The 55683-nt window shown below is 67.6% G+C and carries 54 protein-coding genes and 1 riboswitch (1 of these 55 only partly in view); of the genes, 41 read left to right on the top strand and 13 right to left on the bottom strand.

Going from position 1 to position 55683, the window contains the following annotated elements; translation table 11 throughout:
- The 3 genes in view from ZRA01_RS01775 to mtnA are tightly spaced (at most 17 nt apart) and all read right to left on the bottom strand, a layout consistent with a single transcriptional unit that may run on beyond the window.
- Positions 1-977, bottom strand: partial view of a response regulator gene (locus tag ZRA01_RS01775; protein ID WP_141349038.1) — the 5' end (the start) only. It extends 3433 nt beyond the left edge of the window; the window shows 977 of its 4410 coding nt (coding positions 1-977); its start codon is at positions 975-977; the stop codon falls past the left edge of the window.
- Positions 949-1635 (bottom strand): class II aldolase/adducin family protein, encoded by a 687-nt coding sequence (locus ZRA01_RS01770; RefSeq protein WP_141349037.1) that lies wholly within the window; start codon positions 1633-1635, stop codon positions 949-951. Before ZRA01_RS01770 ends, ZRA01_RS01775 begins: the two co-directional genes overlap by 29 nt.
- A 17-nt stretch (positions 1636-1652) precedes the next feature.
- A complete protein-coding gene (mtnA, locus tag ZRA01_RS01765) occupies positions 1653-2726 on the bottom strand; it encodes an S-methyl-5-thioribose-1-phosphate isomerase (protein ID WP_141349036.1) in 1074 nt (357 codons plus the stop codon).
- A 122-nt stretch (positions 2727-2848) separates the two neighbouring features.
- Between mtnA and ZRA01_RS01760 the strand changes: the two genes are divergently transcribed.
- The 4 genes from ZRA01_RS01760 to ZRA01_RS01745 are packed head-to-tail and all read left to right on the top strand — an operon-like array spanning position 2849 to position 7258.
- Positions 2849-4009, top strand: coding sequence for a pyridoxal phosphate-dependent aminotransferase (locus tag ZRA01_RS01760; RefSeq protein ID WP_141349035.1), 1161 nt, complete (start codon positions 2849-2851; stop codon positions 4007-4009).
- A gap of 29 nt (positions 4010-4038) precedes the next feature.
- Entirely contained in the window at positions 4039-4308 is a 270-nt protein-coding gene (locus ZRA01_RS01755) for a PP0621 family protein (RefSeq protein WP_141349034.1), read from the top strand.
- Positions 4305-5888 (top strand): sensor histidine kinase, encoded by a 1584-nt coding sequence (locus ZRA01_RS01750; RefSeq protein WP_174851579.1) that lies wholly within the window; start codon positions 4305-4307, stop codon positions 5886-5888. Before ZRA01_RS01755 ends, ZRA01_RS01750 begins: the two co-directional genes overlap by 4 nt.
- Positions 5885-7258 carry a sigma-54-dependent transcriptional regulator gene (locus ZRA01_RS01745; RefSeq protein WP_141349033.1) on the top strand — a complete coding sequence of 458 codons (1374 nt, stop codon included), beginning with the start codon at positions 5885-5887 and terminating at the stop codon, positions 7256-7258. Before ZRA01_RS01750 ends, ZRA01_RS01745 begins: the two co-directional genes overlap by 4 nt.
- Positions 7259-7273: 15 nt before the next feature.
- Here the strand turns inward: ZRA01_RS01745 and ZRA01_RS01740 are convergent, their stop codons facing one another.
- Positions 7274-9100: a putative bifunctional diguanylate cyclase/phosphodiesterase gene (locus tag ZRA01_RS01740; RefSeq protein WP_170182866.1), complete on the bottom strand. Its 1827-nt coding sequence runs from the start codon at positions 9098-9100 to the stop codon at positions 7274-7276.
- Between ZRA01_RS01740 and ZRA01_RS01735 the strand changes: the two genes are divergently transcribed.
- From ZRA01_RS01735 to ZRA01_RS01725, 3 genes are read left to right on the top strand one after another with little or no spacing between them, the layout of a single operon-like run.
- Positions 9086-9559, top strand: coding sequence for a UDP binding domain-containing protein (locus ZRA01_RS01735; protein WP_141349031.1), 474 nt, complete (start codon positions 9086-9088; stop codon positions 9557-9559). The genes ZRA01_RS01740 and ZRA01_RS01735 overlap by 15 nt on opposite strands.
- Positions 9547-10476 carry a lytic transglycosylase domain-containing protein gene (locus ZRA01_RS01730; RefSeq protein ID WP_246093247.1) on the top strand — a complete coding sequence of 310 codons (930 nt, stop codon included), beginning with the start codon at positions 9547-9549 and terminating at the stop codon, positions 10474-10476. Before ZRA01_RS01735 ends, ZRA01_RS01730 begins: the two co-directional genes overlap by 13 nt.
- Positions 10476-11237 carry a S1 family peptidase gene (locus tag ZRA01_RS01725; RefSeq protein WP_141349030.1) on the top strand — a complete coding sequence of 254 codons (762 nt, stop codon included), beginning with the start codon at positions 10476-10478 and terminating at the stop codon, positions 11235-11237. The genes ZRA01_RS01730 and ZRA01_RS01725 overlap by 1 nt, the downstream gene beginning before the upstream one ends.
- 69 nt (positions 11238-11306) lie before the next feature.
- On the opposite strand, the gene gcvP is transcribed toward ZRA01_RS01725, so the two are convergent.
- The 3 genes from gcvP to gcvT form a co-directional block, all read right to left on the bottom strand.
- Positions 11307-14198 carry an aminomethyl-transferring glycine dehydrogenase gene (gene gcvP, locus ZRA01_RS01720; protein WP_141349029.1) on the bottom strand — a complete coding sequence of 964 codons (2892 nt, stop codon included), beginning with the start codon at positions 14196-14198 and terminating at the stop codon, positions 11307-11309.
- 134 nt (positions 14199-14332) lie between these two features.
- Positions 14333-14710: a glycine cleavage system protein GcvH gene (gene gcvH / locus ZRA01_RS01715; protein ID WP_141349028.1), complete on the bottom strand. Its 378-nt coding sequence runs from the start codon at positions 14708-14710 to the stop codon at positions 14333-14335.
- Between the two features lie 46 nt (positions 14711-14756).
- Positions 14757-15839, bottom strand: coding sequence for a glycine cleavage system aminomethyltransferase GcvT (gcvT, locus tag ZRA01_RS01710; RefSeq protein WP_141349027.1), 1083 nt, complete (start codon positions 15837-15839; stop codon positions 14757-14759).
- Positions 15840-16041: 202 nt separating this feature from the next.
- Positions 16042-16141, bottom strand: a riboswitch (glycine riboswitch).
- Between the two features lie 53 nt (positions 16142-16194).
- Between gcvT and ZRA01_RS01705 the strand changes: the two genes are divergently transcribed.
- The 16 genes from ZRA01_RS01705 (at position 16195) to ZRA01_RS01630 (ending at position 32844) form a co-directional block, all read left to right on the top strand.
- On the top strand, positions 16195-17082 hold the full coding sequence (locus ZRA01_RS01705; RefSeq protein WP_141349026.1) for an alpha/beta fold hydrolase: 888 nt from the start codon (positions 16195-16197) through the stop codon (positions 17080-17082).
- The gene (locus tag ZRA01_RS01700; RefSeq protein ID WP_174851578.1) at positions 17079-17918 is read left to right on the top strand and encodes a 3',5'-nucleoside bisphosphate phosphatase; all 840 of its coding nucleotides are present in this window, start codon (positions 17079-17081) and stop codon (positions 17916-17918) included. The genes ZRA01_RS01705 and ZRA01_RS01700 overlap by 4 nt, the downstream gene beginning before the upstream one ends.
- 20 nt (positions 17919-17938) lie before the next feature.
- Complete coding sequence (locus tag ZRA01_RS01695; protein WP_141349024.1) at positions 17939-18562, top strand: L-threonylcarbamoyladenylate synthase; 624 nt, start codon at positions 17939-17941, stop codon at positions 18560-18562.
- Positions 18563-18627: 65 nt separating this feature from the next.
- Positions 18628-19287, top strand: a complete 660-nt coding sequence (locus ZRA01_RS01690; protein ID WP_141349023.1) for a site-2 protease family protein — start codon at positions 18628-18630, stop codon at positions 19285-19287.
- 9 nt (positions 19288-19296) lie between these two features.
- Positions 19297-20499, top strand: coding sequence for a tryptophan--tRNA ligase (locus tag ZRA01_RS01685; RefSeq protein ID WP_141349022.1), 1203 nt, complete (start codon positions 19297-19299; stop codon positions 20497-20499).
- 142 nt (positions 20500-20641) lie between these two features.
- Entirely contained in the window at positions 20642-21412 is a 771-nt protein-coding gene (locus tag ZRA01_RS01680) for a segregation and condensation protein A (protein ID WP_141349069.1), read from the top strand.
- The gene (gene scpB / locus ZRA01_RS01675) at positions 21390-21971 is read left to right on the top strand and encodes an SMC-Scp complex subunit ScpB (RefSeq protein WP_141349021.1); all 582 of its coding nucleotides are present in this window, start codon (positions 21390-21392) and stop codon (positions 21969-21971) included. Before ZRA01_RS01680 ends, scpB begins: the two co-directional genes overlap by 23 nt.
- A complete protein-coding gene (gene rluB / locus ZRA01_RS01670) occupies positions 21928-23106 on the top strand; it encodes a 23S rRNA pseudouridine(2605) synthase RluB (protein ID WP_141349020.1) in 1179 nt (392 codons plus the stop codon). Before scpB ends, rluB begins: the two co-directional genes overlap by 44 nt.
- Positions 23107-23287: 181 nt before the next feature.
- A complete protein-coding gene (gene rimP, locus ZRA01_RS01665; RefSeq protein ID WP_141349019.1) occupies positions 23288-23716 on the top strand; it encodes a ribosome maturation factor RimP in 429 nt (142 codons plus the stop codon).
- A gap of 21 nt (positions 23717-23737) precedes the next feature.
- Positions 23738-25210, top strand: a complete 1473-nt coding sequence (nusA, locus tag ZRA01_RS01660; protein ID WP_141349018.1) for a transcription termination factor NusA — start codon at positions 23738-23740, stop codon at positions 25208-25210.
- Positions 25211-25226: 16 nt separating this feature from the next.
- On the top strand, positions 25227-28112 hold the full coding sequence (gene infB / locus ZRA01_RS01655; RefSeq protein ID WP_141349017.1) for a translation initiation factor IF-2: 2886 nt from the start codon (positions 25227-25229) through the stop codon (positions 28110-28112).
- A gap of 3 nt (positions 28113-28115) precedes the next feature.
- Positions 28116-28526, top strand: coding sequence for a 30S ribosome-binding factor RbfA (rbfA, locus tag ZRA01_RS01650; protein ID WP_141349016.1), 411 nt, complete (start codon positions 28116-28118; stop codon positions 28524-28526).
- 56 nt (positions 28527-28582) lie between these two features.
- On the top strand, positions 28583-29500 hold the full coding sequence (truB, locus tag ZRA01_RS01645; protein WP_141349015.1) for a tRNA pseudouridine(55) synthase TruB: 918 nt from the start codon (positions 28583-28585) through the stop codon (positions 29498-29500).
- Positions 29501-29575: 75 nt separating this feature from the next.
- Positions 29576-29845: a 30S ribosomal protein S15 gene (gene rpsO, locus ZRA01_RS01640; protein ID WP_141349014.1), complete on the top strand. Its 270-nt coding sequence runs from the start codon at positions 29576-29578 to the stop codon at positions 29843-29845.
- Between the two features lie 192 nt (positions 29846-30037).
- Complete coding sequence (pnp, locus tag ZRA01_RS01635; RefSeq protein WP_141349013.1) at positions 30038-32134, top strand: polyribonucleotide nucleotidyltransferase; 2097 nt, start codon at positions 30038-30040, stop codon at positions 32132-32134.
- 158 nt (positions 32135-32292) lie between these two features.
- Positions 32293-32844 carry a class I SAM-dependent methyltransferase gene (locus ZRA01_RS01630; RefSeq protein ID WP_141349012.1) on the top strand — a complete coding sequence of 184 codons (552 nt, stop codon included), beginning with the start codon at positions 32293-32295 and terminating at the stop codon, positions 32842-32844.
- Between the two features lie 9 nt (positions 32845-32853).
- Here the strand turns inward: ZRA01_RS01630 and ZRA01_RS01625 are convergent, their stop codons facing one another.
- Together ZRA01_RS01625 and ZRA01_RS01620 are read right to left on the bottom strand one after the other, a co-directional pair.
- Complete coding sequence (locus ZRA01_RS01625) at positions 32854-33465, bottom strand: arylesterase (protein WP_141349011.1); 612 nt, start codon at positions 33463-33465, stop codon at positions 32854-32856.
- An 8-nt stretch (positions 33466-33473) separates the two neighbouring features.
- Positions 33474-34286 (bottom strand): inositol monophosphatase family protein, encoded by an 813-nt coding sequence (locus tag ZRA01_RS01620; protein ID WP_141349010.1) that lies wholly within the window; start codon positions 34284-34286, stop codon positions 33474-33476.
- Positions 34287-34363: 77 nt separating this feature from the next.
- On the opposite strand from ZRA01_RS01620, the gene ZRA01_RS01615 reads away from it, so the two are divergent.
- The 12 genes from ZRA01_RS01615 to ZRA01_RS01560 all read left to right on the top strand — a co-directional run bounded on the left by ZRA01_RS01615 (position 34364) and on the right by ZRA01_RS01560 (position 43145).
- Complete coding sequence (locus ZRA01_RS01615) at positions 34364-35086, top strand: RNA methyltransferase (protein WP_141349009.1); 723 nt, start codon at positions 34364-34366, stop codon at positions 35084-35086.
- 102 nt (positions 35087-35188) lie between these two features.
- On the top strand, positions 35189-35953 hold the full coding sequence (gene cysE / locus ZRA01_RS01610; RefSeq protein ID WP_141349008.1) for a serine O-acetyltransferase: 765 nt from the start codon (positions 35189-35191) through the stop codon (positions 35951-35953).
- A 92-nt stretch (positions 35954-36045) separates the two neighbouring features.
- Positions 36046-36534, top strand: coding sequence for a Fe-S cluster assembly transcriptional regulator IscR (gene iscR / locus ZRA01_RS01605; RefSeq protein ID WP_141349007.1), 489 nt, complete (start codon positions 36046-36048; stop codon positions 36532-36534).
- A 16-nt stretch (positions 36535-36550) separates the two neighbouring features.
- Positions 36551-37702 (top strand): cysteine desulfurase family protein, encoded by a 1152-nt coding sequence (locus tag ZRA01_RS01600; protein WP_141349006.1) that lies wholly within the window; start codon positions 36551-36553, stop codon positions 37700-37702.
- A gap of 44 nt (positions 37703-37746) precedes the next feature.
- Entirely contained in the window at positions 37747-38958 is a 1212-nt protein-coding gene (locus tag ZRA01_RS01595) for an IscS subfamily cysteine desulfurase (RefSeq protein ID WP_141349005.1), read from the top strand.
- Positions 38959-38971: 13 nt separating this feature from the next.
- Positions 38972-39355 (top strand): Fe-S cluster assembly scaffold IscU, encoded by a 384-nt coding sequence (gene iscU, locus ZRA01_RS01590; protein WP_141349004.1) that lies wholly within the window; start codon positions 38972-38974, stop codon positions 39353-39355.
- A gap of 13 nt (positions 39356-39368) precedes the next feature.
- Positions 39369-39692 (top strand): iron-sulfur cluster assembly protein IscA, encoded by a 324-nt coding sequence (gene iscA / locus ZRA01_RS01585; RefSeq protein ID WP_141349003.1) that lies wholly within the window; start codon positions 39369-39371, stop codon positions 39690-39692.
- A 1-nt stretch (position 39693) separates the two neighbouring features.
- Complete coding sequence (gene hscB / locus ZRA01_RS01580; RefSeq protein ID WP_141349002.1) at positions 39694-40224, top strand: Fe-S protein assembly co-chaperone HscB; 531 nt, start codon at positions 39694-39696, stop codon at positions 40222-40224.
- Positions 40224-42092, top strand: coding sequence for a Fe-S protein assembly chaperone HscA (hscA, locus tag ZRA01_RS01575; RefSeq protein ID WP_141349001.1), 1869 nt, complete (start codon positions 40224-40226; stop codon positions 42090-42092). Before hscB ends, hscA begins: the two co-directional genes overlap by 1 nt.
- A gap of 18 nt (positions 42093-42110) precedes the next feature.
- Positions 42111-42452: an ISC system 2Fe-2S type ferredoxin gene (gene fdx, locus ZRA01_RS01570; protein WP_141349000.1), complete on the top strand. Its 342-nt coding sequence runs from the start codon at positions 42111-42113 to the stop codon at positions 42450-42452.
- Positions 42452-42646 carry a Fe-S cluster assembly protein IscX gene (gene iscX, locus ZRA01_RS01565; protein WP_141348999.1) on the top strand — a complete coding sequence of 65 codons (195 nt, stop codon included), beginning with the start codon at positions 42452-42454 and terminating at the stop codon, positions 42644-42646. The genes fdx and iscX overlap by 1 nt, the downstream gene beginning before the upstream one ends.
- 4 nt (positions 42647-42650) lie before the next feature.
- The gene (locus ZRA01_RS01560) at positions 42651-43145 is read left to right on the top strand and encodes a glutathione peroxidase (protein ID WP_141348998.1); all 495 of its coding nucleotides are present in this window, start codon (positions 42651-42653) and stop codon (positions 43143-43145) included.
- Positions 43146-43241: 96 nt separating this feature from the next.
- Here the strand turns inward: ZRA01_RS01560 and ZRA01_RS01555 are convergent, their stop codons facing one another.
- The gene (locus ZRA01_RS01555) at positions 43242-45233 is read right to left on the bottom strand and encodes a sigma-54-dependent Fis family transcriptional regulator (RefSeq protein WP_141348997.1); all 1992 of its coding nucleotides are present in this window, start codon (positions 45231-45233) and stop codon (positions 43242-43244) included.
- 264 nt (positions 45234-45497) lie between these two features.
- Between ZRA01_RS01555 and pedF the strand changes: the two genes are divergently transcribed.
- Genes pedF through ZRA01_RS01535 form a run of 4 tightly spaced genes read left to right on the top strand, consistent with a single transcriptional unit; the run spans position 45498 to position 48241 of the window.
- Positions 45498-45926 carry a cytochrome c-550 PedF gene (pedF, locus tag ZRA01_RS01550; RefSeq protein WP_141348996.1) on the top strand — a complete coding sequence of 143 codons (429 nt, stop codon included), beginning with the start codon at positions 45498-45500 and terminating at the stop codon, positions 45924-45926.
- On the top strand, positions 45916-46764 hold the full coding sequence (locus ZRA01_RS01545; RefSeq protein WP_141348995.1) for a transporter substrate-binding domain-containing protein: 849 nt from the start codon (positions 45916-45918) through the stop codon (positions 46762-46764). The genes pedF and ZRA01_RS01545 overlap by 11 nt, the downstream gene beginning before the upstream one ends.
- Before the next feature lie 8 nt (positions 46765-46772).
- Complete coding sequence (locus ZRA01_RS01540; RefSeq protein WP_141348994.1) at positions 46773-47711, top strand: beta-propeller fold lactonase family protein; 939 nt, start codon at positions 46773-46775, stop codon at positions 47709-47711.
- Positions 47708-48241, top strand: coding sequence for a cytochrome b (locus ZRA01_RS01535; protein WP_141348993.1), 534 nt, complete (start codon positions 47708-47710; stop codon positions 48239-48241). The genes ZRA01_RS01540 and ZRA01_RS01535 overlap by 4 nt, the downstream gene beginning before the upstream one ends.
- Before the next feature lie 353 nt (positions 48242-48594).
- On the opposite strand, the gene ZRA01_RS01530 is transcribed toward ZRA01_RS01535, so the two are convergent.
- The 3 genes from ZRA01_RS01530 to exaC all read right to left on the bottom strand — a co-directional run bounded on the left by ZRA01_RS01530 (position 48595) and on the right by exaC (position 51195).
- Positions 48595-48927 (bottom strand): c-type cytochrome, encoded by a 333-nt coding sequence (locus ZRA01_RS01530; protein ID WP_141348992.1) that lies wholly within the window; start codon positions 48925-48927, stop codon positions 48595-48597.
- A gap of 36 nt (positions 48928-48963) precedes the next feature.
- On the bottom strand, positions 48964-49335 hold the full coding sequence (locus tag ZRA01_RS01525; RefSeq protein WP_141348991.1) for a DUF779 domain-containing protein: 372 nt from the start codon (positions 49333-49335) through the stop codon (positions 48964-48966).
- 339 nt (positions 49336-49674) lie between these two features.
- Positions 49675-51195, bottom strand: coding sequence for an acetaldehyde dehydrogenase ExaC (gene exaC, locus ZRA01_RS01520; protein ID WP_141348990.1), 1521 nt, complete (start codon positions 51193-51195; stop codon positions 49675-49677).
- Positions 51196-51501: 306 nt separating this feature from the next.
- Between exaC and ZRA01_RS01515 the strand changes: the two genes are divergently transcribed.
- Together ZRA01_RS01515 and ZRA01_RS01510 are read left to right on the top strand one after the other, a co-directional pair.
- Positions 51502-52848 carry a fused MFS/spermidine synthase gene (locus ZRA01_RS01515; protein ID WP_141348989.1) on the top strand — a complete coding sequence of 449 codons (1347 nt, stop codon included), beginning with the start codon at positions 51502-51504 and terminating at the stop codon, positions 52846-52848.
- 122 nt (positions 52849-52970) lie between these two features.
- A complete protein-coding gene (locus ZRA01_RS01510; protein ID WP_141348988.1) occupies positions 52971-55517 on the top strand; it encodes a PAS domain-containing protein in 2547 nt (848 codons plus the stop codon).
- Positions 55518-55683 lie beyond the last annotated feature (166 nt).

Here is a 55683-nt window from a genome sequence, read left to right as displayed (position 1 = left end):
CGGCGGGTGAGGAGGGCCGTGAGCGCGGCGAGGGCGAGCAGCAGGGCCGCCAGGCCGGCGCTGGTCAGGAGGCTGGGCGTCGTGAAATCGGCCAGGCGGGCAAAGCCGGCGATCCACCAGCGCTGTGAGCCGACGTCGAGCGGCGCGAAGCGGGCCCGCCAGGCCTCATCGCCGTGCTCGAAGCCGAGCGTTTCGCCCTCCGGCCGGCCGGCCTCCTTCCAGCGGGCATGGCCGCGGCCCGGGACGTCGGAGGCGCCCTGCAGCGGGGCCGGAAAGGGGGGCGGCGGCCGGGCGATGACGCGGCCGCCGTCGTCGAGCACGAGGCTGCCGCCCCGCTCGCCCAGCGGGGTGCCGCTGGCGGGCCGCAGCAGGGGGTCGAGCTTCACCTCGAAGGCGAGCCGCTGCACGCGGCCGTCGTGCCCGAGCCAGCGCGTGAACACGGCGACGCCGGTATCGCCGCTGGCGGGAAGGGGATAAGGGGCGCTCCAGCCGATGGGCGCGTCGCCGGGGGCCTTGAGCGCGGCGCTGAGCCAGGGTTGAGCCGGCCCGGCGTCGCGGGCGGGCGGGGGCGCCGGGCGCCAGCCCCCGGCGTCTCGGCGCAGGGTGAGGCCGGGGCCGTCCGGGCCCCACAGATGAACGGCGATGATCGCGCTGTCGGTGTTGGCCAGCGCCTCGGCCAGCCTCTCTGCCAGCCCGATCGGGTCGTCGGCCTGCGCTGCCGCGGGGCTGTGCAGGCGGGCGCGGTTCAGCTGGGCTTCGATTTCCCGCAGGCGGAGCAGGGTTTCGGCGCGTGCCTGGCCGACGGCGGCTTCGAGCCGGGCCTCGGCAAGCCGTTCGGCGGCGGGGGCGATGAGCAGCCAGTGGACGGCCGCCGCGAAGGCCAGCAGGCAGCCGGCCACCAGCAACGCCAGGCGCCAGGCCAGGCGGCGTGCGGGCGCGGCGAGGGGCTCAGGCCTGGTCGTCGCGGGGTGCTGCATCGGGTGGCGGGGCGCTGGCGGGCTGGGGCTTGCCGTAGGTTGTGAAGCGGATCATCACCTCGGCCATCTCGGCTTCCGACAGGATGCTCGGCGTGCCCAGCTGGCAGGCGCGCCAGTAGTGTTCGCAGAGGGTCTCGAACTCGATGGCGAGGGCCAGGGTGCGGCGCAGGTCGGCACCGAAGACGAGCATGCCGTGGTTGGCCAGCAGGCAGGCACTGCGCCCTTCGAGGGCCGCCAGGGCGCCGTCGGACAGCGCCTGGGTGCCGAAGGTGGCGTAGGGCGCGCAGCGGATGTCGCTGCCGCCGAAGCGGGCGATCATGTAGTGGAAGGCGGGGATGTCGCGCCGGTGGCAGGCCAGCGCGGTGGCGAAGGGCGAGTGGGCGTGGAGCACGGCGCCGGCCTCCGGGTGGGCGGCCAGGATGTCCCGGTGGATGCGCCACTCGCTGGAGGGGGCGAAGGGGCCGCGCCAGCTGCCGTCCATGGCCACCAAGGCCATGTCGTCCCGGTGGCAGTCTTCGTAGGGGCGGCCGCTGGGGGTGATCAGGAAGCCGTCCCGGCAGCGCACGCTGGCATTGCCGGCGGTGCCCTTGTTGAGGCCGCTGGCGGCCATCGCACGGGCGGTGACGAGGAGGCCGTCGCGCAGTACGGTTTCGTTCATGGGGAGGCTCCGGTGGGTCAGTGGCCGGCGAGGCTGGCGTGGCTGGCAATTGTGGCCAGGCCGTCGGGGGGCAGGATGCCGAACTCGCCGATGATGCCCCACAGGAGGCCGGCGGGGGTCACGTCGAAGGCCGGGTTGCAGGCGGCGGCGTGGGCTGCGGCCAGGTGGATGCGGGCGGTGTCGCCGTCGTCGGTGAGGCCGGCGACGATGCGGACTTCGTCGGCGCTGCGCTCTTCGATGGGGATCGCGGCGCCGCTCGGGCAGCCGAAGTCGATGGTCGAGCGCGGTGCGGCAATATAGAAGGGCACGCCGTGGGCGCTGGCGGCGAGGGCCTTGAGGTAGGTGCCGACCTTGTTGGCGGTGTCGCCGTTGGCGGCGATGCGATCGGCGCCAACGATGACGCAGTCCACCCGCCCTTCGGCCATCAGCCAGCCGGCGGCGTTGTCGGCGATGAGGGTGTGGGGCACGCCGGCGCGGGCGAGCTCCCAGGCCGTGAGGAGGCCCTGGTTGCGGGGCCGGGTTTCGCTGACCCACACGTGGATGGCCAGCCCGGCGGCGTGGGCGGCGTAGATCGGGGCGAGCGCGGTGCCGTGCCCGCAGGTGGCGAGCCAGCCGGCGTTGCAGTGGGTCATGAGCTGTAGCGGGCCCGTGCGGCCAGCGGCGAGGGATTCCAGCATGGCGAGGCCGTGGCGGCCGATGGCGGCGTTGGCGGCAGCGTCGCCGGCGCGGATGTCTTCGGCGGCAGCCCAGGCGGCGGCGCTTCGCTCAATGGCGGGCAGGGGGCGCAGGGCGGCCTGCATCCGGTCGAGGGCCCAGTGGAGGTTGACAGCGGTTGGGCGGGTTGCCCGCAGGCAGGCGTCGGCGGCCGCCAGCGCGGCGTCGGAGCCGTCGTGGCGCAGGGCCAGCGCGATGCCGAAGGCGGCGGTGGCGCCGATCAGCGGGGCGCCGCGCACCTGCATGTCGCGGATCGCGGCGGCGGCGGCGTCGAGGCTATCCAGGCGCACGAAGGTTTCGCGCCAGGGCAGCCGGGTCTGGTCGAGGATGACGATCTGGTCGCCGTCGCGGCGCAGGGTGGGGCAGGTGTCGGGCACGGTCGGGTCCTGTCGGGCGGTGGGCGTGATTGTAGCGGCTGGGAGGCCCGAGGCGGTGCTGCCGGCTGGCCGCGCCGGGCGGCATCTGACAGAATCCGGTGGCCATTTCCGGAGTGTTCGCCATGCCCCACTTTCCCGCCCCCATCGTGTCCCGCCTGCCGGCCGTGGGCACCACCATCTTCACGATCATGTCGCGCCTGGCCCAGGAGTGCGGGGCAATCAACCTGTCGCAGGGGTTTCCCGACTTCAGCGCCGAGGACGTGCTTTTCGAGCGCGTCGCCCACTGGATGCGGGCTGGCCACAACCAGTACGCGCCGATGGCCGGTGTGCCGGCCCTGCGGGCGGCGATCGCGGCCAAGGTGGAGGCCCTCTACGGCGCCGCCTACGACCCGGAGCACGAGGTGACGGTGACCGCCGGGGCGACCCAGGCGCTGTTCACCGCGGTGGCGGCGCTGGTGCATCCGGGCGACGAGGTGATTGTTTTTGAGCCGGTGTATGACTCGTATGTGCCGGCGATCGAGCTGCAGGGCGGCGTGGTGCGCCGGGCCCGCCTGGCGGCGCCGGAGTACCGGCCCGACTGGCAGGCGGTGCGGGCGCTGGTGACGCCGCGGACGCGGATGATCATGATCAACACGCCCCACAACCCCACCGGCACGGTGTGGACCGCCGCCGATCTGGCCGAGCTGGCGGCGATCACCCGGGGTACCGGCATCGTGGTGGTGGCCGATGAGGTGTACGAGCACATCGTCTTCGACGGTCAGCTTCACCAGAGCGTGGCCCGCGTGCCCGAGCTGGCCGACCGCAGCGTGATCGTCTCGAGCTTCGGCAAGACCTACCACGTGACCGGCTGGAAGGTGGGCTACGTGCTGGCGCCGTGGGAGCTGATGGCCGAGTTCCGCAAGGTGCACCAGTTCAATGTGTTCACCGTGAATACGCCGGTGCAGCTGGCGCTGGCCGACTACATGGGCGATGCCTCGCGCCACCTCGGGCTGGCGGCGTTCTACCAGGGGAAGCGCGATTTCTTCCGGGCCGGCCTGGCGGCCACCCGCTTCGAGCTGCTGCCCTGCGCCGGCACGTATTTCCAGACCGTCCGCTACGCGGCCATCTCGGATCAGGCCGACACCGCCTTCGTCGACTGGCTGACCCGTGAGGTGGGCGTGGCGGCGATTCCCCTGTCGGCCTTTTTCGGCGACGGGCGCGACGAAAAGGTGATCCGCTTCTGCTTTGCCAAGCGTGAGGATACCCTGGCCGCCGCGTTCGAGCGCCTGCAGCGCTTCTGCTAAACTCGAAAGCCAACTCTGGAGCCCCGGCCGTGCGCAACCTCGCCCTGTTCATCCTCTTCCTGATCGGTCTTTTCTATGTTCGGCGCGCCCTGCGCGGCGGGCTCGGGCAGGGAGGGCGGAAGCCCGACGCCGAGGCGCCGGAGGGAGCGCCGATGCCGCCGCGGGCCGAGGTGCAGGAGATCGAGCAGATGGTGGCCTGCGCCCACTGCGGCCTCCACGTGCCGGAGAGCGAGGGCGTGCGTGGCGCGGGTGGCTTCTTCTGTTCCGAAGAACACCGGCGCCTCGGCCCGCGCCGGTGAAGGGGCTCGCCCCTCGGGCGCCCGACAGCGACCTCGACGAGGCGCTGACCCTCAAGGAGCCCCTGCGCTATCTCAACGTGTTCCGGCTGGTCGTGGCCGGGCTGTTTCTGGTGGCGGGGCGCTCGCTCCAGCTGGGGAGCGAGTCGCCGACGCTGTTCGTGGCCACGTCCTTCGCCTACGTGGCGGCGGTGCTGGCGCTGGGCTTCCCCGACAGCGCCCGCCTTATCGGCCTGCGCCGCCTGGTGACGATCCAGGTGCTGGTGGACGTCACGCTGCTCACCCTGGTGATGTGGAGCAGCGGCGGCTACCGCAGCGGCATCCCGATCCTGATCCTCATCGCCCTGGCCGGCGCCGGGCTGGTGGGCGAGGGGCGGATGGTGCTGTTCTACGCGGCCTACGCCACGGTGGCCGTGCTGCTCGAGAACATCTTCGGCACCCTGTGGGGGCGGCCGACGGTGGACTTCTTCACCGTCGGCATCACCTGCATCGGCTTCTTTGCGATCGCCGAGGTGGCGCGCCTGCTGGCGCTGCGGGCGGCCGCCAACGAGAAGCTGGCTCGCCAGCGGGGTGTCGACCTGGCCAGCCAGCTGCGGCTCAACCGCCAGATCATCCAGGACATGCAGGACGGCGTGCTGGTGGTGGGCGAGAATGGCCTGGTGCGCCAGTTCAACCCCCGCGCGGCGGTGCTGCTGGGCACCGGCCTGCGGGAGGGTGCGCCGCTGGCGGCCTACGCGCCGGCCCTGGCCCGGGCCCTGCGGGATTCCGGCGCGCGGGACAACTCCAGCCATAGCCTGCGCGCCGAGGGCAGCGGCACGATGCTGCTGGCGCGCTTCCTGCCGGCTGGCGAGGCGCGGGAGACGCTGGTGTATCTGGAAGACCTCGACCGCATCCACAGCCAGGTGCAGCAGGTCAAGCTGGCGGCGCTGGGGCGGCTCACCGCCAGCATCGCCCATGAGATCCGCAACCCGCTGGCCTCGGTGTCGCAGGCGGCCGAGCTGCTGCGCGAGGAGAAGCGCAGCGAGATGCAGGCCCGGCTGATCCGCATCATCGGCAGCAACGCCCAGCGCATCGACAACCTGGTGGGCGACGTGCTGGCCCTCGGGCGGCGGGACGAGGCGCTGCGGGAGGTTCTGCCGCTGGCCGAGTTTGTTGGCGATTTCATCGAGGAGTTCGAGGTCGGCAAGGCCGACGGCGGGCATGGGGTGGTGGTAAACCGCGTACTGCCCGGGCTCGAGATGGCGATCGACCGCACCCACATGCGGCAGATCCTGTCGAATCTGGTCGTCAATGCCTACAGGTATTGCAGCAAAGGGCCGGCTGCGGTACAAATCGGCGCTGCCCTGCGCGATGACGGCCGCGTAGCGCTGGATGTGCTCGATGACGGCCCGGGCGTGCCCGACAACCTGAGGGCGCAGATCTTTGAGCCGTTCTTTACCACCCACTCGAAAGGCACCGGTCTCGGCTTGTACATCTCCCGGGAGCTGGCAGAGGCCAACGGCGCCGTGCTGGAGCTGTGCGCCGACGAGCCGGCCGGGCTGCCCGGTGCCCATTTCCGACTCATCGGACGCGTCAAACCATGACCCAAACTGAACGGCGTGCCCGTTCGAGCGGGCCGGATGTGCTCATCGTCGACGACGAGGACGACATCCGTGAGCTGCTCGAACTATCCCTGTTGCGCCTGGGCCTCGCCAGCGACGGTGCGGCCAGCCTCGCCGAGGCCCGCCGCCTGCTTGGCGAGAAGCGCTACCGCCTGTGCCTCACCGACATGCGCCTGCCCGATGGCGACGGGCTCGAGCTGGTGCATTACATCGCCGAGCACGTGCGCGACCTGCCGGTGGCGGTGATCACCGCCTTTGGCAGCATGGACAACGCGGTGACGGCCCTCAAGGCCGGCGCCTTCGATTATCTGTCCAAGCCGGTCTCGATCGAGCAGCTGCGGGCGCTGGTGAAGTCGGTGTTCTCGGTGAGCGCCGAAGGCGCCGAGGGCGCGCGCAAGGACAGCACCAGCCTGATCGGCGAATCGCCGGCGATGGTGCAGGTGCGCTCCCTCATCGAGAAGCTGGCGCGCAGCCAGGCGCCGGTCTTCATCTCGGGCGAATCGGGCAGCGGCAAGGAGCGCGCTGCGCGCATGATCCACGAACTCGGCCCCCGCGCGGCGGCGCCCTTCGTGGCGGTGAATTGCGGCGCGATCCCCGAGAACCTGATGGAGAGCGAGTTCTTCGGCGCCCGCAAGGGGGCCTTCACGGGGGCCGACGCCGATCGGGAGGGCTTTTTCCAGGCGGCCCACGGGGGCACGCTGTTCCTCGACGAGGTGGGTGATCTGCCCCTGCCGATGCAGGTCAAGCTGCTGCGGGCGATCCAGGAAAAGAAGTTCCGCCGTCTCGGCGACACGGCCGAGACGGCGGTGGATGTGCGCATCCTCAGCGCCACCCACCAGAACCTGAAGGCGATGGTCGATGCGGCGCGCTTCCGCCAGGACCTGTTCTACCGCCTCAACGTGATCGAGCTGCGGATGCCGGCCCTGCGCGAGCGTAGCGAGGACATCCCGCAGCTGGCCGAGGTGTTGCTGGCGCGACTGGCCGAGTCTTCGGGCCTGCCGGCGGTGAAGCTCAGCGAGGGCGCCCTCCGGGCGCTCAAGGCCTACGCCTTTCCGGGCAACGTGCGGGAGCTCGAGAACGTGCTGGAGCGCGCGCTGGCCCTGTGCAGCGGCGACGCCATCGGTGCCGACGACCTGCTCCTCGACCCGAGCGACATCGGCGAGGCCAGCCACGCCGCGCCCGAGACGCCGGGCGGGGCGCCGCTGCAGGATTACCTCGACCGGGTCGAGCGCCACGTGATCGAGGAGGCCCTCGAAAAAACCGGCGGCAATCGCACGGCGGCGGCCCGCGCGCTGGGCGTCACGTTCCGCTCGCTCCGTTATCGGCTGGAGCGGCTCGGCATCAAGGAGTAGCGGGGCGCCAGCGCTTTAGGGGGGCCGCGCTGCGGGCCCGCCCACCTGGTCGTCGCGCAGCAGCTGGGTGATGGCCGTGGCCGGCAGGGGGGGCGACAGCAGGTAGCCCTGCATCACCCGGCACTGGCGCGTGAGCAGGAAATCCCGCTGGGCCGGGGTCTCGACGCCCTCGGCGATCACCGCGAGGCCCAGGTCGCGGGCGATCGACAGGGTGGCGGTGGCGATGGCGGCGTCCTCGGCGTCGCCGGGCAGGTCCTGCACGAACGAGCGGTCGATCTTGAGGTGGGTGAGGGGGATCCGCTTGAGGTAAGCGAGGCTGGAGTAGCCCGTGCCGAAGTCGTCGAGAGCCAGCCCGAAACCCATCTCGCGCAGGCTGGCGAGCTGGGCCTCGATCTCGGGGCCGGGCTGCATCAGCGCGCTTTCGGTGAGCTCCAGGTCGAGCCCCTTCGGGTCGGCCCCGGTCTCGTCGATGATCCGACGGACGCGCTCGAGGAAGCCCTGCCGACGGAACTGCAGCGCCGAAATGTTCACCGCGATGGTCACCGGCCTCAGGCCCGCAGCGTGCCAGGCGGCCTGCTGGAGGCAGGCGGTGCGCAGCACGTGGTCGCCGATGGCGTGGATCAGGCCGCTCTCCTCAGCCACCGGGATGAACTCGAGCGGGGTGACCCGCCCGCGCTCGGGGTGCTCCCAGCGCACCAGCGCCTCGACGCCGATCAGGCGCTGCTCGGGCATTTCCCACTGGGGCTGGTACTCGAGGATCAACTCGTTGCGCTCGATGGCGCGGCGCAGGGCGTTTTCGAGCTTGAGGCGGGCAAAAACCCGGCTGTTCATGTCGGGCGTGAAGAAGCGGAAGTCGTTGCGGCCTTCGTTCTTGGCGCCGTACATCGCGGTGTCGGCGTGCTTGAGCAGGACGTCGATGTCGCTGCCGTTGCCCGGATAGACCGCGATGCCGATGCTGGTGCTGACGGTGAGCTCCTGGCCGTCGATGTCGAAGGGCTGGGTGAGGCTCTCGAGGAGCTTGCGGGCCACGACGGCGGCGTCGTCGCTGCGGTTGAGCTTGGGCAGCAGGATCACGAACTCGTCGCCGCCGATGCGCGCCAGCACGTCCTCGTCGCGCAGGCAGGCCGACAGGCGGCCGGCGGCGGACGACAGCAGGCGGTCGCCCACCGGGTGGCCGAGGGTGTCGTTGATGGTCTTGAAGTTGTCGAGGTCGAGGAACAGCACCGCCAGCTTCAGCTGGTGGCGGCGGGCGAAGGCGAGGGCCTGGCTGGCGCGGCTGGCCCACAGGCTGCGGTTGGGCAGCCCGGTCAGGGTGTCGTAGTGGGCGAGGTAATGGATGTGGGCTTCTGCGGCCCGCCGCTCGGAGATGTCCTGCAGGGTGCCGCGGAGGGTTTCGACGCCATCTGCGCCGCGGGTGGCCTCGATGGAGACGTGGACGATGGGCGAGCTGCCGTCGCGTTCGGGCAGGCGGACATCGACGCTGGTGGCCGCGCCGCCGTTTCCGACTGTGTTCAGTGCGGCGCGCAGGGTTTCGCGGTCGTCCGGGTGGATGGCGGCGAGGAGCCGGTCGACGCCGGCGGCCTGGTCGGGCGGGACGCCCAGGATGTGGAACAGCTCGGCCGACCAGTAGGTCTTGCCGGTGGCCGGCTGGGTTTCCCAGCTGCCCAGCCGGGCGATGCGCTCCGCGTGGGTGAGGATCGCCTGCTTGGCGATCAGGCGCGCGCTCGCGTCGGCCAGCTCGGCGGTGCGTTGGGAGACGAGGCTCTCGATGCGCCGCGTGCGTCCGCTGGTGACGAGCAGGAAGGTGCCCAGCAGGCCGGTCGACACATGCTGGGCTACCACCCGCAAGTCATCCTGGCCGGCCGCCGGATCAACGACAGCATGGGCAAGTACGTCGCCGAGCAGGCCGTCAAGCAGATGATCCAGAACGGCCACAACATCAAGGGCGCCGACGTCATCGTGCTGGGCCTCACCTTCAAGGAAGACTGCCCGGACCTCCGGAACAGCAAGGTGATCGACGTGATCAACGAGCTGAAGAGCTACGGCTGCACCGTGCACGTGCACGACCCGGTGGCCGAATCGGCCGAGGCGGAGCACGAATACGGCGTCAGCCTCACCGCCTGGGACAAGCTCCCGCGCGCGGCGGCGATTGTCGGCGCGGTGGCCCACAAGCAGTACAGCGAGATGGGCGTCGGCGCGCTGTGCGAGAAGCTCGTGCCGAACGGCGTGTTTGCGGATGTGAAGAGCTTCTACGATCCGGCGGCGCTGGAAGCGGCTGGGGCCAAGGTGTGGCGGCTTTGATCAAGGCCCGGGCCGCTGCGCTGCGCCTGGTCGCGTCCCTCACCCTGCTCGGCAGCTTTGCCGGCGGGGCCTGGGGGGCGGGGCTGGGTGAGCCCGCGGCCGATCCGCGTCAGCTCGTCGAGCAGGCGCTGGCCTTCGAGCACGGCGAGGGCGTGCCCCGGGACCCGGAGCACGCTGCCGGGCTTTATTGCGATGCGGTGCGCCTCGGCAACGCCGAGGCCATGTACAACCTCGGCTGGATGTACGCCAACGGCCGCGGCGTGGCGCGGGACGATGCCTACGCCGCGACGTTGTTCGAAATGGCCATGTTCCAGGGCCATCCCGGCGCCGAAAAGGGGCGTCGCCTGGCGGGCGAATACACCGGCGCGGTGCCCGACTGCCTGAAACCCGCGGTGGCGCGCTACGCCTTTGCGGCCACCCGCGAGAACTGGGACACCCAGAAATACCTGGCCTCCCTGCCCGAACGCAAGAAGCGGGTCGTCGAACTCATCACCACCCTGGCGCCGCGCTTCTCCATCGAGCCGCGGCTGGCCCTGGCCATCGCCACGACGGAATCCAATTTCGACGTGAACGCCACCTCGCCCAAGAACGCCATGGGCGTGATGCAGCTGATCCCCGAGACGGCCAGCCGTTTCAACGTGAAGAACAGCTTCGATCCGGTGGAGAACATCAAGGGCGGCCTGGCTTATCTGCGTTGGTTGCTGGCCTACTATCGGGGCAACGTGGCGCTCGCGGTGGCCGGGTACAACGCCGGTGAGGGCGCCGTCGACCGCTACAAGGGCGTTCCGCCGTACAAGGAAACCCAGAACTACGTGCGGCGGATTCTCGAATTCTTCCCGCGCACCGAGCATCCGTTTGATGCGGGCGTCGCCGCCGCATCGCCTGCGTTGCAGGCGCTCAAGTCGGTGAGCCCCTGATGCTGCGCCCGGCACGGCGCCGCATTTTGGCGCTCGGGCTGTTGGGTGGGCTGCTGCCGCTGCAGGCCTGGGCAGATTTTCCGGGCACCATCGCCCGGGTCAAGCAGTCGGTCGTTGCGGTGGGCACTTATGTCCCGGTCGGCAACCCGCGGTTCCGTTTTTTAGGCACGGGCTTTGTCGTTGGCGACGGTAATCGTGTGGTGACCAATGCCCATGTGCTGGCATCCGTGCCCGAAGGGAGCGACGAGAAGCTCGTGATCGCCCTTCCGGGCAGCGGGCGCGTCGTGGCGCGTCCGGTGAGACGCGAGGCCGCCGACCCGGACCACGATCTGGCCCTGCTGAGGTTCGACGGCCCGCCACTGCCGGCGCTGTCGCTGGGCGATTCGAGCGCTGTGCGAGAAGGGCAGGATGTGGCAATCACCGGCTTTCCGCTCGGCGGCAGCATCGGCATCGTGCCGGTCACCCACAAGGGAATCGTCTCGGCGCTCACGCCGGTCGGGCAGCCGCTGGCGTCGGCGCAGCAACTCGACAGCAAGACGGTCCGCCGCTTATCCCTCGGAGGTTACACGGTGCTGCAACTCGACATCGTCTCCTACCCCGGAAACAGCGGCAGCCCGCTCTACGACCCGGAGAGCGGCGCGGTGCTGGGCATCCTCAACATGGTCTTCGTGAAAGGCACCAAGGAGTCGGCGCTGACCAACCCCTCAGGGATTTCCTATGCCATCCCGGTCAGTTTTCTCAAGGCACTGATCGGCCCCTGAATCCTGGTGGTTTCAGGGGCCGCGCCGGCGCTCTCCGGAGGCCTTGCACCCCCGGAGAGCCTCTGGCACTCAGGCCAGTTCGTCCATCGGCACACAGGCGCAGAACAGGTTGCGATCGCCATAGACGTCGTCGATCCGGTTCACGCTCGGCCAGAACTTGTTGTCGCCCACCCAGGCGAGCGGGAAGACCGCCTCCTCGCGGGAATACGGATGGCTCCACTCGCCGATGAAGTCGGCCTGGGTATGGGGGGCGTTCTTCAGCGGGTTGTCGTCGGCGGGCAGGCGGCCTTCCTCGATCGCGCGGATCTCATTGCGGATCGAAATCATCGCGGCGATGAAGCGGTCGAGCTCGCCCTTGTCCTCGGACTCGGTGGGTTCGACCATGATCGTGCCTGCTACCGGGAAGGACATCGTCGGGGCATGGAAGCCGTAGTCCATCAGGCGCTTGGCGATGTCGACCTCGCTGATGCCGGTGGCCGCCTTGATTGGGCGGATGTCGAGGATGCACTCGTGGGCGACGCGGCCCTGGCTGCCGGTGTAGAGCACCGGGTAGTGATCCTTGAGCTGGCTGGCGACGTAGTTGGCGTTGAGGATCGCCACCTCGGTGGCGCGGGTGAGGCCGCGGCCGCCCATCATGGTGATGTACATCCAGGAGATCGGCAGGATGCTGGCCGAGCCGAACTGCGCGGCCGATACGGCGCCCTGGCCGGCGTTGGGGCGGTCTTCGGTGCCGGTGGCGGCCACCACGTGGTCGGCCATGAAGGGTGCCAGGTGGGCCTTGAGACCGATCGGGCCCATGCCCGGCCCGCCACCGCCGTGGGGGATGCAGAAGGTCTTGTGCAGATTCATGTGGCTCACGTCGGCGCCGATGGCGGCGGGGGAGGTGAGGCCGACCTGGGCGTTGAGGTTGGCGCCATCCATGTAAACCTGGCCGCCATGCTGGTGCACGGTGGCGCAGATCTCGCGGATCGCCTCTTCGAACACGCCGTGGGTGGACGGGTAGGTGATCATCAGCGCGGCGAGCTTGTCGGCGTGCTGGGCGGCCTTGGCCTGGAGGTCGGCGAGCTCGACGTTGCCGTTGTCGTCGCAGTTGACCACCACCACGTCCATGCCGCACATCTGCGCGGTGGCCGGGTTGGTGCCGTGGGCCGACTTGGGGATCAGGCACACCGTGCGGTGATGATCGCCGCGGGCGGCGTGGTAGCGGCGGATCGCCACCAGGCCCGCGTATTCGCCCTGAGCGCCGGAGTTGGGTTGCATGCAGATGGCGTCGAAGCCGGTGATCGCGCGGAGCTGGGCGGCGAGGCCTTCGATCATCTCGAGGTAGCCGGCGGTCTGGTCGGCCGGGGCAAACGGGTGGATGTCGGCGAACTCGGGCCAGGTGACCGGGATCATCTCGCTGGTGGCGTTGAGCTTCATGGTGCACGAGCCCAGCGAGATCATCGAGTGGTCGAGGGCCAGGTCGCGGTTCTGCAGGCGCTTGAGATAGCGCAGCATCTCGTGCTCGGTGTGGTGGGTGTTGAACACCGGGTGGGCGAGGATCGCGTCGCTGCGCAGCAGGGCTTCGGGCAGATTGCCACCGCGGGCGGCGACGGCGGCGTCGAGGCTGGCCACGTCGGCGGCGGCGCCGAAGGCCTGGAGCAGGGCGGCGATGTCGTCGCGGGTGGTCTTCTCGTCGATGGACACGCCGAGGGCATGGCCGTCGACGTGGCGCAGGTTGTAGCCGGCGGCCTGGGCGGCGGCGTAGATGGCGGCGGTGTGCGCGCCGGTCTCGACCTGCAGGGTGTCGAAGAAGGTCTCGGAAGCCAGCGCCAGACCGGCGCGCTTGAGGCCTTCGGCCAGCATCGCGGCCAGGCGATGGACGCGCGCGGCGATGCTGCGCAGCCCTTCGGGGCCGTGATAGACGGCATACATGCCGGCCATGTTGGCCAGCAGCACCTGGGAGGTGCAGATGTTGGAGTTGGCCTTTTCGCGGCGGATGTGCTGCTCACGGGTCTGCAGCGTCATGCGCAGGGCGGTCTTGCCGCGGGCGTCCTTGGAGACGCCGATGATGCGGCCCGGCATGGCGCGCACATAGGCTTCGCGGGTGGCGAAGAAGGCGGCGTGGGGGCCACCGAAGCCGAGCGGCACACCGAAGCGCTGGGCCGAGCCGAGGGCGATGTCGGCGCCCAGTTCGCCCGGCGACTTGAGCAGCACGAGGGCCAGCAGGTCGGAGGCGACAGCCACCACCGCGCCCTTGGCCTTGAGCTCGGCGATCGGGGCGGCGATGTCGGTGACGATGCCGCGCTCGTCGGGGTATTGCAGCAGCGCGCCGAAGACCTCGTGATGGGCGGCCTCGGCTGCGGGCCCGATGATCAGCTCGAAGCCAAAGTAGCCGGCGCGGGTGCGCAGCACGTCGAGCGTCTGCGGGAAGATGCCTTCGTCCACAAAGAACGCCTGGCCCTTGAGCTTGGAGATGCGGCGCGCCATGGCCATGGCTTCGGCGGCGGCGGTGGCTTCGTCGAGGAGCGAGGCGTTGGCGAGCTCAAGACCGGTGAGGTCGATGACCATCTGCTGGTAGTTCAGCAGCGCCTCGAGGCGGCCCTGGGAGATCTCGGCCTGGTAGGGCGTGTAGGCGGTGTACCAGCCCGGGTTCTCCATCACGTTGCGCAGGATGACCTTGGGCGTGAGGGTGTCGTAGTAGCCCATGCCGATGAGGGACTTCTTGACCACGTTCTTGCCGGCGATGGCCTTGAGGCGGGCCAGGGCCACGTGCTCGGGCGTCGGCTCACCGAGGGCCAGCGGCGCCGGCAGGCGGATGTCGGCGGGCACCGTTTGCGCGACCAGCGCGTCAAGGCTGTCGACGCCGAGGGCGGCAAGCATCGCGGGCAGCTCGTTGGCGCAGGGGCCCAGGTGGCGGCGGATGAAGTCGTCGCCCTGTTCGAGGGTGGCGAGCGGGGCGGAGAGAAGGGTCTTCGACATGGAGGAAACTCGGTTCTCGGGTTACAGCGTTGGCACCGGGCGCACGGCGGGCGCGCCCAGGGGCCTGAGGTGAAATCGGGGTGTTCGGGCCCGCCCCCGCGGTGCAGGAGGTGAGGCCCGGGGGCGGAGACCGCTCAGCCGATGGCGGCTTCGTAGCCGGCGGCGTCGAGGAGGGCATCCACGTCGGCGGCGTTGGCGGGCTTCAGCTTGAACAGCCAGGTGGCGTAGGCGTCGGCGTTGACGGCTTCGGGGGCGTCGACGGCTTCCTGGTTGGAGCCGATGATCTCGCCGGCGACCGGGGCGTAGATGTCGGAGGCAGCCTTGACCGATTCGATCACCGCGATGGCCTCGCCGGCGGCGACAGCACGGCCGGCATCAGGCAGCTCGAGGAAGACCACGTCGCCGAGGGCCTCCTGGGCGTGGTCGGTGACGCCGATGGTCAGGCTGCCGTCGGCCTCGACGCGGACCCACTCGTGGGAGGTGGTGTAACGCAGGTTGCCGGGGATGTTCATGGGAGTGTCCTTATAAATTGGGGTGAAAGGGAATCGGGTGTGCGGCTCAGATCAGGGCCTGGCCCTTGCGGACGAAGGATGCCTTGACGACCCGCGCCTTGAGGCGCTTGCCGCGGATGTCGACCTCGACCTGCTCGCCGACGGCGACGCCAAGGGGCAGGCGGGCCATGGCGATGGCCTTTTCGAGGGTCGGCGAGAAGGTGCCGCTGGTGGTTTCGCCTTCGCCCTGGGCGGTGAAGACCGCCTGGTGGGCGCGCAGCACGCCTTTGTCTTCGAGCACCAGGCCGAGCACCTGGCGGCTGGCGGGTTTGGCGAGGAGGGCGGCCTTGCCGACGAAGTCGCGGGAGGCGTCGGAGAAATCCACCGTCCAGGCGAGGCCGGCGTCGAGGGGGGAGATGCTCTCGTCCATGTCGTTGCCGTAGAGGGCCATGCCGGCCTCGAGGCGCAGGGTGTCGCGGGCGCCGAGGCCGCAGGGCTTGACGCCGGCGGCAACGAGGGCGCTCCAGGTGGCGGCGGCCTGGTCGGCGGGCAGGGTGAGCTCGAAGCCGTCTTCGCCGGTGTAGCCGGTGCGGGCGATGAAGAAATCGCCCCAGGCGGCGGCCTGGAAGGGCTTGAGCCCGGCGGAGGCGGCCTCGCTGCCGGGCAGGGCGGACCAGGTTTTGGCGCGGGCGTTGGGGCCCTGGACGGCGATCATCGCCAGGTCGCGGCGCACGGTGAGGGCCGCGTCGAAACCGCCTTCGGCCAGGCGGGCCTGCATCCAGGCGACGTCCTTGTCGGCGGTGCCAGCATTGACGACGATGCGCCAGGTGGTGTCGGAGAGGTAGTAGACGATCAGGTCGTCGATCACGCCGCCTTCAGGGGTCAACATGCAGGAGTACAGCGCCTTGCCCGGTTCGACCAGCTTGGCCACGTCGTTGGCGATGAGGCCGCGCAGGAAGCTCTTGCTGCCGGCGCCAGCGAGGTCGAGGGCCAGCATGTGGGAGACGTCGAACATGCCGGCGTCACGGCGTACGGCGTGGTGCTCCTCGATCTGGGAGCCGTAATTGACAGGCATGTCCCAGCCGGCAAAGTCGACCATGCGGGCGCCTGCCGCGACGTGGGCGGCGTGAAGGGGTGTGTGTTGGGGCATCGGTGTCTCCGGTCGCAATTTTCTCAGTGTAGAAAAACAATGGGGCCGCCGCGACCTTTGGTCGCGGCGGCCCCATCTGTCCTTTGTACCTGAGAGATTGCAGCCGACCACGATAAATGGCGTAGCGTGCTGCGTGCCCCTTCGGTGGATGTCGACCGCCGCGCCCTGGGCGCCAGAGGTGACATCACTCTCCAGATTCTTGATTCGTCGGCGGTCCGTTTGCCTGAGCGGTTCCGGGGGTTGCGCCTTCGGCGGCTCGCTGACTTGAATGATGCTGGCGAGCGCTCTCCCACACGACGCGCGCACCTTACCACCGGCCGGCGGGCGGCGGCAAGGGTCTGATACACTCATGAAAATGAGCATTCCCCAAAAACCCTTCCGGAGCCGCTACCTGGGCGTCCGGGGCCTGCGCTATCACCTTCGCGAGTGGGGCAGGGAGGGGGCGCCGAAGCTCTTCATGCTGCACGGCTGGATGGACGTCTCCGCGTCGTTCCAGTTCGTTGTCGATGCACTGGAGGCCGACTGGCATGTGATCGCGCCCGACTGGCGTGGCTTCGGGCTCACCGAATGGCGGGGCGACGCTTATTGGTTTCCCGATTATCTGGGTGATCTCGACGCCATCGCCCGCAGCGTGGCGCCGGACGAGCCGCTGCGCCTCGTCGGCCACAGCCTGGGCGGCAACGTGGCCAGCCTGTATGCGGGGGTCAGGCCGGCCCGGGTGTCCCACGTGGTGGCGCTGGATGCCTTCGGCCTTGCCGATACGCAGCCCGAGCAGTCCCCGGGGCGGATCGAAAAATGGATGGCCGAGTTGGCAGCGCCGGCCAGGTTCCGGGGGTACGCCGACCAGGGCGCCCTGGCTGTCCGCCTGATGGCCGACAACCCGCGGCTGGAAGCCGGCAGGGCGGCCTTTCTCGCCGGGCATCTGGGCGAGGCAGACGGCGAGGGCGGGTTTCGCCTCGCCGGCGATCCGGCTCACCGGCGGGTGAACCCGGTGCTGTATCGCCGTGCCGAGGCCATGGCCGCATGGCGGCGGGTGACGGCGCCTGTACTGTGGGTGGAGCCGGCCGAGCCCGATCTGCGCCGCAAGTTGGGGGTGAGTGACGCAGCCCACGCCGAAGCGCGGGCATGTTTCCGAGATTTTCGCGAGGTGCAGGTGGCCGATTGCGGCCACAACCTGCACCACGACCAACCGGACGTCGTTGCCCGGATCATCGAGTCATTCTTGTTGTCGAAGGAATCATGAACGCTCTCAACGCCGATCTGCATTGCCACTCCACCGCCTCCGACGGAACCCTCTCGCCCGCCGAGGTTGTACGCCGCGCCCACGCCAATGGTGTCGATCTGCTGGCGCTCACCGATCACGACGAACTGCTCGGCATCGCGGATGCCGCCGCCGAGGCAGCCGACATCGGCCTGCGTTTCGTGCCGGGAGTCGAGATATCGGTGTCGTGGCTGGACCAGACCCTGCACATCGTCGGCCTGGGGGTCGATCCGGCTAACCAGGCGCTGATCTCGGGCCTGGCCCAGGTGCGCGGCGGCCGTGACGGGCGGGCGATGCGGATCGGCGACGAGCTCGCGCGGATCGGCATCCACGGGGCCTTCGAGGGCGCCTTGCGCTACGTGGGCAACCCGGCTCTGGTGACCCGGGCGCACTTTGCCCGTTATCTGGTGGAGATCGGCGTCGCGAAGAACGTCCATGACGTGTTCCTGCATTATCTGGCACGCGGCAAGCCGGGCTATGTGGAGCATGTCTGGGCGACCCTCGAGGACGCCGTGGGCTGGATCAAGGGCGCCGGTGGCCTGGCGGTGATCGCCCACCCGGGGCGTTATCGCCTCAGTTGTGCCGAGATGAACATGCTCTTCGAACAATTCCGTGACCTTGGCGGCGAAGCTGTCGAGGTCTCCTGCGGCGCCCACGACGGGGGCCAGCTGCTGGCCTTCGCCCGGATGGCCCGCAAATATGGGCTGCTGGCCTCCCGGGCGTCCGATTTCCACGGCCCGGAAGACAGCCCCATCGACCTCGGGCGGGCCTCCCCGCTGCCGCCCGATCTCACGCCGGTGTGGACGCGCCTGGCGTAGTCACTTCGTTCTGCTGAATCATGGCTCAATTCTTTTCTGTACATCCCGAACAGCCCCAGCCGCGCCTCATCAAGCAGGCGGCGGAGATCATGCGCAAGGGCGGGCTCATCGCCTTTCCCACCGATTCGGCCTACGCGCTCGGCGGCATCACTGGCGACAACGCGCTGCTGGCGCGCATCCGGCGCATCCGTGGCGTCGACGAACGTCATCATTTCACGCTGATCTGCCGCGATCTTTCAGATATCGCCACCTATGCGCGGGTCGACAACAGCCAGTATCGGCTGCTCAAGGCCACCACGCCGGGGCCCTACACCTTCATACTCGAGGGCACCAAGGAGTTGCCGCGCCGGGTGCTCCACCCCAAGCGCAAGACGATCGGCCTGCGGGTGCCCGACCATCCGGTGGTGGCTGCGCTCCTGGCCGAGCTCGGCGAGCCGATGCTGAGCTCCACGCTGCTGCTGCCCGACGAGGAGACACCCCTCACTGATGCCGAGGAGATCCGCGAGCGCCTCGAGAAGGATGTGGACCTGATCATCGAGGGCGGTGCCTGCCGCGGCGAGGCCACCACCATCATCGACCTCACCAGCGGCACGCCCGAGCTCATCCGCGAAGGGCGGGGCAGCCTCGCCCCCTTCGGGCTTTGAGCGCAGGCCGAGGCGGGGCTATGCGCCGGCTCTGCTAGAATCGCAGCCCGCCTCGGACCGACTCCATGCAAGAATTCATCTCGACGCTGACCATCTGGGCGCTGCCCGTCCTGCTCGCCATCACCCTCCACGAGGCCGCCCACGGCTATGCGGCGCGCCACTTCGGTGATCGCACGGCCGAGCTGGCGGGGCGCATCAGCCTCAATCCGCTGCGCCACATCGACCCGATGGGCACCCTCGTCGTGCCAGCCCTGATCCTCGTCACCAGCAGTCTGGCGGCGGGTTCGGCGATGCTTTTCGGTTGGGCCAAGCCGGTGCCGGTCAATTTTGGGCGTCTGCGCAATCCCAAGGCCGACATGCTGTGGGTGGCCGCGGCTGGCCCGCTGGCCAACCTGGCGATGGCGATCGGCTGGGCGTTGCTGTTCCGCCTGGCGGTGCTGATCTCCGACAGCGAATACGCCATCCCGCTGGCCCGGATGGCCGACGCGGGCATGCAGATCAACGCGGTGCTGATGATCCTCAACCTGCTCCCCCTGCCGCCCCTCGACGGCGGGCGGATTGCGGTGAGCCTGCTGCCCGCTGGCCCGGCCTACAAGTTCGCGCAGCTCGAGCCCTACGGTTTCCCCATTCTGTTGCTCTTGCTGTTCACGGGTATCCTTGGCGACATCCTCGGGCCGCTTGTGGCCATCTTCCGTTTTGTTCTTGCAATCGTTTTTGGACTTTGACAATCGATCATGTTCGCTGAACGCGTCCTCTCCGGCATGCGCCCCACCGGGCGGCTCCACCTCGGCCACTACCACGGCGTCCTGAAAAACTGGGTCAAGCTGCAGGCCGAGTACCCCTGCCTGTTCTTCGCGGCCGACTGGCACGCGCTGACGACCGACTACGACAACCCGAAGGGTATCGAGGCCAGCGTCTGGGAGATGATCGTCGACTGGCTGGCCGCCGGCGTCGACCCGGCCCAGGCTACCATCTTCATCCAGTCCCGCGTGCCCGAGCACGCTGAGCTGCACCTGCTGATGTCGATGATGACGCCCCAGGGCTGGCTCGAGCGCGTCCCCACCTACAAAGACCAGCAGGAGAAGCTGTCCCACAAGGATCTGTCCACCTACGGCTTTTTGGGCTATCCGCTGCTGATGAGCGCCGACATCCTGATCTACCGGGCCGACAAGGTGCCGGTGGGCGAGGACCAGCTCCCCCACGTCGAGTTCACCCGTGAGCTCGCCCGGCGCTTCAATCACATGTACGGTCGCGAGCCCGGTTTCGAGGAGAAGGCCAAGGAGGCGATCAAGAAGCTCGGCTCCAAGCGCGCCAGACTCTACGACGAGTTCCGCACCCGCTTCCAGCAGAACGGCGACGAAGAGGGCCTGGCCCTCGGCAAGGCGCTGCTCGAGGAGGCCCAGAATCTCTCGATGGGCGACCGCGAGCGGCTCTACGGCTACCTTGAGGGCAGCGGCAAGATGATCCTCGTCGAGCCCGGCGCGCTGCTCACCGAAGCCTCGCGGATGCCTGGCCTCGACGGCCAGAAGATGTCCAAGTCCTACGGCAACACCATCTTCCTGCGTGAGGAGGCCGACTCGCTCACCAAGAAGATCCGCACCATGCAGACCGACCCGGCGCGGGTCCGCCGCACCGACCCGGGCGACCCCGAGAAGTGCCCGGTGTGGCAGTTCCATGTGATCTACTCCGATGATTCCACCCGCAACTGGGTGACCCAGGGCTGCAAGAGCGCCGGTATCGGCTGCATCGAGTGCAAGCAGCCGGTCATCGACGCCGTGCTCAAAGAGCAGGACGCCATGCGCGAGCGGGCGCAGCCCTATCTCGACGACCCGACCCTGGTCAAGAGCATCGTTGCCGATGGCTGCGACAAGGCGCGCAAGCTGGCCCAGGAAACCATGCGCGAAGTCCGCGACGCGATGGGGCTGAGCTACACTTGATGGGGCAGTCCCTTTCCGGGCGTGCCGTCCTCCCTTGGAGGGCTGCCGATCGCGTGCTAGTCTCTGATCCCGGAGTGTGGTTTTGAGCGCCGTCGCGGATGTGGCGGCGCCAGCCGGGCTGCCGGAGTCAGTGGTCGGTCGCATGTACGGCGAGCCGATCTTCGATCTGCCCAAGGATCTGTACATCCCGCCCGATGCGCTGGAGGTGATCCTCGAGGCCTTCGAAGGGCCGCTGGACCTGCTGCTCTACCTGATCCGCAAGGCCAACATCAACGTCCTCGACATCCCGATGGTGCCGCTGACGGCCCAGTATCTCGAGTATGTCGAGGCCATGCGCCACCACAACCTTGAGCTGGCTGCCGACTACCTGCTGATGGCCGCCACGCTGCTCGAGATCAAGTCGCGCATGTTGCTGCCGCGGCCGCCGAGGGCCGACGACGCCGAAGAGCTCGACCCCCGGGCGGAGCTTGTCCGGCGTCTGCTTGAGTATGAACAGATGAAGCGGGCCGCCGCCAGGCTCGATCAGTTGCCACGGGTCGAGCGGGATTTTGAATGGGTCGGGGTGTTCGTCGCCGAGAAGGTGGTCGAGCGCCAGCCCACCGTGACGCTGCACGACCTGCAGCTGGCGTGGCTGAAGATCGCCCGGCAGAGCCGCCTGAAGCGCAATCACACCATCCAGCGCGAGGAGCTGTCGGTGCGCGAGCACATGACCCTGATCCTGCGCAAGCTGAGTGATGACACCTTCGTGGTCTTCGAAACATTGTTCGATCACACCCTCGGCCCCGCGGGCCTGGTGGTGAGCTTTCTTGCCACCCTGGAGCTCGTCAAGGAGCGCCTGGTGGTCGTAACCCAGAACGAGGCTTTTGCCCCCATTTACGTGAAGCGTGCCGATGCTGCAGCCGGATTCGACTGAAGAGTTCAAGCGCGTGATCGAGACCGCCCTGCTTGCCGCGCCGGCGCCGCTGCCGGTGAGCGAGCTGCGCCGGCTGTTTGAGGACGATCCGGGCGCCGAGTTGGTGCGAAATACCCTCTTCGAGCTCGTGAACGATTGGCAGGGGCGGGGCGCCGAGCTGGTGCAGACCGCTGGCGGCTGGCGTTTCCAGACCCGCCTCGAGTACCAGGTGTATCTCGACCGGCTCAAGCAGGAGCGGCCGCCGAAGTATTCGCGGGCGGTGCTCGAAACCCTCGCCATCATCGCCTACCGCCAGCCCGTGACCCGCGGCGACATCGAGGATATCCGCGGTGTCGTCGTCTCGACGAACGTACTCAAAGCCCTCGAGTCTCGGGGGTGGGTGGACGTGGTGGGCTACCGGGACACCCCCGGCCGCCCGGGTTTGTATGCCACGACCCGAAAATTCCTGGAGGACCTCGGCCTGCGCAGCCTGACCGAGTTGCCTCCCCTGACTGAAATCGAAAGGATCATGGATCTTGTCGACCTCCCAAAAACCGAAGAACCGGCCGTTCAGAGCTAAATCTGGCAAGCCGGGCGCCGAAAACAATCGCCCCGAAGGCCCTCAGGGTGGGCGCCGCAGCCGCGGCAAGCCGCCAGTCGAGGGCAACCGCGACGCGCGGCCTGCCGGAAACCGCGCTGGCCGTCCGGAGCGCGACGCCGATGGCGCTCGTCAGCCCCGCAGCAACGCCTCGGCCATCGGCCTCTCCAACCTCGAGGGTGGGCGCGGCAACTGGCGCGCCCGGAAGCAGGGGCCTGCCGCTGCCTACACGTCTCCAGAGGCGCCGTACCCGCTGGCGAGCAGCGAGATCCCGCTCCAGGAGGGCGCCGACCCGCGCCGCGGCAAGCGCCCCCAGGACACCACTTACACCGAGCCCCAGCGCCTGCACAAGGTGCTGGCGGCGGCCGGCATCGGCTCCCGCCGGGAGATCGAGGAGTGGATCGTCGCCGGGCGGATCTCGGTCAATGGCGAGCCCGCCGACGTCGGCCAGAAGGTCGGCCCGGGCGACCGGGTGCGTGTCAATGGCAAGCTGATGCCCCTGCGCTTCGCGCCGCGGATTCCGCGGGTCGTGCTCTATCACAAGCCTGAGGGCGAGATCGTCTCCCGCGACGACCCGGAAGGGCGCCCGACGGTCTTCGACCGCCTGCCCGTGCTCCGCAAGGGGCGCTGGATCGCGGTGGGGCGGCTCGACTTCAACACCTCGGGGCTGCTGCTCTTCGTGAACGATGGCGAACTCGCCAACAAGCTCATGCATCCCCGCTACGAGCTTGATCGGGAGTATGCGGTTCGTATCATGGGTGAACTCGACGACGTCCAGAAGCAGGCGCTCCTCGCCGGGATCGAGCTCGAGGATGGCCCCGCCAAGTTCAACACCTTGTTCGACGCCGGCGGCGAGGGTGCCAACCACTGGTACCGGGTCACCCTGTCGGAGGGGCGCAACCGCGAGGTGCGCCGCATGTTCGAAGCCCTGAGCCTGACGGTGAGCCGCCTGATGCGCGTCCGCTATGGTCCGGTGGCGCTGCCGTCGCGGCTCAAGCGCGGCATGTGGGAGGACATGGCCGTTGAGGATGTGTGTGCTCTGGCTGGTTTGCCGAAGCCCGTCAACTCTGGCGGCAAGCCGCGCAGCGGCCCCCGGCCGACGCGTCGCCAACCCTGATCCGGGGCCGCGCCGCAGGGTAAAAATTGCGCCCGCTTCGGCGGGCTGTTATACTTTTATCGTTGTATCGGCCCGAAAGGGTCGACATCCGGTCGAAATTAAACAGGGATGGGCGTTTCGCCCATTTTTCTTTTGTGGGCTAGGAATCGCGCCGCAGGCGCCATGGGGAGTTGGCTGGTAAATGGAGTTGCTGAATTTGATCGAACAGACCGTACAAGGGCTCGACTACGAACTGGTCGACTTCGAGACATCGCCCCGAGGGCGTCTCATGCGGGTGTTCATTGATTCGCCGAACGGCATCACTGTGGATGATTGTGCCACCGTGAGCAACCAGCTGACGCGAATCTTCGAGGTTGAAAATATCGACTACGACCGCCTCGAGGTCTCGTCCCCCGGTCTGGATCGCCCGCTCAAGAAAGCGGCGGATTTCGAGCGCTTCGCCGGGCAGGATGTGCAGCTTCGCCTGCGCATGCCGATCGCCAATCAGCGTAATTTCGCCGGGGTGCTGCAAGGCCTGAAAGACGGCGTTGTGACCCTGGAAACGGAAAAGGGGCCTGTCGAGGTCCCGTTTGAAGAAATCGAAAAGGCCCGCCTGGTGCCCAAGTTCTAAGAAGTTTGGAGGTTTGCAGGTATGAGCCGCGAAATTTTGCTGTTGGTTGACGCCCTGGCCCGCGAGAAAAACGTTTCGAAGGAAATCGTTTTTTCTGCGCTGGAGTCCGCGCTTGCTCAGGCAACGAAAAAACGTATCAACGACGAAGCCGACGTGCGCGTCGCCATCGACCGGGAGACCGGCGATTATGAATCCTTCCGCCGCTGGCAGGTGCTGCCGGACGAGGAAGTGGAGAACGACGAAGCCCAGATGGGCCTGATCGACGCCCGGGAAGAATACCCCGAGATCCAGGTCGGTGATTATGTCGAGGAAGGGCTGGAGCCCATCGACTTCGGCCGCATCGGTGCCCAGGCCGCCAAACAGGTGATCCTGCAGAAGGTGCGTGATGCCGAGCGCGAGCAGATCCTCGCCGACTTCCTGGAGCGCAAGGAATACATCATCTCCGGCGCCATCAAGCGCATGGAGCGTGGCAACGCGATCATCGAAGTGGGTCGCCTGGAGGCCGTGCTGCCCCGCGACCAGATGATCCCCAAGGAAAACCTCCGCGTCGGCGACCGGGTCAAGGCTTACCTGCTGCGCATCGACCGCGGCGCCCGTGGTCCGCAGCTGATCCTCTCGCGCACCGCGCCTGAGTTCGTGATGCGCCTGTTCGAGCTGGAAGTCCCGGAAATCGGCGACGGTCTCCTCGAGATCAAGGCCTGTGCCCGTGACCCTGGCCTGCGCGCCAAGATCGGCGTCAAGTCCAACGACCCGCGCATCGACCCGATCGGCACCTGCGTCGGCCTGCGCGGCTCCCGCGTCACCGCCGTGCGCAACGAGATCGGCGGCGAGAACATCGACATCGTGCTGTGGTCGCCCGAGGCGGCGCAGTTCGTCATCGGCGCGCTGCAGCCGGCCGAGGTGTCTTCCATCGTCGTTGACGAGGAAGCCCACGCGATGGACGTGGTCGTGGACGAGAACAACCTCGCCATCGCCATCGGTCGTAACGGCCAGAACGTCAAGCTGGCGTCCGAACTCACCGGCTGGACCATCAACCTGATGACCGAAGCGGAATCGGAACGCAAGTCCGAGGCCGAGCACACCAGTGTGCGTCAGTTGTTCATCTCCAAGCTGGACGTGGACGAGGAAGTGGCCGACATCCTGATCGACGAGGGTTTCTCGTCGCTCGAGGAAATCGCCTATGTTCCGCTGGCAGAGATGCTGGAAATCGAATCCTTCGACGAAGAAACGGTGAACGAGCTGCGCAACCGCGCCCGCAACGTGCTCCTTACCGAGGCCATCGTCACCGAAGAGCAACTGGAAACCGTCAACGAGGACATGCTTGGCCTCGAAGGCATGGACAAGCCCCTGGCCGCGAAGCTGGCCCAGGGTGGCGTACATAGCCGCGACGAACTGGCTGACCTGGCGGTGGATGAACTGATGGAATTGTCGGGGCTGGACGAAGAGCGGGCCAAGAATCTGATCACCAAGGCGCGCGCGCACTGGTTCGAGTAATACCCGGAGGTTCAAGATGGGACAGACAACCGTTACACAATTTGCCGGCGAGCTCAAAATGCCGGCCTCCGTATTGCTCGAGCAGTTGCAGAAGGCTGGCGTGGATAAAGCCCGGGAAACCGATCTGCTGTCGGAGCAAGACAAGACCCGACTGCTCGACTTTTTGCGCCGTGCCCACGGTGATACGGCAGCAAAGTCGAAGATCACCCTGACGCGCAAGGAAACCAGCGAGATCCGGGCGACCGACTCCACCGGCCGCGCACGTACCGTGCAGGTCGAGGTGCGCAAGAAGCGCGTTTTCGTCAAGCGTGATGAGGCCCTGGTGCCCGAGTCCGCCGTTGCTGCGGCGCCCGTCGCCGCTGCAGAGCCCGTGGCGGCGCCCGTGCCGGAGCCCGTCATCGAGGCCGTCGTGCCCGAGGTGGTCGCCGAAGCGCCGGTCGTCGAGGCCGTGCCGGCCGTCGAGCCCGCTCCGCAGCCGGAGCCCGAAGTCGCTCCGGTCGTCGAGGCTGCACCGGAGCCCGCTCCGGTCATCGAGCCCGAGCCCCAGCCCGAGCCGGTCAAGGCTGAACCCGTCAAGGCTGAACCCGTCAAGGCCGAGCCGGCCAAGCCGGAGGTCACCAAGGCGGCCGCACAGAAGGCCGAGGCTCCAAAGGCTGAAACACCGAAATCCGAGCAGCGCCCTGCGCCGGTCCGTCGTGTCGTGGCGGGCGGCTCCATCCTGAGCGCCGAAGAGAAGGCGTCCCGGGAACGCGAGGCCCAGCGCCACGCCGAGCTGCAGGCACGTCAGGCTGCCGACCTCAAGGAAAAGCAGGAGCGTGAAGCCCGTGCCCGCGCCGCCATGCTGCAGCGCGCCGAAGACGAAAAGACGCGTGCCGCTGCGGCCGAGAAGGCCAAGGCTGAAGAGGCTGCGCCCAAGACGGGTACGCTCCACAAGCCGGCCAAGCCCGAAGACAAGGGTGCCCGCAAGGACGCCAAGAAGGTCGTCGGCAAGGATGCGGCGGCCGATACCAAGCGTCGCGGCAGCGGCATCAAGACCCGCGGCGACACCACCGGTGGTGCCGGTGGCTGGCGCGGCGGTGGTCGCAGCGGCGGTCGTGGTGGTCGCCACCAGGACAGCCCGGCCTTCGTCGCACCGATTGAGCCCATCGTCCGTGAAGTGCATGTGCCCGAGACCATCTCCGTGGCCGATCTGGCCCACAAAATGGCGGTCAAGGCCACCGAGGTCATCAAGGCCCTCATGAAGATGGGCACCATGGTCACCATCAACCAAGTGCTGGACCAGGACACGGCGATGATCATCGTCGAGGAAATGGGCCACAAGGCGCTCGCCGCCAAGCTGGACGACCCCGATGCCTTCCTCGAGGAGAACGTCGAGCACAAGGATGTCGCGCTGGAGCCCCGCGCTCCGGTCGTCACCGTCATGGGCCACGTCGACCACGGCAAGACCTCGCTGCTCGACTACATCCGCCGCGCCAAGGTGGCTGCGGGCGAAGCGGGCGGCATCACCCAGCACATCGGTGCTTACCACGTCGAAACCGAGCGTGGCATGGTGACCTTCCTCGACACCCCGGGCCACGAAGCGTTTACCGCGATGCGTGCCCGTGGCGCCAAGGCGACCGACCTGGTCGTGCTGGTGGTGGCGGCCGACGACGGCGTGATGCCGCAGACCAAGGAAGCCATCCACCACGCCAAGGCGGCCGAAGTGCCCCTGATCGTGGCGGTCAACAAGATCGACAAGCCGGGTGCCAACCTCGAGCGCGTCCGTCAGGAGCTGATCGCCGAAGGCGTGGTTCCGGAAGCCTACGGTGGCGACACGATGTTCGTTGAAGTCTCGGCCAAGACCGGCCAGGGCATCGACAACCTGCTCGAAGGCATCCTGCTGCAGGCCGAAGTGCTCGAACTCACGGCCCCGAAGGAATCCATGGCCAAGGGCCTCATCATCGAAGCCCGCCTCGACAAGGGTCGCGGCCCGGTGGCGACGCTGCTGGTCCAGTCCGGTACCCTCCGTCGCGGTGACGTGGTGCTGGCCGGTGCGACCTTCGGTCGTGTCCGTGCCATGCTCGACGAAAACGGCAAGCCCATCGACGAAGCCGGTCCGTCGATCCCGGTCGAGATCCTCGGCCTGGCCGATGTGCCGGGTGCTGGCGACGAAGTGGTGGCGCTGGCCGACGAGCGCAAGGCTCGCGAAATCGCCCTGTTCCGTCAGGGCAAGTTCCGCGACGTCAAGCTGGCCAAGCAACAGGCGGCCAAGCTCGAGAGCATGTTCGAACAGATGGGCGAGGGCGAGGTGAAGACCCTGCCGCTGATCATCAAGGCCGACGTGCAGGGCTCCCAGGAGGCGCTGGCCCACTCGCTGGTCAAGTTGTCCACCGACGAGGTCCGGGTGCAGGTCATCCACGGCGGTGTCGGCGCGATCAGCGAGTCCGACGTCAACCTGGCCCAGGCCTCCGGCGCGGTCATCATCGGCTTCAACATCCGTGCCGATGCCAATGCCCGCAAGCTGGCCGAGACCTTCGGCGTCGATCTGCGCTACTACAACATCATCTACGACGCCGTCGATGAGGTTAAGAGCGCCCTGTCCGGCATGCTGGCCCCCGAGAAGCGCGAGCAGGTCCTGGGTATGGTCGAGGTCCGCCAGGTCTTCACCATCTCCAAGGTCGGCACGATCGCGGGTTGTTACGTGCTCGAAGGCATCGTCAAGCGCAACGCGCTGGTCCGTGTGCTGCGCAACCACGTGGTGGTCCACAGCGGTGAACTCGAGTCGCTCAAGCGCTTCAAGGACGACGTCAAGGAAGTCAAGTTCGGCTACGAGTGCGGCCTGCAGGTCCGTAATTTCAACGATCTCCAGGAAGGCGACCAGCTCGAAGTGTTCGAAATCCAGGAAATCGCGCGGACTCTGTAAGCCATGCCCAAGGAGTTTTCCCGTGGCCAGCGCGTGGCGGAGCAGATCCGTCGCGAACTGGCCGAGCTGATCCGCCTGGAGCTCAAAGACCCCCGCGTCGGTTTCATCACCCTGACCGACGTGGAGATCACGCCCGACTACGCCCACGCCAAGGTGTATTTCACCTCGATGACGGGCCAGGAAGGGCTCGACGAGATCCAGCGCGGCCTGCGCCGTGCCAGCAGCTTCTTGCGCCGCGAGCTGGGCAAGCGTATCCGCATTCACACGCTGCCCGAGCTGCATTTCCACTACGACCCGTCGGTCGAGAACGGCAACCGCATCTCGGCCCTCATCGACAAGGCGATCGAAGCCGATCGTCACAACGCGGAAGAGGGCGGTGAAGGCGCGAAGCCAGACACCGATCCTGCCAGCTGAGCGTTCTTTGATCACAGTGGCGGCGCGCAGGCGTCGCCCGTTCAGGAAGCCTTCGTTTGTCCCGTCCTCCCCAGCGCCGCACGCCGCGCCGCATCGTCGACGGCGTGCTGTTCCTCGACAAGCCGGTCGGCATCAGCTCCAACAATGCGCTCCAGAAGGCCCGCTGGCTGCTGAGCGCGGCGAAGGGCGGGCATACCGGCACCCTCGACCCGATGGCGAGCGGCCTGTTGCCGCTCACCTTCGGCGAGGCGACCAAGTTTTCGCAGACGTTGCTCGACGCCGACAAGGCCTACGACGCGACCGTGCTGCTGGGCGTCACCACCACCACCGCCGATGCGGAGGGTGAGGTGCTCGCCTGTTGCCCGGTGGATGTGAGTGATGCGGCCATCGAGGCAGCGATTGCCACCCTGCGGGGCGAGATCGAGCAGGTGCCGCCCATGTACTCGGCCCTCAAGCACCACGGCAAGGCGCTCTACGAGTACGCCCGGGAAGGCATCGAGATCCCGAGGGAGCCACGTCGGGTCACGATCTACCGTTTCGAATTGCTCGAACGTGATGGCGACAGCCTGAAGGTTCGGGTTGAATGCAGCAAGGGCACTTACGTGCGCACGCTGGCCTCCGACCTCGGGGCGCTGCTCGGCTGCGGTGCCCACCTCACGGCGCTGCGGCGTACGAAGATCGGCCCGTTCGGGCTGGATGTGTCGCTGCCGCTGGCTGATTTTGAGGCCGTCCCGGCCGAGGAGCGGGATGGCCGCCTGGCGCCCGTGGACGCGCTGTTGGTGCATTTGCCCGTGTTGCAGCTCGACGCGGCTCAGGCCCGCAGTCTGACCCACGGACAGCCGGTGCAGGGCTGTAGTGGCGAGCCTGGATGCATGGTCCGGGCGTATGAAGGGGAACATTTCCTCGGGGTCGCGACCTACGGCGAGGAGGGGGAGCTGATCCCCACGCGCCTGGTTGCGACGGGAAATCGATGAAATGTCTTGAGCAACCCGCCTTGCGTTCGATATAATGGCGCGCTTCGCAAGGCTAAATCCTAACCGAGTTAAACAATGGCAATCTCCACTGAACAAAAAGCGCAAATCGTTGGCGACTACCAGCGCGCCAAGGGCGACACCGGTTCTCCGGAAGTGCAAGTCGCTCTGCTTACCGCCCGCATCAACGATCTGACCGGCCACTTCAAGGCCAACGTCAAGGATCACCACTCCCGCCGTGGTCTCCTGATGATGGTGAGCCAGCGTCGCAAGCTGCTCGACTACCTGAAGCGCAAGAATGTCGATAGCTACCGTGAGCTGATCGCTCGCCTCGGTCTGCGTAAGTAATCGGCCAGAGCACGCTCTACCGAACGTGACAACCCTGCCGCATTTCGCGCAGGCTTGATCATGGGCACAGCCGGTGTAAGTCCGCGTGGCTTCGCCGGCTTTGTCACATCTGTGCGCCACGAAACGGCGCGTTACCTCGGCTGAGTGCACGGTTGTAGTTTGCCGTCAGCCGATTGAATGAAAGGACATCCTTTGCCTACCGCAATCAAGAAGAGTTTCACCTACGGCTCCCATACCGTGATCATGGAGACCGGCGAAGTCGCCCGTCAGGCTCATGGCGCCGTGCTCATCAATATGGACGACACCGTTGTGCTGGCCACCGTGGTGGCCGCCAAGAACGCCAAGCCGGGCCAGGATTTCTTTCCGCTCACCGTTGATTACGTCGAAAAGTTCTACGCAGCCGGTCGCATCCCCGGCGGCTTCTTCAAGCGTGAAGGCCGCCCGACCGAAAAAGAGACCCTGACCTCCCGCCTGATCGACCGTCCGATCCGCCCGCTCTTCCCGGACGGCTTCTACAATGAAGTGCAGGTCATCGCCCAGGTCGTCTCCCTGAACCCGGAAGTCGACGCCGACATTCCCGCGATGATCGCCGCCTCGGCCGCCCTCGCCATCGCCGGCATCCCGTTTGCCGGCCCGATCGGCGCCTGCCGCGTGGGTTACGCCAACGGCCAGTACATCCTCAACCCGACCGCCACCCAGCTGCAGACCAGCCAGATGAACCTGGTCGTGGCCGGCACCGAGAGTGCCGTGCTGATGGTCGAATCCGAAGCCCTCGAGCTGCCGGAAGACGTGATGCTGGGCGGTGTGGTCTTCGGCCACACCCAGATGCAGGCCGCGATCACCGCCATCAACGAGCTGGTCGATATGGCCGGCAAGCCCGAGTGGGACTGGCAGGCTCCGGCCAAGGACGAAGCCCTGATCGCCCGCGTCACCGAAGTCGCCGGTGCCAAGATCGAGGAAGCCTTCCGCATCACCGCCAAGCAGGCGCGCTCCCAGCAGCTGTCGGCCATCTCCGACGAGGTGTATGCAGCCCTTGCCGCCGACGGCCGTGAGTTCGACAAGAACACCGTCAACAACATCATCTTCGATCTGGAATCGAAGGTGGTCCGTGGCCGCATCCTGAGCGGTGAGCCGCGCATCGATGGCCGTGACACCCGCACCGTCCGCCCGATCGACATCCGTGTCGGCGTGCTGCCGCGCACCCACGGCTCCGCGCTGTTCACCCGCGGCGAGACCCAGGCCCTGGTGGTGACCACCCTCGGCACCGGCCGCGACGAGCAGATCATCGACGCGGTCGCCGGCGAGTACCGCGAGCGCTTCATGCTGCACTACAACTTCCCCCCGTTCTCCACCGGCGAATGCGGTCGCTTCGGCTCGCCCAAGCGCCGCGAGATCGGCCACGGCCGTCTGGCCAAGCGCGCGCTGGCCGGCGTGCTGCCGAGCAAGGAAGAGTTCAGCTACACCGTGCGCGTGGTGTCCGAGATCACCGAGTCCAACGGCTCCAGCTCGATGGCTTCCGTCTGCGGCGGCTCCCTGGCCATGATGGACGCCGGCGTTCCGCTGTCTGCCCCCGTGGCCGGCATCGCCATGGGCCTCATCAAGGACGGCGGCCGTTTCGCGGTGCTCACCGACATCCTGGGTGACGAAGATCACTTGGGCGACATGGACTTCAAGGTCGCCGGTACCGAGAAGGGTGTCACTGCGCTGCAGATGGACATCAAGATCCTCGGCATCACCAAGGAGATCATGCAGGTTGCCCTGGCCCAGGCCAAGGAAGGCCGCATGCACATCCTGGGTCTGATGAAGACCTCCCTGGAAGGTGCCCGCGAAGAGGTGTCCACCTTCGCGCCGCGCATGATCACCCTCAAGATCAACCCCGAGAAGATCCGCGACGTGATCGGCAAGGGCGGCGCCGTGATCCGTGGCCTGCAGGAAGAAACCGGCACGGTCATCGAGATCACCGACGACGGCAACGTGACGATCTCCTCCGTGAGCTCCGAGGGCGCCCAGGTGGCCAAGAAGCGCATCGAGGAAATCACCGCCGAGGTGGAAGTGGGCAAGGTCTATGAAGGCCCGGTCGTGCGCATCCTCGATTTCGGTGCGATCATCAACATCATGCCGGGCCGCGACGGCCTGCTGCACGTGTCCCAGATCGCCAACGAGCGCGTCAACGCCGTGTCCGACTACCTCAAGGAAGGTCAGGTCGTCCGCGTCAAGGTGCTCGAGACCGACGAGAAGGGCCGTGTGCGTCTGTCGATGAAGGCGCTGCTGAACGAAAAGGCCGAGTGATCCTCGCTTAGGCCTTACTGAAAGCGGGCGCCCAGGCGCCCGTTTTTTTGCGCCCGTTTTTTGATTGCCGGCCATTTTTCCGGAACCCCGCCGGACGATCAGCCTCACACTCAGGGCGTTTGCAGCGGTTTCAAAATCAATCAGACAGGGAGAGCGGAATGCCTTTGCGCCATGCGGGTTCGACTACACCTTCGACGTGGGTGACGCGCTTTGCGCCGCTCATTGCCGCTGGTGGCGAGGTGCTCGATCTTGCCTGCGGGAGCGGGCGACATGCCCGCTGGCTGGTCAGCCGGGGCTTCCGGGTGGAGGCCGCCGACCGGGACGCGGTGGCGCTGGAGCTGCTGGCCGGCGTGCCGCACCTCAAGGTTCGCGAGGTGGATCTCGAAAACGGCCCGTGGCCCTACGCCCGCCAGCACTTCGACGGAATCGTGGTGACCAACTACCTCTTTCGGCCGCGTCTGCCCTTGCTGCTCACGGCGCTCAATCCGGGGGGCGTGCTGATCTACGAGACCTTCATGGTCGGCAACGAGCGCTTTGGCAAACCGAGCAATCCGGATTTCCTGCTGCGTTCCCACGAGTTGCTGGAGACTGTGGCCGACGCCTGCACGGTGCTGGCGTACGAGCAGGGGGAGGTCGCAGAGCCGAAGCCTGCGGTGGTCCAGCGCATCTGCGCCGTGAAAGGGCACAACCCGGGACTGCGCCTGCCCTGAGCGGCTTTTTCAGCGGAGCAGGGGTTTCAGTTCGCGCCAGATCGTGTCGAGTATGAGTGGCTGGGCTTCGGCCACCGGGTGGATGCCGTCGGCCTGAAAGTAGTGCCGCTGATCGGCGAAGCCTTCCATCATGAAGGGCACCAGACGCAGGCGGTTGGTTTTAGCGAGATCGCGAAATACCGCCTCGAAGCGGGCAGTGTAGTCGGGGCCGTAGTTGGGCTGCATCCGCATGCCGACCAGCAGTACCTGCGCGCCGGCCTTGCGGCTGGCGTCGACCATGGCCTGCAGATTCGCGGCCATCGCCTTTACGGGGAGGCCGCGCAGCCCGTCGTTGGCGCCGAGTTCGATGACGACGACCGACGGCTTGTGGGTTTCGAGTGCGGCCGGCAGACGCGCCAGACCACCCGCGGTGGTCTCGCCGCTGATGCTGGCGTTCACTACCTTGTGGGGGAGCCGGGCTGCGCTGATCCGCTCACCGAGCAGTGCCGGCCAGCTCTGCTGCTGGCGCAGCCCGTAGCCGGCCGACAGGCTGTCGCCCCACACCAGCACCGTGCCGGCCCAGGCGCTGCTGCAAACGAGCAGCAGGCTGGTGAGCGCGGCGCCGAGGAGGGTGCGGAACATCGCCGCGATCAGGCCCGCAGCTTGTCGCCGCAGTGGCCTTGGACGACCTGCATCAGCGGCGGGAAGACCTTGGGGGTGCCGGCAATGATGTTGCCGGTGGTGAGGTAGTCGGATTCACCGGACAGGTCGCTCACCAGGCCGCCTGCTTCGCTGATCAGGAGGCTGCCGGCGGCCATGTCCCAGGGCGACAGGCCGAATTCCCAAAAGCCGTCGAGACGGCCGGCTGCCACGTAGGCCAGGTCGAGGGACGCGGCGCCCGGACGACGCAGGCCGGCGGTTTTTTGCGTGAGTTCCTTGAAGATCGCCAGGTAGGTGTCGACGTTGCTGAACTGGCGATAGGGGAAACCCGTGCCGATCAGGGCGTCGGCGAGGCGCAGGCGCTTGGAGACGCGGATGCGGCGGTCGTTGAGGAAGGCGCCGCCGCCCTTGGAGGCGGTGAACAGCTCGTTGCGGTTCGGGTCGAAGACGACGGCCTGCTTGACCACGCCCTTTCGCGCCAGGGCGATGGAGATCGCGTACTGGGGAAAGCCGTGGATGAAGTTGGTCGTGCCGTCCAGCGGGTCGATGATCCACTGGTATTCGGTGTCGGTGTCGGTGGCCGGGCCGGTCTCGCCGGACTCTTCTGCTAAAATGCTGTGGCTCGGGTAGGCCTCGCGCAGCACCTGGATGATGGCCTCTTCGGCCGCCCGATCGACTTCCGTCACGAAATCATTGGGTTGCTTGGCTTCAACGCGGAGCAGGTCCACGTCGAGGGCGGCCCGGTTGATGACGGTGGCGGCACGGCGTGCGGCCTTGATTGCGATGTTCAGAGTGGGGTGCATGGTGTCTGGCGGCTTGCCGGCCCGGGCACAAACGGCCCGTCGGTCGACCACTAATTCGGAAAACCACATATTTTAATATGAACCTCGATGGCGCGCTTGGGCGCGTGCGTGTCGTCCTCTCCCGAACCAGCCATCCTGGCAACATCGGTGCGGCGGCCAGGGCCATGAAAACCATGGGCCTGTCGCAGCTGGTGCTGGTTGATCCCCAATTCTTCCCCGATCCCGTGGCCACCGCCCGGGCGGCGGGCGCCGACGACATCCTCGCCAATGCGCGGGTTGTCGGGAGCCTCGCCGAGGCGCTCGAAGGCACGGTGTTCGCCGCGGCCATGACGGCCAGGAAGCGCGAGATGGCCGTGCCGATGAAGTGGGCGCGAGAAGCCGCCGGCGAAATCGTCGGGCGGGCCACCTTCGGTGATGTGGCGTTGGTCTTCGGCAACGAGACAAAGGGCCTCTCCAACGACGACGTGGCCCTGTGCCACATGCCCGTCAAGATCCCGGTGAGCGAGGCCTATTCGTCCCTCAACCTCGGGGCTGCGGTGCAGGTGCTGTGCTACGAGCTCCGCATGGCTGCCCTCGACCCCGGAACGGCGCCCGGCATCGAGTTCGAGCCGGCCACCCACGAGCAGATCGAGGGCTTCTACGCTCACCTCGACCGGGCGATCACCGCCAGCGGCTTCTTCAACCCCACCAACTCCAAGCGCCTGTGGCCGCGCCTCAGGCGCCTGTTCGGGCGGATTCGGCTCGAGAAGGACGAGATCAACATTCTGCGCGGGATGTTGAGCGCCTTCGAAAAGAAGTAGACTAAAATAGTCGGAAATTAAACGATAACAAATCAGCTCCGCGCACGGCGTGTCCGGCAGCGGAGCGGGAAAACAGCGATCCATTTTCGGGAGTTCTCTCTCATGTTCAGTCGTCTGCGTGAAGACGTGGCCAATGTGCTTCAGCATGACCCGGCGGCACGCTCCAGGTGGGAGGTTCTCACCTGCTATCCGGGCATGCACGCCCTGTGGCTGCACCGTTTTGCCAACGCTGCCTGGCGGCGTGGGTTCCGCTGGGTGGGGCGCTTCACCAGCCATGTGGGGCGCATGTTGACAGGTGTCGAGATCCATCCGGGCGCCACCATCGGCCGGCGGGTCTTCATCGACCACGGCATGGGCGTGGTGATCGGCGAGACCGCCGAGGTCGGCGACGACTGCACGATCTACCAGGGCGTCACCCTCGGGGGTACCTCGCTCTACCGCGGCACCAAGCGCCATCCGACCCTCGGGCGCGGGGTGGTGATCGGCGCCGGGGCCAAGGTGCTGGGCGGCTTCGAGGTGGGCGACGGCGCCAAGGTCGGCTCCAACGCGGTGGTGGTCAAGCCGGTGCCGGCCGGGGCGACCGCGGTGGGCAACCCGGCGCGCATCATCGACGCCAGCATCGACGATGCAGCGCGGGCACGGGAGGCGAAGGCCGAGCAGATGGGCTTCACCGCCTACGGCGTGACCCGCGACCTCGACGACCCGGTCTCGAAGGCCTTGCACGGCCTCCTCGATCACGCCGTCGAGACCGACCGGCGCATCGGCATCCTCATCGCCCGGCTGGCCGAGGCTGGCATCGCCGTCGACGGCGCCGTGCGGGCGGCGGATTCCTTTGATCCCAAAGGCCTCGGGAAGATGGTGGACTGAGCCGCAAAATAGTTGATCGAATTGGTCGGGTTTGGTATTCTTGACTGAAACGTTCAACTATTATTGCTTACCAGCCTGCCCCCGGAGCTGCCATGAGACTCACTACCAAAGGTCGTTTTGCCGTCACGGCAATGATTGATCTGGCCTTGCGTTGTGCCGACGGCCCGGTCACGCTGGCTGGTATCGCCGACCGCCAGAAGATCTCCCTTTCCTATCTCGAGCAACTCTTCGGCAAATTGCGCCGTTTCGAGCTCGTCAGCAGTGTGCGTGGCCCTGGTGGCGGTTACGCCCTGGCCCGTGACATGGCGGCGATCACCGTGGCCGACATCATCGCGGCGGTCGACGAGCCCCTCGATGCAACCTCTTGCGGCGGCAAGGAAAACTGCCACGACGCCCACGTCTGCATGACCCACGATTTGTGGACCAATCTCAACCGCCGCATGTACGAATACCTGCACTCGGTGACCCTCGCCAGCCTGGTCGAGCAGCAGCGCCGCAAGGTCGCGCAGCACGCCGTGCTTCACGACGAGCGTGCCGCCAGCGCCACCCGCAACGGTGGCAAGCCGGTGCTCATCGCCTGAGTCACGCCGGAGAGCAATGATGTTCGCCCCTGTTTACCTCGACCACAACGCCACGACGCCGCTCCATGCGGCTGTCCGCGAAGCGATGTTGCCGTGGCTGGGTGAGCGCTACGGCAACGCCTCTAGCCGGCACGAATACGGCCGCGCGGCCCGCAAGGCCATCGACGAGGCGCGCGCCCAGGTGGCGGCGGCGGTCAATGCCCACCCGACCGAGGTGATCTTCACCAGTGGTGGGTCGGAAGCCAACAACCTGTTCATCAAGGGCGCCGCAGCCGTGCAGAAGCCTGGCCTGGTGGCGGTGAGCGCGGTCGAGCACCCTTGCGTGCGGGAGCCGGCGCGGCAACTCGTCAAGAGCGGCTGGCGCTTCGCCGAGATCGCGGTCGACATTGAAGGCCGGATCGACATCCCCGCTTTTGCCCGGTTGATGGCCGACAAGCCGAAGCTGGTGTCGGTGATGCTGGCCAACAACGAAACCGGTGTGCTGCAGGACATCCCTGCGCTGGCAGCCCAGGTCAGGGCCGGCGGCGGCTGGATGCACTGCGACGCGGTGCAGGCGCTGGGCAAGATCCCGCTGGATTTCCGGGGCCTGGGCGTGCATGGCCTCAGCCTGTCGGCCCACAAGATTCAAGGCCCGCTGGGGGCCGGGGCGCTGATCGTCGACAAGCGTGTCGAGCTCGCGCCCCTCAGCGCCGGCGGCGGGCAGGAGCGTAACCTCCGCTCCGGCACCGAGAACGTGATGGCCATTGTGGGGTTCGGCAAGGCCTGCGAGCTGGCTGCCGCCGGGATCGAAGAGCGTGCCCGGCGCCATGGCGCGCTGCGCGAGCGCCTCGAGACCGGGCTTGCGCAGATGGGCGCGCAGATTTTTTCGGCCGCCGCGCCGCGCCTGCCCAACACCAGTTTCTTTGCGCTGGCCGGCATCGACGGCGAAACCCTGGTCGGCAAGCTCGACCGGGCCGGGTTTGCGGTGGCCAGCGGCTCGGCCTGCTCGAGCGCCAACCCCGAGCCGTCCCACACGCTGATGGCGATGGGCGTCGAGGCGGGCCTGGCCCGTGCGGCGATCCGCGTCAGCCTCGGTGCGGGCAGCAGCGAGCAGGACATCGACGGATTTTTGAAAACGCTCGGCGAGAATCTCGCCAGCTTGCGAACCCTGGCCGCGGTGGCGGTCTGAGGTTTACAGGACAGACACTTTTTTGCAGCACGGAGAAGACTAAGATGCTCAAGTTCCCGATCTACCTGGATTACTCCGCGACCACGCCGGTGGACCCCCGCGTGGCCGAGAAGATGATTCCCTATCTCACGGAACTGTTCGGCAACCCGGCATCCCGCAGCCACCCCTTCGGCTGGACCGCCGAGAAGGCCGTCGAGGAGGCCCGCGAAGAGGTGGCCAAGCTCGTTAACGCCGACCCCAAGGAAATCATCTGGACCTCCGGCGCCACCGAGTCCAACAACCTGGCGATCAAGGGCGCGGCGCATTTCTACTCCGGCAAGGGCAAGCACATCATCACCGTCAAGACCGAGCACAAGGCCGTCCTCGACACCGTGCGCGAACTCGAGCGGGAAGGCTTCGAAGCCACCTACCTCGACGTCCAGGAAAATGGCCTGATCGACCTCGAGGTGCTGAAGGCGGCCATCCGCCCCGACACAGTGGTGGTCTCGGTGATGTTCGTGAACAACGAGATCGGCGTGATCCAGCCGATCGCCGAGATCGGCGAAATCTGCCGCGAGAAGGGCGTCATCTTCCACGTCGATGCGGCCCAGGCCACCGGCAAGGTCGACATCGACCTCGCCAAGCTCAAAGTCGACCTGATGTCTTTCTGCGCCCACAAAACCTACGGCCCCAAGGGCATCGGCGCCCTTTACGTGCGGCGCAAGCCCCGCGTCCGCCTCGAAGCCCAGATGCACGGCGGCGGCCATGAGCGCGGCCTGCGCTCCGGCACCCTGGCCACCCACCAGATCGTCGGCATGGGCGAAGCCTTCCGCCTGGCCCGCCTCGAGATGGCTGAAGAGAACAAGCGCGTCGGCGAACTGCGCGACCGCCTGCTCAAGGGCCTCTCGCAGATGGAGGAAGTGTTCGTCAACGGCGACATGGCGCACCGCGTGCCCCACAACCTCAACATCAGCTTTGCTTACGTTGAAGGCGAATCCCTGATCATGGCCATCAAGGATGTGGCGGTCTCCAGCGGTTCGGCCTGCACCTCGGCCAGCCTCGAGCCGTCCTACGTGCTGCGGGCGCTGGGCCGCAACGACGAGCTGGCGCACAGCTCGATCCGCTTCACCCTGGGCCGTTTCACGACGGTCGAGGAGATCGACTATACAATCGACCTGCTGCAGAGAAAGATCGGCAAGCTCCGTGAATTGTCGCCCCTCTGGGACATGTACAAGGAAGGCATCGATCTGAACACCGTGCAGTGGGCAGCCCACTGACAGGAGAGCAAACATGGCATACAGCGAAAAGGTCCTCGACCACTACGAAAACCCCCGCAACGTCGGCGCCTTCGGCAAGGAAGACGACGGCATCGGCACCGGCATGGTCGGCGCGCCGGCCTGCGGCGACGTGATGAAGCTGCAGATCAAGGTCGGCAAGGACGGCATCATCGAGGATGCCAAGTTCAAGACCTACGGCTGCGGCTCGGCGATCGCCTCCAGCTCGCTGGTCACCGAGTGGGTCAAGGGCAAGACCCTCGACCAGGCCCTCGACATCAAGAACACCGCCATCGCCGAAGAGCTGGCGCTGCCGCCGGTGAAGATCCACTGCTCGATCCTGGCCGAAGACGCCATCAAGGCGGCGGTCGAGGACTACAAAAAGAAGCACAACGGCTGAAAGGAGCCCGATCATGGCAGTAACCCTGTCCGACAAGGCTGCAACCCACATCGGTAACTTCATCGCCAAGCGCGGCAAGGGCGTCGGTATCCGCCTCGGCGTGCGCACGTCGGGCTGTTCCGGGATGGCCTACAAGCTCGAGTTCGCCGACGAGGTGCTGGCCGACGACGTGGTCTTCGAATCCCACGGCCTCAAGGTTCTGCTCGACCCGAAGAGCCTGCCTTACATGGACGGCACCGAACTCGACTTCGTGCGCGAAGGCCTCAACGAAGGTTTCAAGTTCAACAACCCGAACGTGAAGGGCGAGTGCGGCTGCGGCGAGAGCTTCACCGTCTGAGATGATCGACCTCAAGCAGGACTACTTCGCGTTGTTCGGCCTTGTTCCGGCCTTCTCCATCGACATGGAGAGGCTGGAGCAGGCCTACATCGACATCCAGGCCAGGGTGCACCCCGACCGTTTCGCCCATCTGTCCGACACCGAAAAACGCCTGTCGATGCAGTGGGCCACCCACGCCAACGAAGCCTTCCGCACCCTCAAGAGCCCGCTCACCCGCGGCCATTACCTGCTTGAGCTGCGGGGCGTCGACCCGGGTTTTGACACCAACACCGCGATGGCGCCCGACTTCCTGATGGAGCAGATGGAGTGGCGCGAGGCCCTGGGCGAAGCCACCGATGCCGCCGACGAGGACGCCCTCGACGAGCTCTCCCGCCGGCTCCGCCAGGGCACGCGGGCGCTCGAGGCCGAGCTCGCCCGCCAGCTCGACGAGACGGCTGACCTCGAAGGCGCCGCCGACAGCGTGCGCCGCATGAAATTCCTCGAGAAGCTGCAACACGAAATCAATGACGCCTTGACGGCGCTGGAATCCTGATGGCTCTGCTGCAAATTTCTGAACCGGGCATGTCCACCGCGCCGCACCAGCACCGGCTGGCGGTGGGCATTGACCTGGGCACGACCAACTCGCTGGTGGCCACCGTCCGCAACGGCGTGCCCCAGTGCCTGCAGGACGACGACGGCAAGCTGCTGCTGCCCTCCGTGGTGCATTACCTGCCGGACGGCCAGATCGTCGTGGGCCGCAAGGCCCAGGCCACCCAGGCCACCGATCCGCGCAACACCATCATCTCGGTGAAGCGCTTCATGGGCCGCGGCCTCAAGGACGTCGCCCACGTCGACACCATGCCCTACGACTTCGTTGACGCCGTCGGCATGGTGCGCCTGCGTACCGTGCAGGGCGTCAAGAGCCCAGTGGAAGTCTCCGCCGAGATCCTCAAGGATCTTCGCCTGCGCGCCGAGCGCAGCCTGGGCGGCGAGCTCACCGGTGCGGTCATCACGGTGCCGGCCTACTTCGACGACGCCCAGCGTCAGGCCACCAAGGACGCCGCCCGGCTGGCCGGCCTCAACGTGCTGCGCCTCCTCAACGAGCCGACCGCGGCGGCCATCGCCTACGGGCTCGAGAACGCTTCCGAGGGGGTGTATGCCGTCTATGATCTGGGCGGCGGCACCTTTGACATCTCGGTGCTGCGGCTCTCCCGAGGCATCTTCGAGGTCGTCGCGACGAGCGGCGACGCGGCCCTCGGCGGCGATGACTTCGACCACCGCCTGTTCTGCTGGATTCTCGACAACGCGGGCATCTCGCTGCCGTCCGACCGCGATTCGCGCCGCCTGCTGATGAAGGCCCGCGAGGTCAAGGAACGCCTGAGCTTCGACGAATCCGTGCCGATCCGCCTGAGCCTCGAGAGCGGTGACGAGGTGGACCTGGTCATCGACCAGCAAGTCTTTGTCGAGATGACCCGCCCGCTCGTCGAAAAGACCCTCCGCCCGATCAAGAAGACCCTGCGTGACGCGGGCCTTTCGCCGGAAGACGTCAAGGGCGTCGTGATGGTCGGCGGCGCCACGCGCATGCCGCATGTGCAGAAGGCCGTCGGCGAGTACTTCGGCCAGACTCCGCTCACCAACCTCGACCCCGACACCGTGGTCGCCATCGGCGCCGCGATGCAGGCCAACGTGCTGGCCGGCAATCGGGCCGCCGACGAAGAGTGGCTGCTCCTCGACGTGATCCCCCTGTCCCTCGGCATCGAGACGATGGGCGGCCTCGCCGAGAAGATCATCCCGCGCAATTCCACCATCCCCACCGCCCGTGCCCAGGACTTCACCACCTTCAAGGACGGCCAGACCGCCATGTCCTTCCACGTGGTGCAGGGCGAGCGCGAGCTGGTGGCCGATTGCCGCTCGCTGGCGCGCTTCGAGCTGCGCGGCATCCCGCCCATGGTCGCCGGCGCGGCACGCATCCGCGTGACCTTCCAGGTGGACGCCGACGGCCTCCTGTCGGTGTCGGCCCGCGAGGTCACCACCGGCGTCGAGGCCCGCATCGAGGTCAAGCCGTCCTACGGCCTGGCCGACGACGAGGTGGCCGGCATGCTCAAGGCGAGCTTCGAGCACGCCCAGGCCGACATGGAGCGGCGCGGGCTGGCCGAGCAGCAGGTCGAAGCGGCGCGGGTCATCGAGGCCACCGAGAAAGCCCTGCTCACCGACGGCGACCTGCTCAATGAGCCCGAGCGTGCGGCCCTCGACAGCGCCCTCGGTGCGCTGCGCGATGCCGCCGCCGGCAACGAGGTGCGAGCCATCAAGCTGCAGCTCGAAGCCTTCAATCGCGCCTCCAACGAGTTCGCCTCGCGGCGCATGGACAAGAGCATCCGCAGCGCGCTGGCGGGCCACAAGATCGACGAACTCCGGATCTGACGCCGGACAAACCCCAAGATGACCACACTGATCGTTCTTCCCCACGTCGAGCTGTGCCCCGAGGGCGCCGTGCTCGAGGCCGAACCCGGCCAGACCATCTGCGACACCCTGCTCGCCAACGGCATCGACATCGAGCACGCCTGCGAGAAATCCTGCGCCTGCACCACCTGCCACGTGATCGTGCGCGAGGGCTTCAACAGCCTTGAGGCGGCGGAGGAACTCGAGGAAGACCTCCTCGACAAGGCCTGGGGCCTGGAGCCCAACTCGCGCCTGTCGTGCCAGGCAGTGGTGGCCGACACGCCGCTGACCGTCGAGATCCCCAAGTACTCCATCAACATGGCCCGGGAGGGCAAGCACTGATGAAATGGGTAGAAGTTCAGGAAATCGCCATCCAGCTGGCCGACGCCCACCCGGACGTCGACCCGACCAAGCTCAATTTTGTCGACCTGATGCGCTGGGTGATGGCGCTCCCTGAGTTCGACGACGACCCCAAGCACTGCGGCGAACGCATCCTTGAAGCCATCCAGCAGGCCTGGATCGAGGAAGTGGAGTAGGGCGATGGACGGCGGGCCGGCCCACGGTGTTCATGCCTTCGAGGCGCGTACGCTGGCTGGCGCGCCCCTTCACCTTGCCGACTTTGCCGGCAAGGTGCTGTTGATCGTCAATACCGCCAGCCACTGCGGCTTCACGCCCCAGTACGCCGGCCTGCAAAGGCTCCACGAAACCTACGGCCCCCGCGGGCTGGTGGTGATCGGCTTTCCGTGCAACCAGTTCGGGGCCCAGGAGCCTGGCAGCGCCGCCGAGATCGCCGGCTTTTGCCAGCGCAACTACGGCGTTGATTTTGTTCTCGCCGAGAAGGTGGATGTGAACGGCAGCGGAGCGCACCCGCTGTTCCACCACCTCACCGCCGCCTTGCCCGGCGTGCTCGGGTCCGAGGCCATCAAGTGGAACTTCACCAAGTTTCTGGTCGATCGCAACGGCCGCCCGGTGAGCCGCCATGCCCCGACCACCTCGCCCGCCGCGCTGGTCCGGGACATCGAAGCCTTGCTGTAGCGTGGGCTGCCGGGCAGGGCACCGCAGTCGTGCGCGGCCCCTCGGCGGTTCCAGCCTGGGCCGCTGACGCCGCCCAGGCTTACCCTTTTCAACCCGCTACATCTTGCCCAGCTTGCGATACAGCGTGTTGCGGCTGATGCCCAGCTGGCGCGCCGCCGACGAGATGTTGCCGCCGGCCGCTTCGAGCGCGCGCATGGCGGCCTGACGGCCGATCTCGTCGAGGCTGCTGCCGCTCGCCAGTGGCTCCGCGGCCCGCATGGGTTCTCCGCCCGCCGCCGGGGCCGGGGCAGCAGCCAGCGGCGCCTCGAAGAGCTCCTCGGGCAGATGCTGCTCGGTGATCAGCTGTTCGCCCTCGTCCAGCAGGGCGATCGCCACGCGGATCGCGTTGTGGAGCTGGCGGATGTTGCCGGGCCAGGCATAGCCTTCGATGGCCTTCAGCGCACCCTCCGAAAAACGCACCGCCAGGGTCGGGTCTGGTACCTCGGCGAGCGCCAGCCGGCTCACCAGCGCGCGGATGTCGCTGCGCTCGCGCAGGGCCGGCAGCGTCACGCTCATGCCGTTGAGGCGGTAGTAGAGGTCTTCGCGGAAGCTGCCGCGGGCGACCTCCTCGCGCAGCTTGCGGTGGGTCGCGCACACCAGCGCGATGTCCACCTGGATCGTCTTGGTGCTGCCCAGGGGCGTCACGCAGCGCTCCTGCAGCACGCGCAACAGGCGCGCCTGCAGGTTGAGGGGCATGTCGCCGATCTCGTCCAGGAACAGGGTGCCGCCGTTGGCTTGCTGGATCTTGCCCGGCGCGCCTTCCTTGCGGGCGCCGGTGAAGGCGCCGCCCTGGTAGCCGAAGAGCTCGGATTCGATCAGGGTTTCCGGGATGGAGGCGCAGTTGAGCGCCACGAAGGGCTGGTCGCGGCGGGGGCCGCTGTTGTGGAAGGCCTTGGCGAAGATCTCCTTGCCGGCGCCCGATTCGCCCTGGATCAGGATCGGGATGTCGCGGCCGAGCATCCGCCGGGTCCGGTCGATCGCCGCCTGCAGGCGCGCGTCGCCGGTGTTGAGGGTGTCGAGGGTGATGGCCGGCGCGGCGCTGGCATCGGCCCGGCGTGCCGGGCGCGGGGGCAGGGCGCGCTCGTCGCCGCGGCCGCCGTGCACCGACGGCGTCGGCAGCTGGCCACGCAATTGCACGTGGATCAGCTTGCCATTCACACACAGCTCCTGGATGCCCTGGTGGCTGTGGCGCAGGCGGTCGATGAGGGCCGACAGGTTGCTCTCGAAGACGATCGAGAAGTCGCGGCGGACGGCATCCACCTGGCGGATGCCCAGGATCTCGGTGCCGCTGCTGTTCATCGCCAGCACACGCCCGTCGGGGGACACCGCGGCGATGCCCTCCTTGGGGCTGCCCAGGTAGTCGGGGCGGGAGTGGAAGCACACCAGGATGTCCCGGGCGTGGAAGGCCTCGAACAGGCGTTTCTCGACCAGCGCCGACGACAGCCTCACCAGCCCCAGGGTGTGGCGCTGCAGGCGGCGGTAGCTGCCCGAGATGTCGAGCACGCCCACCAGCCGCCCGTCGGGCCCGTAGATCGGGCTGGCACAGCAGGTGAGGAAACCGTTGTGCTGCAGGAAGTGTTCGGCGCCCAGCACCGTCACCGGCGATTCCTCGGCCAGCGCCGTGCCGATGGCGTTGGTGCCGCGCAGGTTCTCGTCCCAAGAGGCGCCGGCCATCAGCGAGACCCGATCCGCCCGGCTCACGAAATCGGGGTCGCCCACCGTTTCGAGCAGCAGCCCGTTGGCGTCGGCCAGGATCACCATGCTGCCCGATTCGCGGATCTGCTCGAAGACGTGCTCCATGATCGGCCGGCTCTGCGTGAGCAGGAAGCGGTTGCGCTCCTGCTCGGTCTTGAGCGCCACGCGGTCCATGGTCGAGGTCACGTCGGTGAGGTGGGGGTCGCCCACGCCGAAGCGGCGGCAGCGCTCCCAGGAGCGCAGGATCAGGGGGTCAACCAGGCCGTCGGGGTGATCGCCTTGCTCAAAGAAGAGCTCGCGGGCCTGCAGCAGCCGTTCTCCATGGACTTCCGCCCGCAATTGCAACTGTCCCATTGTCTCCTCCGTATGTCGCTGAAATTATTTCTTTTTTGTTGTGCTTCATAACGTAACACCTGCGTCTTTTCTTAGCAAAGAACAGTGTGTCGCGTCGTCTCTTTTAGCAATAGGCGTGCCAAGGCGTATGTCCCGCTCCGTGGCAGATTTCCCATTCCGACAGGGGCCGTGCCCGGCTTTATTGGGGTTTTGCGCTTTCTGGCACAGGGTTTGCTCGCAGCTCTCCATAAAGCCCCGAAATCCATAATCGACAAAGGAGACAACGTGAAACATCCCTTCCGCCACCTCGGTACGCTCGCCGCCGTCCTCTGCATCGCCGGGGCTGCGCCCCAGGTTCTGGCCCACGGTGACGTGGTGCCCCAGGCCGTCGATACCACCGGGCTCAAGGCCCTCGGCGCTGACTTCCTGCCCAGCAACCCCTACCGCAAGGACAAGACCGCCATCCGCATCGGCGACTCGGCCTTCAACCAGAACTGCGCCCGCTGCCACGGCCTCGGCGCCATCTCGGGCGGCATCGCGCCGGACCTGCGTTACCTGCCCCTCGGCGACGAGGGCGACGAAGTCTTCATGCAGCGCATCCGCAAGGGCGCGGTGCGCGACGGCCGCGTGTACATGCCCCCCTTCGAAGGTACCCTGAGCCAGGAGGCTATGTGGGCGATCCGCAGCTGGCTGGAGACCGTCCATGAAGACTGAGCGCCGCCTCTGGCTGAAGGCGCTGGCCGCCGCGCCCCTGGCCGCGGCCTTGCCGGCGCGGGCCGACGGGCTGGAGGCGTTCCGCCAGCGCGGCCGCCTCCGCTTCGCCGTCTACAACGACTTCCCGCCCTACTCGATGGCCGGCGGCAAGGGCATCGACGCCGACCTCGCCCGCGCCCTCGCCGCCAAGCTGGGCCTGGCGCCCGAGGTGGTCGGCTTCAACGCCGACGAGGACATGAACGACGACCTGCGCAACATGGTGTGGAAGGGCCACTACCTCGGCACCCAGCCCGCCGACGTGATGATGCACGTGCCGGTCGACCCCTACCTCGCCAAGGCCAACGACAAGGTGCGCATCTTCGGCGCCTACCACCGCGAGGCCCTGGCCCTCGCACGCCGGCCCGAACAGGTTCGCCAGGCCCCCAGCGGCTCGGCCGCGGTGGCGCTGGAGGTGTTCACCCGCGAGAAGATCGGCGTCGAGACGGCCTCCCTGGCCGACGCCTTCCTGCTCGGCGTGCTCAACGGCCGCCTGCGCGAGAACGTGGTGCACTTCAAGACCGTCGGCGAGGCCACCCAGGCTGCGCTGGAAGGCAAGATCGCCGCCGTGATGGCACCTCGCGCCGAGCTCGAGGCCGCGCTGAAGGGCAGGGGAGAGCTCACCATCGACACCGTCAACTTCCCCGAACTCCAGACTGGCAGCTGGCCCCTGGGCATGGCCGTCAAGGTCGAGGAGCAGGAGCTCGCCGACGCCATCGCCGCAGCGCTCGCCGAGCTCAAGCGCGACGGCAGCCTCACCGAGATCTTCCGCCGCCACGGCATCTCCCACACCCCCGCATGAGGCCCGCCATGGCACCGCTGAGAATCCTGTGCGCCGCGCTGCTGGCGGCTTTCGGGGCTGCCGTACAGGCCGGCCCGCTGGCCTATGTGCCCAACGAGAAGTCGGCCACCCTCAGCGTCATCGACACCGCCACCGATGCCCGCCAGGCCGACATCCCGGCTGGTCAGCGGCCCCGCGGCATCGCCGGTGGCGGCAGCCGTGTGTACGTCACCGACGGCAAGACCGGCAGCCTGCTGATCATCGACACCGCCACCGGCAAGCTCGTCACCAGCGTGCCGGTGGGCGCCTCGCCGGAGGGCGTCAGCCTGTCGGCCGACGGCAAGCTGCTGGCGGTGGCCGTCGAGGACGACAACAGCGTGGTGCTCCTCGATGCCGCCAGCGGCCGCGAGCTGGCGCGCATTGCGGTGCATGGCAAGAACCCCGAGCACGCCGTGTTCAGCCCCGATGGCCGCCTGCTCTACGTGAGCGCCGAAGAGGCCGAGCAGGTGGACGTGATCGACGTGGCGGCCCGCCGCCAGAGCGCCAGCATCCCGGTGGGCAAGCGGCCGCGGGGCATCGGCTTCCTGCCCGACGGCACCCGCGCCTACGTGGCCAGCGAGCTGGCGGGCAAGGTGTACGCCATCGACGTGGCCGCCGGCCGCGTGGTGGCCGAGATCGCCGCCGGCCAGTTCCCCAACGGCATCGCCGTGCACCCCGACGGCAAGCGGGTCTTCGTGTCGAATGGGCGCGACGGCAGCGTGATGGCCATCGACGTGGCCAGCAATCGCGTGCTGGCCAGCATCCCGGTCGGCAAGCGGCCGTGGAACATGGCGCTGACCCCCGACGGGGCCAAGCTCTACGTGGCCAACGGGCGCTCCGGCAGCGTGTCGGTGATCGACACCGCCGCCCTGCAGAAGCTCGCCGACATTGAGGTGGGCGAGCTGCCCTGGGGAGTGACGATCCGATGAAACCCCGACGCTACACGGCGCCCGCCATGCTCATCCACTGGGCCCAGGCGGCCGTCGTGCTGTGGCTGCTGTGGCGCGGCTGGAGCATGATCGACCTGCCCAAGGGCGCCGAGCGCACCGCCGCCTACGGCCTCCACAAATCGTGGGGGCTGGTGGCGCTGGGGCTGATCGGGCTGCGCATCCTGTGGCGCCGGGGCCATCCGCCGCCGCCAGTGCTCAGCGGCGGCTTCGAGGCTGCCATCGCCCGGGCCGTCCATCACGCGCTTTACGGCCTCATGCTGATCGCGCCCCTGGCGGGGGTCATCGCCTCCCAGTTCACGCCCTACGCCCTCAAGTTCTTCGGCCTCGAGCTCCCCAAGCTCGGCTGGCCCGACGAGGCCATCAACGGCGTCTTCAAGGCCGTGCACGTCTATTCCGCCTGGGCCATCGCCGGCCTCGTCGGCCTGCACGTGGCCGGTGCGCTGAAGCACGCCATCCAGCGCGACGGCACCCTGTCGCGCATGTTGCCGGGGTGGTTGTTGCGTAATTGAACACCTGCTCCAGGGCGGAGCAGGTGCGCAGATTCTTCGTCGAGTTTGTGCCCACGGGGCGAGCCTGCTCTCCCGCAGCCGGTAAGGCCGGGGCCGATCCTTCGTTTCACCCCTGGGTGCGAATGAATTCGGCCCCTTGCAGCAGGAGCAGGCCTGCGATTGTCGCGCACCGACAGGGCGAAACACCTTCAGCCAGCGCTCCCTCCCCTGACAAGGGGAGGGCCGGGGAGGGGTTGTACGGGGTCCGCGTGGACTCGCTTCATATCGCAGCCCGCCAGACCCCCCTGGCCCCCCTTGGCAGGGGGGAGCCGGGCCCGGTGGGTCGTGCCTTTGTCTGCCTTAAGCGACCCCGTTCACTCCAGCGCCAGGATCCAGTGGATCGCGGCCTTCAGGTCGTCGTCGCTGATCTTGTCGGCCGGGTGGGCCATCATCGGCACCTGGCCCCACACGCCGCTGCCGCCGCTGCGGACCTTGTCGAACAGGCGGGCCGGGGCGCCGGCGTCGCCCTTGTACTTGGCGGCCACTTCCTTGTAGGCCGGGCCGACGCGCTTGGCGTCAACCGCGTGGCAGGCCACGCAGCGGGCCTTCTTGACGATCGCCTCCGACGCGCTGGAGGGGGCGCTGACGCCGATGGCGAGCACGGCGACGAGCGGGGCGAGGGTGTGGCGGAAGGTGAGAGCTTTCATCGGTAGTATTCCTTGCGTTGCGTGTTCGGGGTTGGATCAGACGAGGCCGGCGGCTTCCAGCTCATCCCATTCGTCGTCGGAGAACAGGCGCGAGCGGGTGATGAAAGCCTTGCCGCTGCCCGCCTCGAGGGAGAAGTTGCCGCCCTGGCCCGTCACCACGTCGATGATCAGCTGGGTGTGCTTCCAGTACTCGTACTGGGCAGCGCCCATGTAGAAGGGCACGCCGCCGATCTCCCCGAGCTTGAGGTCGTAGGGGCCGACGGTGAGGTCGGTGGGCAGGTAGCAGTTGGGGGAGCTGTTGTCGCAGCAGCCGCCGGACTGGTGGAACATCAGCGCCGGGCCGTGCCGGCCCTTCAGCGCATCGATCAGATCCAGTGCCGCCGGAGTGGCAATCACGCGGTCGACCATCGTCTTGTCCTCGATAAGAAGGCTGGGTGCCGGTTGTCTGCGGATGCAGGTGCCGGACTTGCATCGCGGCGCCGATTGGGTGTGCTGAAGGGTTGTAGCCTTGTAGGGGCGACTTCAGTCGCCCTCCGCACGTTGATCAAAAGACATGCCGTTGATCGGAGTCCGCGGGCGACTGAAGTCGCCCCTACATCGCCCCTAAAAGTCGCCCCTGCACGAAGCATCGCCGGCGTGCGGCGGCTCCACGGACAACACTGACCAAGCCTAAAAAAAGGGGCGGTTGCCCGCCCCTGAAGTTCCTGCCCGCGAGCCAGCGCGGGCGTGCGGAGGAGACTGCCGTGATCAGAAGAAGCCGAGCTTGTTCTCGCTGTAGCTGACAAGCAGGTTCTTGGTCTGCTGGTAGTGGTCCAGCATGACCTTGTGGGTTTCACGGCCGATGCCGGATTCCTTGTAGCCGCCGAAGGCCGCGTGGGCCGGGTAGGCGTGGTAGCAGTTGGTCCATACGCGGCCGGCCTGGATGGCGCGGCCCATGCGGTAGGCGACGTTGCCGTTACGGCTCCACACGCCGGCGCCGAGGCCGTAGGGGGTGTCGTTGGCGATGGCCAGGGCTTCGGCTTCGTCCTTGAAGGTGGTCACGGCCAGCACCGGCCCGAAGATCTCTTCCTGGAAGATGCGCATCTTGTTGTGGCCCTTGAAGAGGGTCGGCTGGATGTAGTAGCCGCCTTCGATGTCGCCACCCAGGTGGGCGCGCTCGCCGCCGATCAGGCACTCGGCGCCTTCTTCCTTGCCCAGCTTCAGGTAGGACTGGATCTTTTCCATCTGCACGTCGGAGGCCTGGGCACCCATCATGGTGTCGGTGTCGAGCGGGCTGCCCTGCTTGATGGCGGCGACGCGCTTCAGCACCTTCTCGATGAACTTGTCGTAGATCGATTCCTGGATCAGCGCGCGGCTCGGGCAGGTGCACACTTCGCCCTGGTTGAAGGCGAACAGCACCATGCCTTCGATGGCCTTGTCGAGGAAGGCATCGTCCTTGTCCATGATGTCGGCAAAGAAGATGTTGGGCGACTTGCCGCCCAGCTCCAGGGTGGCCGGGATCAGGTTGTTGGCGGCGGCCTGGGCGATCACGCGGCCGGTGGCGGTGGAGCCGGTGAAGGCGATCTTGGCGATGCGCTTGCTGGTGGCCAGCGGCATGCCGGCTTCGCGGCCCAGGCCATTGACGATGTTCAGCACGCCCGGCGGCAGCAGGTCGGAGATCAGGTCGGCCAGGATCAGGATGGAGATCGGGGTGGACTCGGCGGGCTTCAGCACCACGCAGTTGCCGGCGCCCAGGGCCGGGGCCAGCTTCCAGGCGGCCATCAGGATCGGGAAGTTCCAGGGGATGATCTGGCCCACGACGCCCAGGGGCTCATGGATGTGGTAGGCCATGGTGTTCTCGTCGATCTCGGAGATACCACCTTCCTGCGAGCGCAGGCAGCCGGCGAAGTAGCGGAAGTGGTCGACGGCCAGCGGGATGTCGGCGTTCAGGGTTTCGCGGATCGGCTTGCCGTTATCGACGGACTCGGCGTAGGCCAGCAGCTCGAGGTTGGCTTCGAGGCGGTCGGCGATCTTCAGCAGCACGTTGGAGCGGGTGGCCGCATCGGTCTTGCCCCACTTCGGGAACGCGGCGTGGGCGGCGTCCAGGGCCAGCTCGACGTCTTCGGCGGTGGAGCGGGCGGCTTGCGTGTACACCTTGCCGTTCACCGGCGTGATCACGTCGAAGTATTCACCCTTCACCGGGGCGACCCATTGGCCATTGATGAAGTTTTCGTAGCGGGCCTTGTAGGCAATCTTGGCGCCGGCGGTACCGGGGGCAGCGTAAAGCATGTTTGTCTCCTGTTTTATCGAATGGGTGATGCGGGCTGACTCAAGACCGGCGATTCCTTTCGCCGCGACTCGTGGCAATTAAAGTGCATGTGCCGTGCCAGCGCCAGGGCCAGCCCCTGGGTGGCGTGTAAAGTTCAATGTTTTCAAGGGTCTGTAAAAAACGAAGGCCCTGCCTCACGCTGCGCCCGGCTGCCCGCCGTGTCTTTGCGTGGAGCAGGTGTGCATTTATGGAGCAGTTGCTCTACACCGCAGGCAACACCCCTCGCCTGGGCGATAATCCGGCCTCCGCAAAGTGCCCTTCGCCCCATGCCCCGCCAGCTGCTTTACCTGATCGTCTTCATCGAAGGTTTCTGTTCCCTCGGCGCCGAGGTCATCGCCCTGCGCCGGCTGGTGCCCCACGTGGGCAGCGCCATCGTCGTCACCGCGCCGACCATCGGCCTCTTTCTGCTCGCGCTGGCCCTGGGTTATGCCGCGGGCGCCCGGGTGAGCGAGCGCTTCACGCAGGTGGTGGCGCGCAACTTTGCGCTCTCGGCGCTGCTCGCCGGGCTGGGGCTGGCGCGGGTTACGGTGGATGGCCTGTTTGCCCACCTGCAGCCGGTGGGGGTGGCCTACCTTGTATTCATCGGCGGCGTGCTGTGCCCGCTGGCCTGGCTGCTCGGCCAGACGGTGCCGGTGCTCACCAACCTCATGAAGCACATGCGCACCGGCGAGGCCAGCGGCCACGCCCTGTACTGGTCGACCCTTGGCAGCTTCCTGGGTTCGGTGAGCCTGTCGCTGGGGGTGATGCAGTGGCTGGGCGTGTCGGCGGCGGTGCTGGCCTGCGCGCTGGGCCTCGCCGCGGGCAGCCTCGCCCTCGCCCGGCAGCAGGGCCGCGCCTGGGCCGTCGCGCTGGCCACGGCGGCGCTGGCGGTGGCCGTCAACCTGTTCCCGCCCAGTGAGGTGGTCGACACCGCCTACGCCGACTACGCGGTGAGCCCGGTCGAACTCCCCGGCCACCCCGACCCCCGCGCCTTCTTCGTCAACAACTCGCTGGCCTCGCTGATCGACGCCGGCGAGCCCCCCGGCTACGCCCGCTACATCACCCACCTGCGCCATGTGCTGCTCGATGAGCTGGGCTTTGCCGGCCGCCAGGTGCTGGTGCTGGGGGCCGGCGGCTTCACCCTGTCGCACCACGAGCCCCTCAACCATTACACCTACGTGGACATCGACCCGGAGATCCGCGCCATCGCCGAGGCCCGCTTTCTGAAGGGCCCGATCCGCGGCGACTTCATCGTGGACGACGCCCGCCGCTTCGTCGCCGGCACGCCCCGGCGCTTCGACGCGGTGGTGGTGGATGTCTTCAGCAGCCACACCTCCATCCCCGGCCACCTGGTCACCCGCGAGTTCTGGCGCGACGCCCGCCGGGCGCTGGCCCCCGGCGGCGTGCTGTTTGCCAACCTGATCCTCGACGGCCGCCTCGAGACGCCCTACGCCCGCAACCTGCTGGCCACCATCGAGAGCGTCTTCGGGCGCTGCGGCGTCGAGGTGCTCCACAAGGGCAAGCCGCTGTCCAACGTGATCGTCAGCTGCCACGCCGGCAGTCAGCCTGCGCCCGTCAGCCTGTACACCGACGAGCAGAGCACCGCCGACACCGACCTGGCGCGCTCCCGCTGAGCGGCACCGGCCCCATTCACCCCACCCAGCACGCTTGACCCACGCCAGCCCGCCCACCTAGAGTAACGCACCCCGTATTCGGGGGCCGTCGGTGGCATTTTTGTGCCGTGAGAGGATTCGATATGTTGCCCCCAGCCCCCGCATTGCCTGCCCGACGCCCCGACTGGCGGCAGTATGTCCTCGTCACGCTCCTCATCACGCTGCTGGCTCTGGGCCTCACCGGCCTGGTGGTGCGCTCGGAGCACCTGGGTGAATCCGAGCGTTCCGAGGCCGACCTCCACAACCTCTCCCTGCTCCTGGCGGACGATGTCGGCACCCTGTTTGCGCGCACCGAGTCGCTGATCCAGTCGGCCGAGAACTACTACCTCGATGCGGCCACCCACGGCGGTGTCGACGCCGGCCGTTTCAATGCCTTTCTCGACCGCCAGCTCCTGCAGGTGCCCGAGGCGCTCACGGTGATGGTGCTGGGCCCCAACGGCGCGCCCCGCTTCGGCAGCCACGGCACACGGGGCGACGTCGACCTGGCGGACCGGGGCTATTTCATCAAGGCCCGTGACGGCAGCGCCCGCGGCCCGATCTTCGATGGCCCTTTCATCGCCAGGGGCAGCCAGACCTGGGTGCTGGTCATGGCGCGCCGGCTCGACAACCCGGACGGCAGCTTCGCCGGGGTGGTGGCGGTGACCCTCAAGACCGAAGCCCTCACCCAGCTGCTCGCCAAACCCAGCCTCGGCCCCTCGGGGGTTGCCGTGCTGCGCAACCTCGACATGGCCCAGGTGGCACGCCACCCCCAGGTCGAAGGGCCCGGCGCCGGGCCGGGCAACACGACGGTATCGAACACCTTCCGCGATCGCGTCCGCAGGCATCCCGAGGGGGGCGCCTATATCGCCACCTCGCCCCTCGACGGCGTCGAGCGCATCTTCTCCTACCGGCCGGTGGTGGCTTACCCCTTCTTCGTGAACATCGGGCGCGCAGAGAGCGAATATCTGTCGAGCTGGCGGCGCCATTCGGTGCTGCTCTTCGGCCTGTGCGGGGCGATCATCCTGATCACGGCGCTCTCGGCGCGGCGCATCTACCGCAGCGCGCTGCGGGGCAGCGAGGCGGCCGAGCGGATGCAGCTGGCCATCGACAGCGCCAATCTGGGCATCTGGAGCCTGGACGTCACCGACCGGCGGGTGGCCGCCTCCGAGCGTTGCCTGGCGCTCTTCGGCCTGCCTACCAGCGCCCGGCCCCCCCTCGACCGCTTTCTCGAGCGCCTGCCCGACGACGACCGCCAGCGGGTCGAGCAGGCCATCGCCGAGGCTTTCAGGACCGGCGGCAACTACCACCAGGAATACCGCGTGAACCTGCCGGATGGCCCGGTGCTGTGGATCTCGGCCCATGGCCGGGCGGTGCGGGAGGGTGACGGCCGCATTGTCAAGGTGCATGGCGTGGTGCAGGACATCACCCGGCGCAAGGCCAGCGAAGAGGCGCTGGCCGCCTCGAAATGCCAGCTCGAAGCCCTCGCCGAGTCGCTGCGCCTTGCCAACCAAGAGCTGCGCCGCAGCGAGACCCGCTACGCCGATGCCATGGAGGCCGCCAACGACGGCCTGTGGGAGGCCAACCTGCAGACCGGCCAGGTGTTCACCAGCCCCATGTACAGCCGAATGCTGGGCTTCGAGCCCAGCGAGCTGGGTTGCGACAGGCATTCGGCCTGGCTCGACCTCGTGCATCCCGACGAGCGGGCGTTTGTGGAGGCAGAGTCCGGCCGAATGCTGAGCGACACCGGGCACTACGAGCTGGAGTTCAGGATGCGCGGCAAGGACGGCGGCTATCGGTGGATCCTCAGCCGCGGCATGGTCGTCGAGCGCGACGCCGACGGCCGCCCCCTGCGCGCCGTGGGCACCCACGTGGACCTCACCGCCCGCAAGGCCATGGAGCTTGAACTGCGCGCCGCCCGCGATACCGCCGAGGCCGCCAGCCGCGCCAAGAGCGCCTTTCTGGGCAACATGAGCCACGAGCTGCGCACCCCCATGAACGGCATCATGGGCCTCACCCGCCTGGCGCTGCGCCGCGCCGACGACCCGAAGCAGCGCGACCTCCTCGACAAGATCGACCAGTCCTCCCGGCAGCTCCTCGGCCTCATCAACAACGTCCTCGAGATCAGCAACATCGAGTCGCAGCGCATCACCCTCGACGAAACCGACTTCAGCATCGCGGGCCTGCTGTCACGGCTGCACGCCGAGATCGGCGCCCAGGCCGTCGACAAGGGCCTCACCCTGCAGCTCACCCAGCCCCCCGCCATCACGGCCCTGGCCCTGCGCGGCGACGAAAAGCGCCTGTGCGAGGTGCTCGCCAAGCTGCTCGGCAACGCCATCAAGTTCACCGCGGCGGGGGCCGTCGTCCTGCGCATCCACCGCCTCGACGGCACCCCGGCCCAGCTGTGCCTGCGTTTCGAGATCCAGGACACCGGAATCGGCATCGCCTCCGACGACATCGCGCGCCTCTTCTCGGCCTTCGAGCAGGCCGACAACTCGGCCACCCGCCAATACGGCGGCGCCGGGCTGGGGCTGGCCATCAGCAAGCGCATCGTGCACCTGATGGGCGGCGAGATCGGCGTCGACAGCACCCCGGGCCAAGGCGCCACCTTCTGGTTCACCGTGTGCCTGCGAAAGGGCAGCGGCGTGGGCTGAACAAGCACCTGTAGGTGCGACTTCAGTCGCCCGCCAGACCCCCCTGGCCCCCCTTGGCAGGGGGGAACCGAGCTCGGCGAGTCGTGCCTTTCTCTCCCCAGGCCGCGAACCGCCTGCCGCGCACCGACAAGGCGACGCGCCTTGAGCCGGTTGCTCCTTCCCTGAC

This window comes from Zoogloea ramigera (genome assembly GCF_006539865.1).
In the GTDB taxonomy this organism is placed as follows: Bacteria; Pseudomonadota; Gammaproteobacteria; order Burkholderiales; family Rhodocyclaceae; genus Zoogloea; species Zoogloea ramigera.
The sequence above is the reverse complement of the archived record's forward strand: the minus strand, read 5'-3'. Positions and strand labels throughout refer to the sequence as shown.

What these genes read in the sequence shown, in the direction of transcription:
- ZRA01_RS01545 (WP_141348995.1), top strand. Translation starts at nt 45,916, where the DNA reads ATGAAGACTGAGCGCCGCCTCTGGCTGAAGGCGCTGGCCGCCGCGCCC.
- ZRA01_RS01535 (WP_141348993.1), top strand. Translation starts at nt 47,708, where the DNA reads ATGAAACCCCGACGCTACACGGCGCCCGCCATGCTCATCCACTGGGCC.
- rpsO (WP_141349014.1), top strand. Translation starts at nt 29,576, where the DNA reads ATGGCAATCTCCACTGAACAAAAAGCGCAAATCGTTGGCGACTACCAG.
- ZRA01_RS01630 (WP_141349012.1), top strand. Translation starts at nt 32,293, where the DNA reads ATGCCTTTGCGCCATGCGGGTTCGACTACACCTTCGACGTGGGTGACG.
- ZRA01_RS01600 (WP_141349006.1), top strand. Translation starts at nt 36,551, where the DNA reads ATGATGTTCGCCCCTGTTTACCTCGACCACAACGCCACGACGCCGCTC.
- ZRA01_RS01555 (WP_141348997.1), bottom strand. Translation starts at nt 45,233, where the DNA reads ATGGGACAGTTGCAATTGCGGGCGGAAGTCCATGGAGAACGGCTGCTG.
- scpB (WP_141349021.1), top strand. Translation starts at nt 21,390, where the DNA reads ATGCTGCAGCCGGATTCGACTGAAGAGTTCAAGCGCGTGATCGAGACC.
- cysE (WP_141349008.1), top strand. Translation starts at nt 35,189, where the DNA reads ATGTTCAGTCGTCTGCGTGAAGACGTGGCCAATGTGCTTCAGCATGAC.
- hscB (WP_141349002.1), top strand. Translation starts at nt 39,694, where the DNA reads ATGATCGACCTCAAGCAGGACTACTTCGCGTTGTTCGGCCTTGTTCCG.
- fdx (WP_141349000.1), top strand. Translation starts at nt 42,111, where the DNA reads ATGACCACACTGATCGTTCTTCCCCACGTCGAGCTGTGCCCCGAGGGC.
- ZRA01_RS01515 (WP_141348989.1), top strand. Translation starts at nt 51,502, where the DNA reads ATGCCCCGCCAGCTGCTTTACCTGATCGTCTTCATCGAAGGTTTCTGT.
- ZRA01_RS01695 (WP_141349024.1), top strand. Translation starts at nt 17,939, where the DNA reads ATGGCTCAATTCTTTTCTGTACATCCCGAACAGCCCCAGCCGCGCCTC.
- ZRA01_RS01625 (WP_141349011.1), bottom strand. Translation starts at nt 33,465, where the DNA reads ATGTTCCGCACCCTCCTCGGCGCCGCGCTCACCAGCCTGCTGCTCGTT.
- iscU (WP_141349004.1), top strand. Translation starts at nt 38,972, where the DNA reads ATGGCATACAGCGAAAAGGTCCTCGACCACTACGAAAACCCCCGCAAC.
- ZRA01_RS01690 (WP_141349023.1), top strand. Translation starts at nt 18,628, where the DNA reads ATGCAAGAATTCATCTCGACGCTGACCATCTGGGCGCTGCCCGTCCTG.
- ZRA01_RS01735 (WP_141349031.1), top strand. Translation starts at nt 9,086, where the DNA reads ATGCTGGGCTACCACCCGCAAGTCATCCTGGCCGGCCGCCGGATCAAC.
- ZRA01_RS01745 (WP_141349033.1), top strand. Translation starts at nt 5,885, where the DNA reads ATGACCCAAACTGAACGGCGTGCCCGTTCGAGCGGGCCGGATGTGCTC.
- ZRA01_RS01530 (WP_141348992.1), bottom strand. Translation starts at nt 48,927, where the DNA reads ATGAAAGCTCTCACCTTCCGCCACACCCTCGCCCCGCTCGTCGCCGTG.
- ZRA01_RS01615 (WP_141349009.1), top strand. Translation starts at nt 34,364, where the DNA reads ATGAACCTCGATGGCGCGCTTGGGCGCGTGCGTGTCGTCCTCTCCCGA.
- ZRA01_RS01705 (WP_141349026.1), top strand. Translation starts at nt 16,195, where the DNA reads ATGAGCATTCCCCAAAAACCCTTCCGGAGCCGCTACCTGGGCGTCCGG.
- ZRA01_RS01620 (WP_141349010.1), bottom strand. Translation starts at nt 34,286, where the DNA reads ATGCACCCCACTCTGAACATCGCAATCAAGGCCGCACGCCGTGCCGCC.
- gcvT (WP_141349027.1), bottom strand. Translation starts at nt 15,839, where the DNA reads ATGCCCCAACACACACCCCTTCACGCCGCCCACGTCGCGGCAGGCGCC.
- ZRA01_RS01680 (WP_141349069.1), top strand. Translation starts at nt 20,642, where the DNA reads ATGTACGGCGAGCCGATCTTCGATCTGCCCAAGGATCTGTACATCCCG.
- iscR (WP_141349007.1), top strand. Translation starts at nt 36,046, where the DNA reads ATGAGACTCACTACCAAAGGTCGTTTTGCCGTCACGGCAATGATTGAT.
- gcvP (WP_141349029.1), bottom strand. Translation starts at nt 14,198, where the DNA reads ATGTCGAAGACCCTTCTCTCCGCCCCGCTCGCCACCCTCGAACAGGGC.
- ZRA01_RS01595 (WP_141349005.1), top strand. Translation starts at nt 37,747, where the DNA reads ATGCTCAAGTTCCCGATCTACCTGGATTACTCCGCGACCACGCCGGTG.
- rimP (WP_141349019.1), top strand. Translation starts at nt 23,288, where the DNA reads ATGGAGTTGCTGAATTTGATCGAACAGACCGTACAAGGGCTCGACTAC.
- nusA (WP_141349018.1), top strand. Translation starts at nt 23,738, where the DNA reads ATGAGCCGCGAAATTTTGCTGTTGGTTGACGCCCTGGCCCGCGAGAAA.
- ZRA01_RS01560 (WP_141348998.1), top strand. Translation starts at nt 42,651, where the DNA reads ATGGACGGCGGGCCGGCCCACGGTGTTCATGCCTTCGAGGCGCGTACG.
- ZRA01_RS01700 (WP_174851578.1), top strand. Translation starts at nt 17,079, where the DNA reads ATGAACGCTCTCAACGCCGATCTGCATTGCCACTCCACCGCCTCCGAC.
- gcvH (WP_141349028.1), bottom strand. Translation starts at nt 14,710, where the DNA reads ATGAACATCCCCGGCAACCTGCGTTACACCACCTCCCACGAGTGGGTC.
- iscA (WP_141349003.1), top strand. Translation starts at nt 39,369, where the DNA reads ATGGCAGTAACCCTGTCCGACAAGGCTGCAACCCACATCGGTAACTTC.
- ZRA01_RS01760 (WP_141349035.1), top strand. Translation starts at nt 2,849, where the DNA reads ATGCCCCACTTTCCCGCCCCCATCGTGTCCCGCCTGCCGGCCGTGGGC.
- exaC (WP_141348990.1), bottom strand. Translation starts at nt 51,195, where the DNA reads ATGCTTTACGCTGCCCCCGGTACCGCCGGCGCCAAGATTGCCTACAAG.
- ZRA01_RS01510 (WP_141348988.1), top strand. Translation starts at nt 52,971, where the DNA reads ATGTTGCCCCCAGCCCCCGCATTGCCTGCCCGACGCCCCGACTGGCGG.
- ZRA01_RS01540 (WP_141348994.1), top strand. Translation starts at nt 46,773, where the DNA reads ATGGCACCGCTGAGAATCCTGTGCGCCGCGCTGCTGGCGGCTTTCGGG.
- iscX (WP_141348999.1), top strand. Translation starts at nt 42,452, where the DNA reads ATGAAATGGGTAGAAGTTCAGGAAATCGCCATCCAGCTGGCCGACGCC.
- ZRA01_RS01525 (WP_141348991.1), bottom strand. Translation starts at nt 49,335, where the DNA reads ATGGTCGACCGCGTGATTGCCACTCCGGCGGCACTGGATCTGATCGAT.
- ZRA01_RS01725 (WP_141349030.1), top strand. Translation starts at nt 10,476, where the DNA reads ATGCTGCGCCCGGCACGGCGCCGCATTTTGGCGCTCGGGCTGTTGGGT.
- hscA (WP_141349001.1), top strand. Translation starts at nt 40,224, where the DNA reads ATGGCTCTGCTGCAAATTTCTGAACCGGGCATGTCCACCGCGCCGCAC.
- ZRA01_RS01685 (WP_141349022.1), top strand. Translation starts at nt 19,297, where the DNA reads ATGTTCGCTGAACGCGTCCTCTCCGGCATGCGCCCCACCGGGCGGCTC.
- rbfA (WP_141349016.1), top strand. Translation starts at nt 28,116, where the DNA reads ATGCCCAAGGAGTTTTCCCGTGGCCAGCGCGTGGCGGAGCAGATCCGT.
- infB (WP_141349017.1), top strand. Translation starts at nt 25,227, where the DNA reads ATGGGACAGACAACCGTTACACAATTTGCCGGCGAGCTCAAAATGCCG.
- ZRA01_RS01770 (WP_141349037.1), bottom strand. Translation starts at nt 1,635, where the DNA reads ATGAACGAAACCGTACTGCGCGACGGCCTCCTCGTCACCGCCCGTGCG.